This window comes from Martinezella lusitana (assembly GCF_014207095.1).
Lineage (GTDB): Bacteria > Pseudomonadota > Alphaproteobacteria > Rhizobiales > Rhizobiaceae > Rhizobium > Rhizobium lusitanum_B.
The window spans coordinates 285128-340459 of sequence record NZ_JACHBG010000005.1 but is presented as its reverse complement, the minus strand read 5'-3'; the positions used below and the strand labels follow the sequence as shown (position 1 = coordinate 340459).

Genomic DNA, 55332 nt, shown 5'->3' with positions numbered 1-55332 from the left:
GTGATGTAGCCACCGTTTTCGCGCTTGTCGATGACGAGGCAGCCCGGTGCTTCGCGCAGGATGTCGCGGGCCTGATCGGCAGTGATCTCGTTTTCGAATTCGATGTTGACTGATTCCGAATGGCCGATGAAGACGGGGACGCGCACGGCCGTGCAAGTTACCTTGATCTTCGGGTCGAGCATCTTCTTGGTTTCAGCCAGGACCTTCCACTCTTCCTTGGTGTAGCCGTCTTCCATGAAGCTATCGATGTGCGGGATGACGTTGAAGGCGATGCGCTTGGTGAACTTCTTCGCCTCGATCGGGTCGGCGACGAAGACGGCGCGGGTCTGGTTGAAAAGTTCGTCCATGCCATCCTTGCCGGCGCCGGAAACGGACTGGTAGGTCGAGACGACGACGCGCTTGATCTTGGCGAAATCATGCAGCGGCTTCAGCGCGACGACGAGCTGCGCAGTCGAGCAATTCGGGTTGGCGATGATGTTGCGCTTGGTGAACTGCGTGACGGCATCCGGATTCACTTCCGGCACGATCAGCGGTACGTCGGCGTCGTAGCGCCAGGCGGAAGAGTTGTCGATGACGACGCAGCCCTGGGCGCCGATCTTCGGCGAGAACTTCTTCGAGACTTCGCCGCCGGCCGACATCAGGCAGATGTCGGTGTTGGAGAAGTCGTAGTTTTCCAGGTTGGAAACTTTCAGCGTCCGGTCGCCGAAGGAAACTTCTGTTCCCTGCGAGCGTGCGGATGCGAGCGCTACGACCTCATCGGCCGGAAAGCCGCGTTCAGACAGGATATTGAGCATTTCGCGGCCGACATTTCCGGTCGCGCCCGCTACTGCAACTTTGAAACCCATTTCTCAAGCTCTCTTTCTCTTCTCTCCTCTTGGGCGAAGGGGGGAACCGTAGCCATTACGACCGGTTCCTGTCCCCAGCCGAGCCGGGGAGAGAGCGGCAGGCCAGAGACGTCAGACGGTTTTCGTCGTCGTTTTGGCCATGGTTTTGGAAGAAACCGGAAAATAGACATCCCGCCCGGCATAACCAGCCAGGTGACTGAAGCTGTCGATCTGTTCGAAGCGAACCATGGAAGTCTTCCTTTTCCGTCGCCGGTTCTAAGATGTTTTCCACAGGAGTCAAGGATTTCCTCGCTTTTGCCGGGGCGCGTGCGAGGAAACCGAAGGCACGGCGCGCCGCCTTCAACTTATCGTGTTCGAAGGCGGCGGCTTTCTCATATCAGCGGTTGGGCTTGCGTGTGATCTCGAACAGGAACCAGGTGCGGCGTTCGGTTTCATCCAGCCAGTTTTCAAGCAGGCTCGCCGTGGCGACATCGCCATATTCGTCGCAGACGTCATGAACGGCGCGCATTTCGGCCGAAAGCCTCAGATTGTCATCCGCCAGTTCGGCAAGCATGTCCTGCGGGTCGACATACTCAGCGTCATTATCCGGGATGCGCTGGAGCTTGGCGATCTGGCCGATCGACCGCAGTGTGTTTCCGCCGATCTTGCGGGCGCGCTCTGCCATGGGGTCGGTCATCGCGAAGATCTGATCGCCGTGCTCGTCGAGGAGCAAGTGATAATCGCGGAAATGCGGGCCGCTCATGTGCCAATGAAAATTCTTGGTCTTCAGGTAGAGGGCAAAGACATCTGCCAGAAGCGCTGTCAGCGCCGCGGAAATATCGCGTGTCGCGTCTTCGCTGAGATTGGTGCGAGTACCTAATTTCGATTTGGTATTGGCGGTATTCATAAAGGCGTCCTCCGTTTGTTGTTCACGACAGCGATCGCCGGCGGATCTTAAGGGAGTTCGATGACATCAGCTGCTGCGTGGGATCGCATTGAAGACAGGGTCTGTTTATCGATGTCGCAGAGGAAATGCTCTTGGCGGCATGGTCGACTGCGCTGTTACGCGGAAAACCCGAGCAGCTTTACTAAATAGGGAAATGAGCCGGTTTGGCAATTGTCCGCTAACATACCGGCGCAGCGTGCGATTATGCCGCGCCGGAGTCACTGCCCTTGTCGGGACGGCGCTGGGATTGATGGCTACTTCAGGCCGCCACCGACATAGATGGTTTCGCCGGTCACCCAGGCGGCGTCCTGCGAAGCGAGGAAGACGGCGACCGGGGCGATGTCGGTCGGCTGGCCGAGGCGGCCAAGAGGCGTCTGGGAGACGAGATGCTTTTCGAAGTCGCTGCCGAGAAAGCCGGCGGCGACGACGCCCTCAGTCTCGACGCCGCCCGGGGCCAGGTTGTTGACCCGGATATTGCGGGGGCCGAGTTCCTTGGCGAGGATCTTGGTGATGGAATCCACGGCGGCCTTGGTTGCGGTATAAACCGAAGCGGTCGGCAGGTTCATGCTGACGGCGTTGGAGCCGATATTGATGATATTGCCGCCTTGCGGGCCGAAATGCTTGACGGCTTCCCGTGTGGTCAAAAGCGTGCCCAGCACGTTGATATTGAACTCGCGATGGAATTCCTCCTCGGTGAACTCTTCTATCGGTGCGAATTGATAGACGCCGGCATTGTTGACGAGGATGTCAACGGCGCCGAAGGCCTGTTTCGTTTCCGCAAAGAGGCGTTTGACATCTTCGGATCTAGAAACGTCGCCGTGGACAGCGAGCGCCTTGCCGCCCTTGGCCGCGATATCTGCCACCACCTTATCAGCACCTTCGCGACTCGATGCATAGTTGACCACGACAGATGCGCCCGCTTCAGCCATCGCCTTGGCGATGCCGGCGCCGATACCCTTGGATGCTCCAGTCACGATCGCGACCTTGCCTGCCAATTTGCTCATGTCATTTTCCTTCGGAAATTGTTAGATAGTTTTATGATTGTCTAACTGTTTGGCGCATGCGACCCGGAGATTGTTTCGCATCGTCACTTCGATATTTAGATAATCATCTAATTGATACAAGAGCCGAGTCAAAAATGTTTATAGGCTAACGAAATCGTCAGATCTTGGAGAGTTCGGCCATATAGGCGTTCAGCGTATCGCGGCGCAGCACGAGGCTTGCGAATTTGCCCTCGCGCTGGATCTCGATGAGCCCAGCGTTTTCAAGTTCCTTGATATGGTGCGACATGGTTGCGGCGCTGACGGCATGGCATTCGTTCAGAAGGCTGCACGGCATGGGCTGGGCGCGGCTGCCGATCGCCTTGAGCATCTGCACGCGGCGCGGCTCGGCAAGCGCCCGGGAAATCAATCCAAGCTGCCTTTCGCTCAAATGTATCGGAGCTGCATCCATGGGTTCATCATAGCGGAAGTGAAAACGAGTTGCCTGGCTCTTATGGCCTGCACGACGTCAGATATATGAATGCGCGGTGACCTTGGCAACCTTTGCTATGGGGCGGCAGATGAAGATTGCGGTGCAGCGGACCGAGGGGATTGTCGTGTCCGGTCACGCATGTGGCGTCATTCCGTGATCTGATTGAGCATTCTCTGACGGCGCGGCAGGCGCAGGCCCTGGAACATTCCGCGCTTTAACAGAGGCCATCTCGGGGTCGGCAGGCCGGCAGCGTTGATGCGGAAGAGGATACCATAGCGGGAATAGACGATGGCCGTCATGAAGGAGAACCATCCACCCAGCGCAAGGCCGGCGATGACGTCGCTCGGATAGTGTGCACCAACCATGACGCGGGTGATCCCCAGCCACAGGGCACAGGCGATGAAGATGTAGCGGTAGCGCGGAAAGAGCAGGGCAAGCGCCACAAACAGGGCGCCGATGGTCGTGGCATGGCCCGACGGGAAGCTCTCGAAGCTGGCGCGACCATTGAAGGGCGAGAAGCCGAAAGGGCCCCAATCGGCGAAATGTGTCGGGCGGGCACGACCGATGGCGCGCTTCAGCATATTGGCGAGCAGGCCCGACAGTACGATCGTCGTTAGCAGGTAGCCGCCGATCTGGCAGATCCGCAGCGCCCGGCCGCGACAGCGCGGCGAGCGCAGCAAACGGCTGGCAGCCCAGCCTTCGAAGAACAGGAAGGCGCTGACGATGATGATCCAGCCGGAATCGCCGAAATCGGTCAGCATTCCCCCGAAAAATCGAATGGTGGGAGAAAGGCTCTTCAGGGCGGCACCGACCGGCCAATCGAACAGGAGCGCAGAGAGCAGCACAATATTGGCTGTCAGAAACAGGCAGGTCTTCCAATGGCATGGCGCAAGCGCCGCATCGCTGCGTCGCCAACGCCGATCGAGAGATGCCAAGATCCCTTGCATACCCACCGCCTGATTTTATGTCCAATCAGAGATGACGCTTAACAGCGACTTGTTACAACTCTTCTAAAGAATTGTGACATGGAGGCGGATGATCGCTCATGACGCAAATTTGAGCAACTCCAGCAAAAGTATGAAGCGGTCTTGCGTCGGGAATTGCATGAAAACAAAGAGATAGAGCGTTTTCATGGCTCCGTCTGGAACGGAAATGCTCTGGTCTAGCTCGCCACAACGAAAAGCCCCGCTCTTCGGGTGAAGGGCGGGGCGCATGTTTCACGTGAAATATAGTAGGCGATTTATGGCGGAGATTATGCCGACAGGGCCTTGAACTCGGCGAGGATGGCGTCGCCCATTTCGGCGGTGCCGACCTGGCGGCTGCCAGCCGACATGATGTCGCCGGTGCGGATGCCGCTGTCGAGCACGTTGGCGATCGCCTTTTCCAGCGCATCGGCTTCGGCAACCATGCCGAAGGAGTAGCGCAGGCACATGGCGAAGGAGGCGATCATGGCGATCGGGTTGGCAATGCCCTTGCCGGCGATATCAGGTGCCGAGCCATGCACGGGCTCATAGAGCGCCTTGCGCTTGCCGGTCTTGGCGTCGGGGGCGCCGAGCGAAGCCGACGGCAGCATGCCGAGCGAGCCGGTGAGCATGGCCGCAACGTCGGACAGCATGTCGCCGAACAGGTTGTCCGTGACGATGACGTCGAACTGCTTCGGCTGGCGCACGAGCTGCATCCCGCCGGCGTCAGCGAGCATGTGCTCAAGCTGCACGTCGGAATATTTTTCCTTATGCGTGGCGGTGACGACCTGGTTCCAGAGCACGCCCGACTTCATGACGTTGCGCTTTTCCATCGAGCAGACGCGGTTGTTGCGGGTGCGCGCCAGTTCGAAGGCGACGCCGGCGATGCGCTCGATCTCGTAGGTATCGTAGACCTGGGTGTCGATGCCGCGCTTCTGGCCGTTGCCGAGATCGATGATTTCCTTCGGCTCGCCGAAATAGACGCCGCCGGTGAGTTCGCGAACGATGAGGATATCGAGGCCTTCGACCAGCTCCGGTTTCAGCGAGGAGGCGGATGCCAGCGCCGGATAGCAGATGGCCGGACGCAGGTTGGCGAACAGCTTGAGATCCTTGCGCAGGCGCAGCAGGCCGGCTTCCGGGCGCACTTCATAAGGAACCGCATCCCACTTCGGACCACCGACGGCGCCGAAGAGCACGGCGTCAGCGGCCATCGCCTTTTCCATATCGGCATCGGAGATCGCCGCGCCATGCGCATCATAGGCGCAACCGCCGACAAGGCCTTCATCCGTAACGAAGCCGGTATTCTTCGCCTCGTTCATATAGGCGATAATCTTACGGACTTCGCCCATGGCCTCGGGGCCGATGCCGTCGCCCGGCAGAAGGAAGAGATTGCGCACTGTCATGGGAAAGCCTCCGCGAGAGAAAAGTTGCGGGGTTTTTAGACCTGCAAATGCGGCTTTTCAAGCGAGGAAGGGGCCGAAACGGTACGGTTCTCGGGCTTTTGAGAGCAGCCATCCGCCCTCGCCCTTCGAGACGGCCTTCTAGGCCTCCTCAGGGTGAGGGCTACCTTTTCTGCTCGGTCATGTCCGCTCCAATCCTTCGACAGGCTCTGGATGAGGGTGGGTAAGTTATAAGCTGGGCGAGAGGATGAGCCCTCATGGTGAGGAGGCCCAAAGGGCCGTCTCGAACCATGAGCGCGGGTGGTTTGCTTTGCCTTATGCTTTATTCGGCCAGACCCAGCGAAGTGAGGTAGGCGGCGGATGCCGGGATCTTCGACTTGTCCTTGATCTCGATGATCAGACGCGGGTTGCTGTCGAGCTTGGCAAGGGCGGCAAAGACGGCGCGCCAGTGGATGTTGCCTTCGCCGAGGCTCCAGTGACGGTCGGCATAGCCGTCCGCATCCTGCAGGTGGATATGCTGCAGGCGGTTGCCGGCGGCGTGGACGTAATAGTCGACCGGCGGCGCGCCCGTATAGCCATGGGCATAATGGGCATGGCCCGTGTCGATCGAAACGGCGACGGCCGGCGAATTGAAGCTGTCAGCAAGGCCGACGCGGATATGGGGATCCTTGTCCTCGATATTCTCGATGACCATGGTGAGCCCGATGTCTTCGGCACGCTTGACGGCTTCCTTCAGCGTCTGATGCGTATATTCGATGATCCTCTCGCGCTCGCCCTTGTTGTTGTCGAGGTTGTTGTAGGACCAAGACGTATAGGGGCTATGGATGACCATCTGCGTAGCGCCGATATTGGCGCAGACGTCGAGTGCCTGCAGCAGGCGCTTGGAAACGACGGCGCGGATGTCGGGATCCTGTGAGGCGATGATGAAGCCCCAGAACGGGCCGTGGATGCCGAGGCGCCCCTGATGGCCGTCGAGCAGCTTGCGGGCACGCTCGGCAAGCGGAGCCCAGTCGCCGTTGAGGATTTCGGCTTCGACGAAGCTCTGCAGCTCCAGATCGCGCGGCTTTTCGAGCAGCCAGTTGCGATGGGTTTCGACGTCGTCAAGCGTCATGGCGGCGCCAACAATAGGAAGGGAGGTCATGGGGAGGCTCCATTGCGTGGAGAGGAATTGGGGTGGGAGAGAGGCCAGAGGGCCTCGGCAGGCCTATATGGACCTGCTTCTTGTCGAACATATTACAGCGGGTGAAAAGGTACGTCTTTTCAAAAGACTAAAAACAAAAAAAGCCGGGCTATAAGGCCCGGCTTTGAAACGCAAACGATGATGATAAACCGATCAGGCGGCCCAGGGGCGCGATGCGGTGTTCGTCTTTTCGAAATCGTTGATCGCGGAGGATTTTTCCAGCGTCAGGCCGATATCGTCGAGGCCGTTCAGCAGGCAGTGGCGCTTGAACTCGTCGAGTTCGAACTTCAGCGAGCCGCCATCCGGGCCGGTGATTTCGAGGTTTTCCAGATCGATCGTCAGGATGGCGTTGGAGCCGCGCGAGGCGTCGTCCATCAGCTTGTCGAGATCTTCCTGGCTGACCTTGATCGGCAGGATGCCGTTCTTGAAGCAGTTGTTGTAGAAAATATCGGCGAAGCTGGTCGAGATGACGCAGCGGATGCCGAAATCGAGCAACGCCCACGGCGCATGCTCGCGCGAGGAACCGCAGCCGAAATTGTCGCCGGCGACGAGGATCTTGGCGTTCTGATAGGCCGGCTTGTTCAGCACGAAATCTTCATTCGGCGAACCATCTTCGTTGTAGCGGGCTTCAGCGAAGAGCCCTTTGCCGAGGCCGGTGCGCTTGATGGTCTTCAGATAATCCTTCGGGATGATCATGTCGGTATCGACATTGACGACCGGGAGGGGCGCTGCGACGCCGGTCAACTTCACGAACTTGTCCATGGGGTCCTGCCTTCATTCTCGTCTAAGCACGAATTATCCTGCCAATAGAGCAAATCCGGCCCGAAATGAAGGAGAATCTTGGACGTGCTCTAAAACGTGGCGCTTTGGCCGCGCCAGCCCGGCAGGACAGGCCTTAATCGGGCAAGCGGATTCGGCGGCAGGCATAGCAGGCCGCCCTACCCTGCCTTCGACCTCAGAGATCGATGATCGTGCCGCGACCGTCGTTCCAGATGCGCATTTCGCGCTGGCTGTTCGTCTTCGCCTTGGCATGCACCGGTGCCGGCTTCATGCGCAGCGAAATCGCGCGGGCGGCCATGAGCACGGTCAGGATGCCACCGACAGCGAGCGTCAGCGAAACAGTGAACAGCGCCATAGCTGCGAAGACGGTGATACCGGCAAGCGCAATGAACACGGAACGGATATTTTGCATGGTCGAGACCTCTCTACTCACAGCAATGTGGTCCTCATCTCTGTCATCTGCAAGAGGAGCATGGCTTTTTGTTGACTTGCCTGCTGATTAAAAGCGCGGCAAAACGGCACTATGAGCGAATTTTCCCCTTCCCGTCCCGCCCGCCTGCGTCGTTCGGTCTTGAGCGTTCCCGCCATCAACCGCCGTGCGCTGGACAAGCTTTCGAGCCTCGATTGCGATGCAGTCATCTTCGATCTCGAGGATTCCGTCTCGCCGGAGAAGAAGGCGGAGGCACGCGAGAACTTGCGGGCCTTTTTCGCTGCGACACCGCTTCTAGGTAGGGAGCGGATCATCCGCATCAATGCACTTTCCTCCAATTTCGGCGCTGACGACCTGGCGCTGGTCGTGGAGCTGGAGCCGGATGCGGTGCTGCTGCCGAAGGTGGACGAGCCGCAGGACGTGACCGGCGTCAGCGACCGGCTTGCGGAAGCCGATGCGCCGGAAGACTTACGTATCTGGGCGATGATCGAGACGCCGCGCGGCATCCTGAATGCAGCTGCGATCGCCGAGGCCGGGCGCACGGCGGGCAGCAGGCTCGATTGCTTCGTCGTCGGCCTCAACGACCTCAGGAAGGAAACGGGCGTGCCGCCGCAACCGGGGCGCAGTTATCTTGTGCCCTGGCTGATGCAGGTGGTGCTGGCCGTCAGCGCCTATGGGCTCGAGGCTATCGACAGCGTTTTCAACGACTTCAAGAATGCCGGGGAATTCGAGGCCGAATGCGGCCAGGGCCACAGCATGGGCTTTGCCGGCAAGATGCTGATCCATCCGAACCAGATCGAGGCCGCCAACCGGCATTTCGGCCCCGATGAAGCCGCCATTGCCGAGGCCGAGGCCATCATATCAGCCTTTGCCGAACCGGGTGCCGAAACTCTCAATGTCGTGAACCTCGGCGGGCGGATGGTGGAGCGGCTGCACCTTGTCCAGGCGGAGAGACTCGTCCATAAAGCTCGCCTGATCGAGCAGCGCCATGGCGCAGTTGTAGCGCCTCGCACCGACGCCTGATGGTCGGATTGTCTGGCCAAACAAGAAAGATGCCTTGATGAAACTCTACCGCTTCCTCACCGGCCCCGATGACGCATCCTTCTGCCACAAGGTGAGCGCGGCGCTAAACAAGGGCTGGGAACTATACGGCTCGCCGACCTATGGCTTCAATGCCTCGAGCGGCCGGATGGAATGCGGCCAGGCCGTCGTCAAGGACGTGGCCGGCAAGGATTACGATCCGGACATGAAGCTTTCGGAGCAGTAATCCATCGAAACTGCATTAGCGGCCAAATATCGACTGCTGATCTTGCCATCTCTCCATTCGTGTCTTCAAGGCTTCAAGTTGATTGATATCTCAGATGCGTTTCGCGATGCGCTCAAGTTAAAGGGCAGCTGGAACCAGATATTGTTCTCAACGCTATTGGCGTCATTGGGAGAGAAGGTGCCAGATGGCTGCACGGATTGGGAAGACGGTGTCGAAAATTGGGGAGTGGTATTCAACGGCGAGGAAGTAATTTCTTTCGTTTGCGAACCAATTCCTATTGCTTTCGTCAAAAGGAGATTCTCGAAAGATCTCAATGCCATTATGAATCGCTTCGGTGTCATTCATGTTGATGCCGAAGAGTTCGATGCGGAAATCTATAGAGTCGATAAAACTATACTTAAGGATGTATTTGTAGATGTGACGGATGTTGTCGATTATAAATGCATTAGCCTTAAGGATATTTGGTATGCAACAGTCACTATGCCAGTTCGCAAAGATTGATCAAGTGTGAGCTGGATTCCTCACCGATCCGTCGCTTCCTCGGCGCTCGCCTCGATGCGCTCCATGTCCTCGTCGCTCAGGCCGAAATGGTGGCCGATTTCGTGGATCAGGACATGGGTGATGATGTCGCCGAGGGTTTCCTCGTTTTCAGCCCAGTAATCGATGATCGGCCGGCGGTAGAGGCGGATCTTGTTCGGCATATCCCCGGTCTGGGCGGTGAAACGCTCAGAGATGCCGCGGCCCTCGAAAAGGCCGAGCAGGTCGAAGGGGGTTTCCAGCGCCATATCCTCGAAGACCTCGTCATCGGGAAAATCCTCGATGAGAATGATGAGGTTGCCGGTGAGCGAGCGAAATTCGTCCGGCAGGTGGCTATAAGCCTCCATAGCCAGAGATTCGAATGTGCTGATTGAGGGCGCGTGGCGGTCCCGCCAATCCTCGCCCTGGTCAATGCGAGCCATGAATGCTTCCTTCCTTGGCTGGTCATATAGAGACTTTGCGCAGCTTTTACGAGAGCGGATTCAAGCGAAGGAATATTTTCTTATGAAATGGTGTTGACTCTTTTACCAAGCTCTGGAATCCATAAGAACATAACAGGAACATTGCCAATATGGAGTGAACGTCATGGCCGAGGCTGCCGTGGCGCGGGAAACGCTTTTTGCCCTGCGTGAAACCATTGCGAGACTGGAAGGCAGGCCGATCCCGGCACTGGCTGCAGCGGCGCATGAAAGGCTGGCGGACAAGCCGGCTACACGGGGGGCAGGTCTTGTGAAGCCCCTGCCCGAGCAGCCTGTTCTTGCGACCGGGGTCGAGGATCTCGATGCCGCGATGCAGGGCGGTCTGCCGCTCGATGCGCTGACGGAGATCCGCTCGCTCGGCCTGCGCGATGCCGGGTCGGCCAGCGGCTTTGCCCTTGCGCTTGCCGCGCGGCTGCATGCGCAGGCGCTAAGCGCAGACGCGGCCATCTCTCCGATCCTGTGGATCGGCGACACGGTCGCCACGATGGAAGCTGGCCTGCCCTATGCCATCGGTCTCAGAGATTTCGGGTTGGAGCCGGCGGCCTTCCTGCAGGCTTCGCCACGCAAGCTGGAGGAAGCGCTCTGGCTGGCGGAAGCGGCCCTTGGCAGTGCGGCCTTTGCCGTCGTCATTCTGGAAGTGCGCGGCAATCCCTCGCGTTTCGGTCTGACCGAGAGCCGGCGGCTGGCGTTGAGGGCCAAGGCGGCGGGGCGGCCCTTGTTTCTGTTGCGACAGGGAGGCGAGGAGGAGGCGAGCAGCGCCCTCTTCCGCTTTTCCGTCGAACCCGCGCCGGCGCCGGCGCGGCCCCTGCCGGATGGATCGGTGCTTGGCGGCAGCATCGGTCACCCGGCCTTTCGTCTGACCTTGGAAAAGAGCCGCAACCCGGCGCCTCTTTCCATAACCCTGGAGTGGAATGCCCATGACCGCCGCTTTGCCCCTGTCTCCGACATTCAATGCCCTGCCTTTCCCGGCGAACACGCAGCGCATTCTGGCGCTGACCTTCCCGCATCTGCCGACCGATCGCATCGCGCGCAAGCGCTGGGGTCTGTCCTGGCGTTCGACAGGCAGGCTTGAAACGCCGCCGCTGGTCTGTGCCGGCAAGTTCAACAATGCCATGCGGCTGACTGCGCTCAATGAGCGGGCAGAGATGATCGGCCTGAAGCCGGGCCAGGGCGTGGCCGAAGCCAAGGCGATCTGCCCTACCCTCGATATCGTCGAGGAGGATCCGGCGGCGGACCGCAAGCTTCTGGAAGCGATCGCCGACTGGTGCGATCGCTATACGCCGCTAGTGGCGATCGATGGCAAGGACGGTCTGTTTCTCGACATTACCGGCTGTGCTCATCTCTTCGGCGGCGAAGAGGCGCTGCTCGAGGACGTCTTGATCCGGATTTCCCGGTTGGGGCTCGATGTGCGCGGCGCCATTTCCTCCGCGCCCGGCCTGTCCTGGGCAGTCGCCCGTTTCGAGGACAGCCGTGTTGTACCCCCGGAGGCGATGGAAGAGGCCCTGGCGCCGTTGCCGGTGGCCTCCTTAAGGCTCGGCGAGGAGATCGTTGCGGCCTTGCAGAAGATGGGCCTAAAGCAGGTGGGCGATCTTCTGGTTGCACCGCGTGCGCCGCTTGCCCGCCGTTTCGGCGCGCAGCTGCTGTTGCGGCTCGATCAGGCGGTCGGTCTCGTCGAAGAGCCGATCTCGCCGCGCCGGCCGGTCGCGCAATTGTCGGCCGAGCGCCGTCTGGCCGAGCCGGTGCAAGCGGAAGCCGATCTTCTGGAGCTCGCCCGGCAGCTCGCCGAAGCGCTGAAGCCGGGACTGGAGGCGCGCGGTGTCGGCGGCCGTTCCTTCGAGCTTCTGCTCTTCCGGGTCGATGGCGCGGTCTTCCGCATTGCCGCCGGCGCATCGCAGCCGCTGCGGGAGCCGGGCCGGGTCGCCAAGCTGTTCACGGAGCGCTTCACCGCCATTCATGACGATCTCGATGTCGGCTATGGTTTCGAGATCGTCCGTCTCAACGTGCTGCAGCATGCGGCCTTCGATGCAATGCAGGGCGATTTCGTCGGCGAAGGCCGGCAAGATAGCTCGCTTGCCGCCTTTGTCGATCGCGTGGCCGCCCGGCTGGGACCGGATTGCATCCAGGGGTTCGAGCTGCGCCAGAGCCATATTCCCGAGCGGGCTTCCCGGCCGGTGCCGGCCATGCATGTGCTTGCCGCTCATAGACGGACGGGCAGCGACCATGCCGGCCGCGGTTTTTTCCGCAGCGAGCGGCCGTTGCGGCTGTTTCGCACGCCGGAGCTGGTCGAAACCGTCGCTGCCGAAGTGCCTGACGGTCCTCCCCGGCAATTCCGTTGGCGGCGCGTCATGCACCGGGTGCAGCGGGCAGAGGGGCCGGAACGGCTCTCGGCGGAATGGTGGCTTGAGGAAAAGGAGGAGCCCGCCCGCGACTATTTCCAGATCGAGGATGAAGAAGGTCATCGCTTCTGGCTGTTCCGCAAGGGTCTTTATGGCCGGGGCGGAACGGGACCGGATTGGTACATGCATGGGGTCTTCGCATGAACGCGCGCCCGAGTTTTCACGAATCCGTGCCCTTCTGCGAGATCGGGGTGAGAACGAACTTCTCCTTTCTCGAGGGGGCTTCGCATCCGGAAGAGATGGTAATACAGGCCGCCCTCCTGAAGCTCTCCGGATTTGGGATTGCCGACCGCAATTCGGTTGCAGGCGTGGTCAAGGCGCATGCACATACCAAGGTACTCTGGGCGGAGTATGAGAGGACCATCAAGGAAAACCTCGAATGCCGGGCCAACGGAAAACCGGAAAAGCCGCTCCTGAAGCCGGTTCCTTTCCAACCCGGTGCCCGTCTGGTGTTCTCGGATGGCACGCCCGACATTCTTGCCTATCCGCAAAACCGCAAGGGCTGGGCGCATCTCTGCCGGCTGCTCAGTGCCGGCAATCTATGGGGCGAGAAAGGCACCTGCATTCTCCATGAAAGCGACCTCATGGAGTGGGGCGACGAGATGATGCTGGCGCTCGTTCCCGATGCTGATAGCGTCGAGACGCCGGAGGGGCAGGCAAAGCTGGAACAATGCCTGGCGCGATTGTGGGCCCGTTTCGGCCGCAAATTCCACATGGTCCTGTCGCCGGCCTATGACGGCCGGGATCGGCTGGTCTTCGCCACGCTCTCCATCATCGCATTGCGCAACGGCGTGCGGCTGATTGCCAGCAACCAGCCGCTCTATCACGCGACCGAGCGCAAACCGCTTGCCGATATCGTCGTATCGATCCGCGAGCATGTGCCGATTGCCGAGGCCGGCTTCAAACTGGCGGCCAATGCCGAGCGTTATATGAAGGGCGCGGCGGAAATGATGCGCCTTTTCAGGGATTATCCAAAAGCGATCGCCAATACGCAGAAGTTTTTTAACCGGCTTTCTTTCTCGCTGGATGAGCTGAAGCACAATTATCCCGATGAAAGCATTGAAGGCGAAACTGTTGCGGAGACGCTGGAGCGGTTGACGTGGGAGGGGGCGAGATCGCGCTTTCCTGATGAGATCCCGCCAAAGGTCTCGATGCAGATCGAGCATGAACTCAAGCTCATTCGGGAGCGGCAATATGAGCCTTATTTCCTGACGGTGTACCGGATCATGGAATTTGCCCGCAGTGCGAATATCCTATGCCAGGGACGGGGATCGGCCGCTAATTCGACGGTCTGCTATTGCCTCCGGATTACCGAGGTCAATCCCGAACTAACAAGCTTGCTCTTCGAGCGCTTCATCTCGACGGAGCGAGAAGAGCCACCTGATATCGACGTCGATTTCGAGCACGAGAAACGTGAAGAGGTCATCCAATTCATCTACAGACATTACAAAAAGGAGCATGCCGGGCTGACGGCGGCGGTCACCAGCTATCGGGCGCGTTCGGCCGGCCGCGAAGTGGCCAAGGCCTTCGGTCTGTCGGAGGATGTGCAGTCTGCCCTTGCAAGCGGTGTCTGGGGCTGGTCGACGGAGAAACTGTCCGAGCGCGAAGCGAAGATTGCCGGCCTCGATCTTAAGGACAAGACGACGCGGAATGTCCTTTCCTATGCCACGACGCTGATGGGGTTTCCGCGGCATTTGACCCAGCATGTCGGCGGCTTCGTCATTACCCGGGATCGGCTGGATGAGGTCGTGCCGATCATGCATACGGCGATGGACGATCGTTACATGATCGAGTGGAACAAGGACGATCTCGATAATCTCAACATATTGAAGATCGACGTGCTTGCGCTTGGCATGTTGACCTGTCTCGCCAAAGCCTTCGATCTGCTGTTGCTGCATTACGATGTGAAGAAGGAACTCGCCGATCTCGGGAGTAAGGAATATCCGGACGGCAAGCCAGTCTATGACATGATCTGCCGCGCTGACACGATCGGCGTTTTCCAGATCGAAAGCCGGGCGCAGATGAGCATGCTGCCGCGTCTGCGGCCTCGCAGATTCTATGATCTGGTCATCGAGGTGGCGATCGTCCGACCCGGCCCCATCCAGGGCAATATGGTGCATCCTTACCTCAAACGGCGGGATGATGACCTTCATAACCGGCCGATTGAATACCACCGCCCGGAATTGAAGGCGGTCTTGGAAAGAACCTTGGGAGTGCCTCTGTTTCAGGAACAAGCGATGCAGATCGCCATCACGGCTGCTGGATTTTCGCCTGCCAAGGCTGATCGGCTGCGTCGATCGATGGCGACGTTCAAGCGAACAGGAAAGGTGGATGAATTCAAGCAGGACATGGTCTCGGGCATGACCGCAAACGGTTACCCTCAAGATTTTGCCGAACGTTGCTTCAGCCAGATCGAAGGCTTCGGCGAATATGGCTTTCCCGAAAGCCATGCGGCGTCCTTCGCGCTACTCGTTTACGCCTCTTCCTGGCTCAAGACTTATTATCCCGATGTCTTCTGCGCGGCGATCCTCAATGCCCAGCCGATGGGTTTTTATGCGCCGGCGCAGCTTGTGCGCGATGCGCGCGAGCATGGCGTCGAGGTTCGGCCGGTGGATGTCAATCGTTCGAGCTGGGATTGCCTGCTGGAGAAGGCGCGTTTCGATCCGGGCGCGGTCGAGCGGCGCCACGCGTCGATGCGCGACGATATCAAGACGCAATGTGCCGTCCGTCTCGGCTTCCGGCAGGTCAAAGGTCTGTCGGATAAGGAGATAGAACTGCTTGTCACGCGCCGCGGCGATGGCTATCGGTCCGTGCGTGATCTCTGGCTGCGCTCCGGGCTTGCCAAGGCGCAGATCGAGCGTCTGGCGGATGCGGATGCGTTCGGCTCTATCGGGCTTACGCGACGCGACGCGTTATGGGCGGTGCGGGCGCTCGATGCCGGCAGTGCTGCCGAAAAACTTCCCCTCTTCGATCTCAGCGATCATACGGAGCTGCAGGTCGAGCCGGCGGTTACGCTGCCTGAAATGCTGCCCGGCGAGCAAGTGATCGAGGATTACCGCTATCTGTCGCTGTCGCTGAAGGCGCATCCGGTTTCCTTCCTGCGTGGCGATTTCGCGCGGCAGGGCATCGCGCAGAGCCGAGATCTGTCCAATATCGCCAGCGGCCGGATGGTGACGGTTGCCGGGCTGGTGCTGGTGCGCCAGCGGCCGGGCTCGGCCAATGGGGTGATCTTCATGACGCTGGAAGACGAAACGGGCGTCGCCAATGCGATCGTCTGGCCGAAGAAATTCGAGAAATACCGCACCATCGTCATGGGGGCGCGGCTGGTGAAGATCCGCGGGCGCCTGCAGAGCGAAAGCGGCGTCATCCATGTGGTGGCCGATCATATCGAGGACATGACGCCGGCGCTCGGCATTCTCCAGCGCGAGGCAAGGCGCTTCGGTGTCAGCGACCGCGCAGATGAAGCGCTGCGTCCGACCATGGATCACAGGCAGAAGCAGAAACCTGTCTTATCGCCGCCTGTGCCCGGTGCTGCGGCAGCGGCGGAAGGCCGCAGCAATGGTGTGGAAACCGCAAGAGTCATGCCGCGGGGCCGCAATTTTCATTAGGAATCCGCCTTTCGCCTCTCAGGGGCGGAAGGCAGGTTGCCCCTGGGTGGATCAAAACGAATCGTTTCTTTCTTGACAAAGGGCGTCTTCTTTAGCAGATAACAAGACAGCGGATGTCATGTTTGACGGGCTGAGCGAAGAATGCTGGTTTGCAGTTGTAATTACATCACCGACAAGGAAATCCGGGAGGTCATCACAGAACTCCTCGATCAGGACTGTTGGCAGCTCATCGTCCCGGCAAAAGTTTATCACGCCATGTCGAAGCGCGGTCGCTGCTGCGGCTGTTTCCCGAATGTGGTTGATATCATTATTAAGACAACCGAGGATTATCACGCCCGTCGCCACTCGACGGAAGCTGAAATATTTGATTTCATGTCCCGCCTGAAGAAATTCCACGAAGAAAACAGGAGAGCGGACATTGAAAGGCGACAAAAAAGTCATCGAGCGGCTTAACGAGGCGCTGTTCCTCGAGCTTGGCGCAGTTAACCAATATTGGGTTCACTACCGACTCCTCGAGGACTGGGGCTACACCAAGCTCGCCAAAAAAGAGCGTGCCGAATCCATCGAAGAGATGCAGCACGCCGACCGTCTCGTTGCACGCATCATCTTCCTCGAAGGCCATCCGAACCTGCAGACGCTGGCGCCGCTGCGCATCGGCCAGAACGTCAAGGAAGTGCTTGAAGCCGATCTCGCAGGCGAATACGACGCCCGCACCGCCTACAAGAAGTCACGCGATATCTGTCACGATGCCGGCGACTATGTCTCGATGAAGCTCTTCGAAGAGCTGCTGGCGGACGAGGAAGGCCATATCGACTTCCTGGAAACCCAGCTTGAGCTTCTCGGAAAGATCGGCGAGGCCAAGTACGGCCAGCTCAACGCCGACTCCGCGGATTCCGCAGAATAATAATTGCCATCACAGATCCGGCCGCCCTTCCCGGCGGCCGGTCTTTTTTTGTCAGTCTTCGGCCTTCAGGCCTGCCAGATGCTGGAACTCGGCAACGACCTTGTCATAGACCGAGCGCTTGAAGGGAACGATCAGCCCCGGCAGCGTTGCCATCGGCTTCCATTCCCAGGCATCGAATTCGGGTTCATGGCCGCCCGGCGGCGGGTTGATGGCGATTTCGCTTTCGTCGCCGTCGAAGCGAAAGGCAAACCAGCGCTGGGTCTGGCCGCGATATTTTCCTCTAAGGCCGATACCGATCAGCTGCGGCGGCAGATCGTAATTGATCCAATCCTTGGCTTCCGCCAGCAGCGTCACCGTCTTCATGCCGGTTTCTTCATAGAGTTCGCGGTAGGCCGCCTTTAGCGGGTCTTCGCCATCGTCTATGCCGCCCTGCGGCATCTGCCAGAGCTGCGGCGAACCATCATATTCGGAGTTGCCGTCGGGGATGCGTCGGCCGGCCCAGACCAGGCCGTCCCGGTTCAGGATCGTGATGCCAACGCAGGGGCGATAGGGTAGGTCTTCGGCTCTTACGGACGCTTGGACGGGCGCTTGCGGCTTGCTCATCTATATCTCCAATGAATCAGGGGCGTTTCGGGTCGCTGGCAAGCGCCGAAACCGCGACGATTTCGATGCCGCGCATGGCGGCCTCTTCACTCCACTTGCTGATGGCGTCGACGCTCTCGTCGAAAGCGGAAGCGACGCCGATCGCCGAGCCGTTGCGGCGGGCAATGCGCTCCAGCTCATCGAGCTTCCTCATGATCGCGTCCTGCTGCAATTCACCATCGAGCTGGACGTCGGCAAAGGCGTGTGGCACCTCCAGCGTCTTGGCGAGCGTTCCGGACTTGGATTGCGCCGACGAGCCGTCGTCGAGGAACAGCAGGCCGCGCTTGCCGATGTCGCGCAGCACCGGCTCCATCGCGCCGGGGTTGGCGAGGAAGCGACCACCGAGATAGTTCATGATGCCGGTGTAGTTGGTAATCTTGCCCATCGCCTTGTGCAGGTTATCGACATTCTTCGTAGCAGACAGCGATGTCAGCAACGTGTCCGGTCCCGGATTGTTGCCGGGATAATCGAAGGGCTCGAAGGGAACCTGGATGAGGATTTCATGGCCGCCGCGCCGTGCGTCCTGCATCCAGCGCTGCAGGCTGTTACCGCTGACGGCGAAGGCGAGCGTGATTTCTTCCGGCAGTTTCTCGATGGCGCGCTGCGTTCCCGTCTGGCTGAGACCGAGGCCGCTGACGACGATGGCGACGCGCGTACCGCGGGCGCCGGACCAGGGTCGGGCATATTGATCCATCGGTCTCAAGCCGCTTGGACCTACGATCGGCAGCTTGCCGAAGGGGGAATCCTCCAGCAGGCTATCATTTGGCGTCGCCGCCATGCGGGGATCCTGGCCGACCTGATTGGCGTTGATCAGGACCGGCCCATTGCCGTCACGATTGCTGGGGCTGAACATGGTGACGACCGAGCCGTCATCGGTGACGACACGTGTGGTATTGGCTCCCGATTGCGGGTCGACCTGTGTCAGGCTGCTCGTGCCGCTGGCGGCCGGCTTGGCGCCGGCCGGCGGAGCTGCATCTTCCTTTTTGGCCGTCTCGATCGGTTGGGTTTTCTTGAGATCGTCGCGCATCAGCGCCGAGTAAAGAGAGAAACCGGCAATCGTGATCAGACAGAAGCCGCCGAGAATGCGCCCGAAGGGCGGGGATCTCCGCTGACGGCCAGGGCCGCGGTTCTGTCCCAGCGGTGCATGCAAATCCGTTCCCAAAGTCCGTATCCACCCCAAAGCGGGAATTTGTTCCGGCTCCGAGCATTCCGTTTTCCAGCGGTTACCGCAATGGAAAATCCTGGCCCAGGCTCAAACTATCAAAACATCATCGAAACAGTTCTGGAACAAGGCCGCGCTTGTTCGATCAAGGAGAGCGGAACGATACGCGGGTTCCGCTCTCCCATAGTAAAAGCGCCGGGTCTGTTTCCAGCCCGGCGCCTATCCTTACTTGGAGGAAACCGCCTTTTCAGGGTTCGGCGGGAAGGCCGGATCGGTCTTGTTGCCGCGCAGCAGGTCGAGCGCGTAATTGAGCTGGATATCGTCCTTCGGATCCGGCGGCATGTAGGCCGAGGAGCCGGAGCCCTTGTCCGTTTCGCTCTGGCCCTTGATGTGGCCCGGCAGGCTGGATTCGCCTTCAGACGTCAGCTTGCCCTTCAGGTCGTCCGGCAGCGGCTGGTCGACCTTGATGTCGGGGGTGATGCCGGTGCCCTGGATCGAGCGGCCCGACGGCGTGTAGTAGAGTGCCGTCGTCAGACGAAGCGCACCGTTGCCGTCGCCGAGCGGGATGATCGTCTGGACCGAGCCCTTGCCGAAGGACTGCGTGCCGAGCACGGTGGCGCGACGCAGATCCTGAAGCGCGCCGGCAACGATTTCCGAAGCCGAGGCCGAACCGCCGTTGATCAGCACGATCATCGGCTTGCCGTCCGTCAGATCGCCCGGAGTCGCATTGAAGCGGCGGGTTTCGTCCGGGTTGCGGCCGCGGGTCGAAACGATCTCGCCACGCTCCAGCACGTCGTCGGCAACATTGATCGCCTGGTCGAGCAGACCGCCCGGGTTGAGGCGCAGGTCGAGGACATAGCCCTTGAGCTTGTCGGCCGGGATATCCTTCTTGATCTTGGCGATAGCGGCTTCGAGATCCGGTGTCGTCTTTTCCGTGAAGGAGATGATGCGGATATAGCCGACGTTGCCGCCTTCCTCGCGCGACTTGACGGCAGCAATGGCGATCACGTCACGAACGATGGTGAGTTCGATCGGCTTGTCGACATCCTTGCGCATCAGGGTCAGCTTGACCGGAGTCTTGACCGCGCCCTTCATCTTGTTGACGGCATCTTCCAGCTTCAGGCCGCGTACCGACTGGCCGTCGATGGCGGTGATGTAGTCGCCAGCAAGGACGCCGGCCTTGGCGGCGGGCGTATCGTCGATCGGGGTGATGACCTTGACGAGATCGTTGTCCATCGTGACTTCGATGCCGAGACCGCCGAATTCACCCTTGGTCTGGGTGCGCATGTCTTCGGCATCCTTGGCATTCATGTAGCTGGAATGCGGATCCAGCGACGTCAGCATGCCATTGATGGCGGCTTCGATCAGCTTGTCTTCCTGGGGCGGCGTCACGTACTGGGCGCGAACGCGTTCAAAGACGTCGCCGAAAATCGACAATTCCTTGTAGGTGGACGTTCCCGCGGCTTCGGCCGGCGCCACCGCCGTGTAGATAACGCCCATCGCCGTCGCACCCATCAATGCGCCGACGAGAACAAGAGAAGCCCTACGTATCATTGCGTGCCTTTCCAGTGTCTTTGGAGGTCCACCACGGTCGAGAATCGACCGGCTTCCCATCTTTTCGGAATTCAATGTAAAGCGTTGGCCGGTCCGTTTCCAGCGCCAATGCGGTCGCACTCGCGACTCTTTTCTGGCCCATCGCTGCGAGCGGCTCGCCAGCGAAGACAAATCTGCCGGGGCGCGTCTTGATCGCGTCCATGCCCGACAGCACCATGTGATAGCCGTCGCCCGTATCCAGGATGATCATCTGGCCGTAGCTGCGAAACGCGCCGGCATAGACGACCGTACCATCGGCGGGAGCGGTGATGAGCGCATTAGGGCCTGTCGCGATGGTCAATCCCATCGCCGTGTGGCCCGTGCCGTCGTCGTCGCCGAACTGGCGGAGAGTATCGCCCGCCACGGGCAGCTCCAACTTCTTCTTAAGGTCGGAGAAGGCATATGCGGGCGTAATGCGGTTTTTATCGGGCACGCCGCTTTCTGCCAGTGCCTTTGCTTGCTCCCGTTGCTGATCCGTCAACCGTGCCCGCCGCGCTTCTTCCGCGCGGGCGGCGGCGGCCGCATCGCGAACCGAGCCGATCTGGCTTTCGAGCGATGCGACGAGGCCCTCCAGGCTTGTTGCCTGGCCTGCCAGCTCCTCCGCCCGCTTGCGCTCGGCCTCGAGCTGGGCTGAATTTTCCTTGCTGTGCTTGTTGTTCTCTGCGATCAGCAAGTCCATGCGCCGCTCCTCCTCCAGACCGTTGGTCATGGTGGTGGTAAGGTCGGCCTTTTCGGCTGCAGCGTCGGCATGCAATTTGCTCAGGCTCGTGAGGTCGGCAATCAGCTGGTCCGTCTCCTTGCGCATCCCGGGCACGACGGCTCCGAGCAGGATGGCGCTGCGCACCGAGGCGAGTGCATCGTCCGGCGTCACCAGCAGCGCCGGCGGCGGATTGCGGCCCATGCGCTCCAGTGCGCCCAGAACTTCGGCCAGCAGCGCGCGGCGCTCATGCAGCGAGGCGCGAATCTTGTCCTCCTTGATTGCCAGGTCTGTCAGGGTCTTTTCGCTTTGCTGGATCTTGCGATCCAGATCCTTGCGGCGGGCGGCGCTGTCGATCAGCGCCTGACGAAGGCTTGCCGTGCTTTTGTCGAGCGAAGCGATGCTGTCTTCCAGCTCCTTTGTCTTGTCCGAAGACAGATTGATCGTCTTTGACAATTGCTCGAGCTGTGAGCGCGTTTCATCCCGCTTGCGGGCAAGCTCGGCTGCAGGGTCGGGAACCGGTTGCGCCGGCGTCGATGCTCCGGTCAAAGGGCGGTCGTCGGGTGCTTGTGTCCCGCCGCCGCTGGTTTCCTGCGCGAAGGCCATGTCCCGGAGAGACAGCGGCCCCGCGACATAGATACCCGCGCCCAGGCATGCCGCCAGGGTGGGCAGCAGAAAGCGGGGGAGCATGGGCAGGGCTTTTCTCATCCAGTCGGTTCGGGCCTGGTCCCTTCGGATCGCGCGAAAATAAGCTGATTTGCCGCGATCATCGGGGAAGCATCGTCACTTTTGAGGCGGGAATCAAAACACGCCTGTGTGAGCGTTTCGTTAACGCAAAAAGCCCGAAAGCCAAACTGTTTTCGACGTTGCGTTAGGCAGTCACACCCGGTGGTAGGGATGGCCGGAGAGGATGGTCACGGCGCGGTAGAGCTGTTCGGCAATAAGAATGCGCACCAGCTGATGCGGCCAGGTGAGCTTGCCGAGGCATATGGTCATGTCGGCCTTGTCGTAAAGGGAGGGGTCGAGACCGTCGGCGCCGCCGATCGCGATCGTCAGGTCGCGCTTGCCCTGATCGCGGAACGTGCCGAGCATGACGGCGAAGGCTTCGCTGTCCAAAGCCTTGCCGCGTTCGTCTAGAAGGATAAGGACGCCGCCTTCCGGATGCGCCTTTTGCAGCAGGCCCGCCTCTTCGCGCTTGCGGGTCTCGCTATTGGAAGCACGGCTTTCGGCAACCTCGGTCATGCGCGCCAATTCGAGGCCGATGGCCGGCCCGGCCTTGGCGAAACGGTCGAGATAGCGAGCCGCAAGATCCTTTTCAGGGCCGGCCTTCAACCGTCCCACCGCAAAAAGACCTATCCGCATTCCCGCTCCCAAGCATATCCGTCATTATGGCGGCACAAAACAAAACTCTTGCCGGGCGATCATGTCCGGCGATCCAAAGCTGCCAACCGGGGCCGGGAAAGGACCGTAAGGTTGTTAGTGCAGCGTGCCTTCATCGAGATCGGGTGCTGCCCACATCTTTTCGATGTTGTAGAACTCGCGAATCTCGGGACGGAAGACATGAATGATGATGTCGCCGGTGTCGATCAACACCCAGTCACCGCCATCCAGACCTTCGACGCGGGCATTGCCGAAGCCCTCGTCCTTGAGATCGGTCATAAGATGGTCGGCAATCGCCAGGACATGGCGGCTCGAGCGACCGGAGACGACGACCATGTAGTCTCCGAGTGCGGATTTGCCAGCAATGTCGATGGTGACGATATTTTCGGCCTTGGAGTCCTCGAGGCTTACGAGGACGGCTTGCAGGGCGCGGGCAGCGGCATCGGCGCCACGTTCCGGGCTCTTCGGGATAACGACAGGCGTTCTTCCCTTGGCGTGTACTGTTGTCAGTGCTCTTCCTTCCTTGAGTAACAGAACATGCACATACGCGATCTGAGTCGATCACGCTACAAAGATAGGCATCATTGTATAAAGGTTTCAAGACGCAAGCCGTGGTCTTGAGGGGGCTGAGACAAGGATTTGTGTTCGATTTGGGCAGTTTTGCACCAGATCTAGGTAAATATCTGCGTCGAAGGCCGAAATCAGCCTTACTGGCTCACCCCGTCGACCAGAATGAGGTTGCGGCTAAGTGCCCGATCGCGCGCTTCCAGAGCGTGCGTGTACTCCGGCGAACGATACCAGGCTCTGGCACGTTCCAGATCCGGAAACTCCACGATCACAATCGCCCGCGGCAGCCAATCGCCTTCCAATTGCTCGATCGAGCCGCCGCGAACGACATAACGTCCGTCATATCGGGCGATGGAAGCGGCAGCGCGTGTCCGGTAGGCCTCGAAGGCTTCGGCATCTCTGATCGTGACATCGGAAATGATATAGGCCGGCATTGCCTCTCCAATCCTGCAAGGTGAAGGTTCGCGCATTCCTTGCCCGTGCGCGAAACGCTTTTGCATTGAAGATCAGATAGGCTGCAGCTTTCGCTTGTCCATTTCCCGTCGGCATGTACAGCCGGACGAAGCCCGCGTATAGAATATACAGACCAATTCACCGTAGATGCCATGACAGATGCCCCACAACCATCTTTGAAGCCCATCCTCCGCATCAGCTTTCCGGGGCAGGACCGGCTTGGGCGCGGAAAAATGGAACTTCTGGAGCATATTCAGGAGACCGGCTCCATTTCGGCGGCTGGACGCGCCATGGATATGTCCTATCGCCGGGCGTGGTTGCTCATCAGCGAATTGAACCATATGTTTCGGGAGCCCGTCGTGGAGTCGCAGCGCGGCGGTCAGAAGGGCGGTGGCGCTGCTTTGACGCCGTTCGGAGAGGAATTACTTCGGCGTTTTCGCAGTATGGAAACGACGTTGCGTGCTGCTATCGCCGACGATCTGGACTGGCTCGAGGCCAATCGCAGCGCAGCGAAGGCGCTGCCTGACAAGGCTTGAGCCGTCCTAGTGCTCCAGTGCCACCGTCTTGATGACGGCGTGGATCGGCAGGCCGGTCTTCAATCCCAGCCGCTCGGCCGAAAACTGCGTGATGCGGGCCGTTACGATATCGCCGCCGCAATCGACCTTGACCTCCGCAGTTCCATCGGCGGCGATGCCGATGTCACGCACCGTGCCATCGAGAATGTTGAGCGCGCTGAGGCCCTCCGGCCATGTCGTTGCCAGCATGACGTCGCGGGCGGGAATATGGACGCGCACCGTCTTGCCGATAGCCGCCGCTTGACCCGGGACGAAGAGTTTTGCCGCCTTCAGCGCAACGACTGTCAGGTGATGCCGCTCATCCATCGATTCCACGCGGCCTTCCAGCAGCACGCCTGCTTCGCGACGGTCGGCGGCCAGCGGTCCCGATAGTTGGCTGAAGACATCGACAGCGGCGCCGATCGTCTCGACCTTGCCGTCGCGCATGACGACGACGCGGTTGGCGAGGCGCGCCACTTCGGCGATCGAGTGGCTGACATAGATGATCGGGATCCTCGTCTCGTCGCGCAACCGCTCGAGATAGGGAAGGATTTCCGCCTTACGGGCTTCGTCGAGCGCGGCAAGCGGCTCATCCATCAGCAGGAGGCGGGGGGAAGAGAGCAGGGCGCGGCCGATCGCGACGCGCTGCTTCTCACCGCCGGAGAGTTTTGCCGGGCGTCGATCGAGCAGCGCGGCAATGCCGAGCAGATCCACTACGCCGTCAAAGCTCTCGTTTCGTTCGCTTTTGGGGGCAAACCAGCGGCCGTAATTGAGGTTCTGGCGCACCGAGAGGTGCGGGAACAGCCGTGCCTCTTGAAAGACGTAGCCGAAGCGGCGGCGGTGACGGGGGATGAAGATCTGCTTCTCAGAATCCGCAAGCACCGTATCGTATAGGCTGATCCGGCCGTGATCTGGCCGGGTGAGGCCGGCAATGATACGGACGATTGATGTCTTGCCGGAGCCAGAGCGTCCGAAAAGGGCCGTCACGCCGCCATCCGAGGTAAAAGCGGCTTCGAGCGAGAAGGCGCCGAGGCGGTGGCGGATATCGACGGTGAGCGTCATTCGAAATCCACCCTCCGGCCGGCGAGATAGGCCAGGAATTCCGAGGCGAGCAGGGCCGCCATGGAAATGATGACGGCGACGATGGTGAGCCGCATGGCGCCGGCATCGCCGCCTGGAACCTGGGTGAAGGTGTAGATGGCCGACGACAAAGTCTGCGTCTCGCCGGGAATATTGGAGACGAAGGTGATGGTGGCGCCGAACTCGCCCATGGCCTTGGCGAAGGAGAGGATCATGCCGGCGATGATGCCAGGCAGGATCAGCGGCAATGTCACAGTCACGAAGGTCCAGAGGGGACTGGCGCCCAGCGTACCCGCGGCTTCTTCCAGCTTGCGGTCGACGGCCTCGATCGACAGGCGGATGCTTCTCACCATCAGTGGAAAGCCCATCACACCGCAGGCAAGTGCTGCTCCTGTCCAGCGAAACGAGAAGACGAGGCCGAGATATTGTTCGAACAGCGCGCCGATCGGCCCCTTACGGCCGAAGAGAATGAGAAGAATGAAGCCGGTGACGACGGGCGGCAGGATCAGCGGCAGGTGAATGAAGCCGTTGAAGATCGATTTGCCCCAGAAGCGGCCACGCGCGAGCAAATATGCCGCGCCAATGCCGAAGGGCAGGCTCACCAGCATGGCGACGACAGAAACGCGCAGGCTCAGCTCAATGGCCGTCCATTCGTCGCTGCTCAACCCAAATACGTCCAAATCCTGCCTCTTGAAACAAATCAGGCCCGCCATGAACCGGCGAGCCTGGGTTCTTTCCCTATCCCGGATACCTGGAGCAATTCCGCGAAAAGTGCATAGCAGTTTTTCGTCCTGAATTGCGTAAATGCGAAAAAAGCTCCAGCGATGAAATTTATCGCTTCAGGACTGTGAAGCCCTCATGCTCGAAGAAGGGAACAGCCTTAGCCGATTTCAGATAATCGAAATAGGCTTGCACGTTCGGGTTCTTGCTGCTGGCGGTGATGGCGACCGGATAGACGATCGGCGGGTGGCTGTCTGCCGGGAAGGTGCCGACGACGGCGACGCCCGGATCGGCCGAGACATCGGTCTGGTAGACGATGCCAAAGGGTGCTTCGCCACGCGAGACCAGCGCGAGTGCTGCACGCACGCTTTCGGCGCCGGCGACCTTCTTTTCAACCGAAGCCCATACGCCGAGCTTTTCCAGCGCCGTCTTGCCGTACTTGCCAGCCGGCACCGATTCCGGCTGGCCGATCGCCAGACGACCATCGCCGAGCAGGGCAGCCAGGTCGAAGCCATGCTTGATGTCGACGGGCTTTGCCTTGTCCTTGGCGGCAACGAGGACGAGCTTGTTGCCGAGAAGATTGACGCGGCTGTCGTCCTTGATCAGCTTTTTGCCGGCGACATAATCCATCCAGTTGGTGTCGGCGGAAATGAAGATGTCGGCCGGTGCGCCATTTTCAAGCTGCTTGGCGAGCGGACCGCTTGCCGCATAGGAGACGGTGACTTCCTTGCCGGTCTCCTTGGTGAAGGCGGCATCGGCATTGTCGAGCGCGTTCTTCATGCTGGCGGCAGCGAAGACGACGATCTTGTCGGCGGCAAAGGTCGGTGTAACCGAAAGCCCCAGCCATGCGGCTGACAATGCGGCGGTTGCAAGCTTGATCCATCGGCGTCGGCTGGTAGCCATCTTATTTCTCCCCAAAGATATCGACATGTTTCGAGAGATATAACGATGCGCGAAACTTGGCTAGGGATGTGTTCGGAAAAATATATCGCCCCATCGCTATCTAACCCCACGAAATTTATGGGTTTTCTATTTTGCGACGCATATAAATCTGTTCTGGTATTGCGAAAATGCATGGCTTTATTCGCCCAGAAGTCTGGCGAACGCTCACGAAATGAGATGTAACGTTATAAATCGTGGATTTTAGGGCTTTCTCGTCAGGCGCATGATGTCATTGTCGAGGCACAGACCGCACGCGACTGGTAAAAGAAGCGAATTTTGGGCAAGTATGTTTTCAAGATATGCGTATTCTGCATTGCTGCATTGCGCAATCAATCATTTATCAATCGGTAAAATCTGCTAAAACATAAGTATCGAAGCGGCGATCTCCTCCTCCCAATGCCGTTCGATATGGATCAGCAACTCTCCTCCTCCCAGTTGCTGATCAGGTTTAAAGCCCGACGCATCCTCCTCCCGCGTCGGGCTTTTTATTTTTCCGATCTTCTCGAAAAATCAGTCAGACAGCGCTTTGCCTCGAGGCGCGGAAAAACTCTGCCTTCTTGTTTTTTGCGCATTCCGGACGGAAAATCGCTGCGCACTTTTCCTGGAAATGCTTTATTGCGCTGCGCGCAAGGCTGTCGAGCTGAGCGCCGAGCGTGGCCCGTGAATGAAGGTCCAGGCTGGTGCGCGCTTCTTCCAGAGCACGCGGGCGTCGTCTTCGTCGACGCGGGCATAGTGGAAGGTTTTGGCCATCTTGGCCGAGAGATAGGAGAGCGTCGATCCCGGCCGGTCGATGACGGCGATCGGGAAGGTGCGGGCGATTTCCTGCCACTTCTGCCAGCGATGGAATGTGTTCAGGCTGTCGGCGCCCATGATCCAGATGAAATGCACATGCTTGTTGCGCGCCTTCACATGCGCGAGCGTATTGGCCGTATAACTCATGCCCAGCCTCTGCTCGAAGGCCGTCACCTTGATGCGAGGATCGTGAAGCATCTGCTCGCTAAGCGCGATGCGCTCGGCAAGCGGCGCCAGATGATTGCGGCTCTTCAGCGGGTTGCCGGGCGTCACCATCCACCAGAGCTGGTCGAGGCCGAGCCGGCGCAGGGCGATCTCCGCCACGAGCGCATGGCCGCGATGCGGCGGATTGAACGAACCGCCGAAAAGACCGACCACCATGCCGCGCTCGGCATGGGGCATGCGCAGATAGCGTTGATCGACCTCTTCCGTCAGCACGTTAGGGCCGTATCTGTCCGGTGCCGCGCACGCGATATTTGAAAGAGGTGAGTTGCTCGACGCCAACAGGCCCGCGGGCGTGCATCTTGCCGGTAGCGATGCCGATTTCTGCGCCCATGCCGAATTCGCCGCCATCGGCAAATTGCGTCGAGGCATTGTGTAGCAGAATTGCCGAATCGATCTCGGTGAAGAAGCGCTCGACGACCGCAGGGTCTTCGGCGATCACGGCTTCGGTATGGTTCGACGAATATTTGCCGATATGAGCAATCGCGCCGGAAATGCCGTCGACCAGCGCGACCGAGATGATCGGCGCCAGATATTCCGTCGACCAGTCTTCTTCCGTTGCCGCCTTTGCGCCGGGCTCAAGCTTGAGGACTTCGGCGGAGCCGCGGATTTCGCAGCCAGCGGCGGCAAGTCCGTCAAGCAGCGGCTTCAGATGGGTGGAGGCGACCTTGGAATCGACCAGCAGGGTTTCGGCCGCACCGCAGATGCCCGTGCGGCGCATCTTGGCGTTGACGACGATTGATTTCGCCATGTCGAGATCGGCCGAGGCGTCGATATAGAGGTGGCAAAGGCCTTCCAGATGGGCAAAGACCGGTACGCGGGCCTCGGTCTGCACGCGACCGACGAGGCTCTTGCCGCCGCGCGGCACGATGACGTCGATATTGCCTTCAAGGCCACGCAGCATGGCGCCGACGGCGGCACGATCGCTGACGGGCACGAGCTGGATTGAATGTTCCGGCAGGCCGGCTGCCTTCAGTCCTTCGACAAGGCACTCATGGATCGCCTGCGAGGAGCGGCGAGAATCGCTGCCGCAGCGCAGGATCACGGCATTGCCGGCCTTCAGGCAGAGCGCACCGGCATCGGCTGTCACGTTCGGCCGGCTTTCGAAGATGACGCCGATGACGCCGAGCGGCGTGCGGACGCGCTCGATCTTCAACCCGTTCGGTCGATCCCAGGCGGCGATGACTTCACCCACTGGATCATTAAGCGCGGCAATGGCGCGAATGCCTTCGGCCATTTCGGCAATGCGCTTATCGTTCAGCGTCAGACGATCGACGAAGGAGGCGAGCATATCCGTGCCCTCGACATCCTTGAGGTCCTTGGCGTTTTCAGAGAGGATATGATCCTTATGAGCAAGAATGGCGTCCGCCATGGCGTTCAACGCCTTGTTCTTACTGTCAGTCGAAGCAAAGGCTAGAGGTCGCGACGCAGCCCGAGCCTTGCGGCCGATGTCATTCATCAGCGCATCGATGTCGGGGCTTTGTGCGACAGTTTCAAGCATGAGCTTCATCCTTCTTCGATTTCTCGGCCTTCGCCTTGACGGACGCGGTCATGACGAGGTCGTCGCGGTGCACCATGGCGGCGCGGCCGGCATAGCCGAGGATCGCCTCGATCTCTGCCGATTTGCGGCCGGTGATCTGGCGGGCCTCTTCCGCATCATAGCCAGCAAGGCCACGGGCAATTTCACGACCTGAAGGGCCGATGACGGCAACCGTGTCGCCGCGGCCGAAATGGCCGATAACCTTCCGCACGCCTGCCGGCAGAAGGCTTTTGCCGGCCCCTAGAGCCGTGACCGCACCGTCGTCGACATGCAACTCGCCAGCCGGCTGCAGCTGTCCGGCAATCCAGGTCTTGCGGGCGGTGACGGGCGTGCCTGATGGCGCGAACCAGGAGGAGCGGGCGCCGCTTTCGATGGCGTGCAGCGGACGGTCTGTCTTGCCGGAAGCGATGATCATGGCGCAGCCAGCGCCGGTCGCGATCTTGCCGGCATCGATCTTGGTGCGCATGCCGCCGCGCGACAGTTCGGAAGCGGCGCCGCCGGCCATGGCTTCGATTTCGGGCGTGATATCGGGGATCGTATCGAGGAACTTCGCCTGCGGATCGAGGTGCGGCGGCGCGGTATAGAGTCCGTCAATGTCCGACAGCAGCACCAGAAGGTCGGCGCCGGTCATGGTGGCGACGCGCGCGGCGAGGCGATCATTGTCGCCATAGCGGATTTCGCTCGTCGCGACCGTATCGTTCTCGTTGATGATCGGCACGGCGCCGATCTTCAGAAGCTGGTTGATGGTGGCGCGGGCATTCAGGTAGCGGCGGCGCTCTTCGGTGTCGCCAAGTGTCAGCAGGATCTGACCGGCGACAATATCGTCATGCGACAGGCTTTCCGACCAGGCGCGGGCCAGCGAGATCTGGCCCACAGCCGCTGCCGCCTGGCTTTCCTCCAGCTTCAGTGCGCCGGAGGGCAGGTCGAGCACGGAGCGGCCGAGGGCGATGGCGCCCGAGGAGACGACCAGGACATCGATACCCTTGGCCTTCAACGCCGCTATGTCGGCGCACATGCCGTCGAGCCAGGATTTCTTCAAGCCGGTCTTGCGATCGACCAGGAGAGCAGAGCCGATCTTGATGACGATGCGGCGATAGCGGTCGAGCGGCTTGCGGGCAGTCATCCCTGCTGATCCTCGTCTTCATCCTCACCAGCGTCGTCGGAGAGCTGCATGTCGCGGTGCCGCACCTTAGGGGCCTTTGCCGGCTTGTCCGCTTCGCCTGAATTGGCTTCGACGATGACGTCGCGCAGCGCGCGCAGCACTTCGGTCATACCGCGACCGGTGACGGCGGAAATCTGGAAGGGCGTTCTGCCGCAGGCGCGAGCCAGCTCGCGAGCCTTCTTCTTCAGCGTTTCCTCGTCAACCACGTCGATCTGCGATAGCGCGACGATTTCCGGTTTGTCGGGGATGTCGTTGCCGTAGGCCTCAAGCTCGTGCTTAACGGTCTTGTAGGCCTTGCCGACCTTCTCTTCCTGGGCGGAGACCAGATGCAGCAGCACACGGGTGCGCTCGACATGGCCGAGGAAGCGGTCGCCGATGCCGACGCCTTCATGCGCGCCCTCGATCAGACCCGGAATGTCGGCCAGCACAAATTCCTGGCCGTCGATGGTGGCGACCCCGAGATTGGGGTGCAGCGTCGTGAAGGGATAGTTGGCGATCTTCGGCCGTGCGCGGCTGACAGCAGCAAGGAAGGTCGACTTCCCGGCATTCGGCAGGCCGACAAGACCGGCATCGGCGATCAGCTTCAACCGCAGCCAGAGGGTCTTTTCCTCGCCGGGCAGGCCGGGATTGGCCCAGTCAGGCGCTTGGTTGACCGAAGATTTGAAATAGGCATTGCCGAAGCCGCCATTGCCGCCGGGCGCCAGGCGAAAGCGCTGACCTTCCTGCGTGATATCGCAGATCAGGGTTTCGCCGTCTTCCTCAAAGATCTGCGTGCCGACGGGAACCTTCAGCGTCACGTCGGCGCCCTTGGCACCGGCGCGGTTTTTGCCCATGCCGTGCATGCCGATCGTGGCCTTGAAATGCTGCTGGTAGCGAAAGTCGATCAGCGTGTTGAGGCCGTTGACGGCCTCGACCCAGACATCGCCGCCGCGGCCGCCGTCGCCGCCGTCCGGCCCGCCGAATTCGATGAACTTCTCGCGCCGGAAGGAGACGCTGCCTGCGCCGCCGTCGCCTGAGCGAATATAGACTTTTGCTTCATCGAGAAATTTCATCTTACGTCGTCACCCGGTGTCGGCGCACGTCCCTTCGGATCGAATGGGATTTAGAAAAGCCTATGCGCTCTTTATCGAATTGTCGCCGTCCTCTGCGCATCCATGGGGAGGCATCGGCCGGCTGTTTACCCGTCATGTCGCCTTCGATATAGGCGCTACGGGCCGAGGTCAAAGAATATCGTGCGGTTCACGTGTCATAAGGTGAAGAACAGCGCGATTGATGCGGCGCTACCGCCGGTCTGACCGGCGATAGCGGGTTTTCAAGGCTTTATGCCGCCTGCGAGAGCCGTAGCGCACCCGGCTTCAACACGGTTTCGATGTGCGGAACCATGGTGTTGCGGGCAAAGCTGTAAGTCTCCGAGCAACCGGTGATCTCGAAGCCGAGCTTCTGCTGCAGCTTGAGCGACGCCGGATTGTCGGCGAAGACGCCGGAATGGATGGCGACTTCGGGCATGCGGCGGGCAAAGCGTTCGAGCGCGGCCTTCACAGCCTCGCTCATGATGCCGTGCCGCCAGTAGAAGCGGTTCAGCCAGTAGCCGAGATGCCAGCGGCCGTGCCTAAGTTCGATGCCGACGCAGCCGATATGGGCATCATCCTGCTCGGTGATGGCCAGTTCCCAATCGATGCCGAGGCTGGAGGTATGCTCCACCAGCCAGTCAAGCGCATCTTGCCGGTCATAGGGTGCGGGCACCCTCGCCAGCATGCGGGTGACCGCGAAATCGGAAAGCGATTCCGCGATCATGTCGGCGTCGCTCAGCCGGTGTGGGCGCAGCGTCAGCCGTCCGGTCTGGATGACCGGCGTCGGGCCGGGCATCAGCATCCTGTCATTGCGGCGGTTGAGGGCGAGCGCGTTCATCTCATGCCTCCCCAGCTACGCAAGGATATCCAGGTCTTACGATCGAGCCTGTACCATTCGACCGGAACGGTGCTGCCGAGTGCGAGCGACGCGGCAAGACCGGACCCCTGGAACTGGAAGCCGCACTTCTGCACGACCCGTCGTGAGGCAACGTTCATGACCCTGCAACGAGCATCGATCTGTGCGACGTTCTCACGGGTACGGAAGACCATGTCGACGAGCGCGTGGGCGGCTTCCGTCGTATAGCCCTGGTTCCAGTAGGGTTCGCCCAGCCAGTAACCGATCTCGACGGTATCCGGATCGGCCGTCGGCTCGACGCCGCAGCATCCTAGAAAGGCGCCGTTGTCGGCTTTCGTAATCGCATAGACGCACTTGCCAATCTCGCCAAGCTTCGTGCGTCGCACGAAATCGGCGGCATCATTGGTCGTATACGGGTGCGGCATACGCGATACCATAGTAGCGACATTGGCGTTGTTGGCGAGATGGGCAAGGGCGTCAATGTCTTCTTCGTGGGGCGCGCGCAGAACGAGCCTTTCCGACAGTAAGACAGGGCAATCGGTCCTTAACCGTTCCGGCCTCAGCCGCTCTTCGGGAGACCTCGATTGGCCTTCCCTTAACAATTCGCCTTGCATGGTTCAGTCCTCCTTGGTTGAGGGTAAAGAAAAAGGGGAGATGGCGTCCCATCTCCCCTGTTTTCTGGACTGAACCTGATGCGCTCAGCCGGGTCGATGAGACGCCGGCTGTTTTAGAGCGCTACCGGCTTATTCCGCTGCTTCCGCTTTCGGCATTACAGACACGTACACGCGGCCATTGGCCTTCGTACGGTAGTTCACGTTGCCCGCCGTAAGCGCAAAAATCGTGTGATCCTTGCCGAGGCCAACGTTGGAACCCGGATGCCACTGCGTGCCGCGCTGACGCACGATAATGTTGCCTGCGATGACGGCTTCGCCGCCGAACTTCTTCACGCCAAGGCGCTTGGATTCGGAATCGCGACCGTTGCGCGAGGAACCGCCAGCTTTTTTGTGTGCCATTGGAGTTCTCCTTTAAACCCTGATCCCGTTACTTACTTGGCAGCCACGATGTCCGTGATGCGGACAACGGTGTGGTGCTGGCGATGGCCGCGCGAACGCTTCGAGTTCTGACGACGGCGCTTCTTGAAGGCGATGACCTTCTTGCCGCGGTTGTGCTCGACCACTTCGGCCTTGACGGAAGCGCCCTTGACGAAGGGAGCACCAATCGCAGCGTCGGCGCCTTCGCCGATAACGAGGACTTCGGTGAATTCTACGGTGCCGCCGGCGGTGACTTCGAGCTTTTCGATGGTCAGCACGTCGTTTGCTGCCACTCGGTACTGCTTACCGCCGGTCTTGATGACTGCGAACATTTTTTATCCTTTCATGTTCGTTCCGGCTCTCTCGCCTTGAGGGACGAGCGGCCGTCTTTTTATCAGTCGAAATTTAGCAGGGATCCCGAAGGCTCGTGCCTTCAAAAAATATCTGCCGGTGAAGCCCTGCGCGAAGCAGGACGGGCTAGGCACGGACTTGTCCACACCTATTGCGCCGCACGGGATATATAAGCGTCCCTGATCTGTCAAGGCGAAAGGATGAAAAGCTTTCACATTCGCCCTTGCCATCCTCTCCGACTGTCGCTATGAGACAGCCCGCGCTGAGACACGCGCCGACCAGCATAACCGGAGAGGTGGCAGAGTGGTCGAATGCACCGCACTCGAAATGCGGCATACCTGCAAGGGTATCGTGGGTTCAAATCCCACCCTCTCCGCCATTCTTTCGGCCTTCATTGTCTGAATTACCAAGCCGTTTGCTGCTGAAAGCGGCCGAAGCGCCTCAATTCTCCGGAAAGCGATAGACCACGTCCGCAAATGATCCCTTCGGGAAGACGTAGAAGAATTTCAGGTTGGCGGATGATTCGTTGCGGATGCCGTGTTCGGCGTTGCCGGGGATGAAGACTGTCGTGCCGGCTTTGACTGTGGTTTCCTGACCGTCGATCCGGACGATGCCGGTTCCCTCGAAGATGAAGTAGATTTCCGATGGGTCGTGCCGATGCGGCTTCAGCTCGCCGCCGGGGACAAGTTCGGCGATGCCGGCGCTCATGCTGTCGGTGGGGGTGATGTCGCTGCTTAGGAGCGTGTGCCAGGAGATGGCGCCGTGGACGGGGTCGTTCCAGCCGTCGCGCGGGCGTTCCTCGGCGGTGGTGATAACTGCTTGCGATCGTTTTGTCATTTTGCCTCAAAACGGTAGGTCAGCAACTGTGCGGAACGGTGTCACAATCGCAGAGAATGTCAATCGGACCGATATCGGGTGATCGAGTGGTCGAATGGGCTGCATTTGAAATGCGGCGCATTCGCAAGATATCGTCGCTTCAAAACGCGCTTTCCGGCAGTCCGGTAGAGAGGCTGGCACGCGCAAATCGTCGATTTTCTGCGGCGATCGAAGGGGTCAGCGCGCGAGGCCGAACTGAATTTCGACCCTTTGGTAAGAAGCGCCGGGGCCGTTCCAGCCATGATAGACTTCCCGGCTCTCGCCCGAAAAGATGTGGCGGGACATTTCGATTTCGGCGACCAAGGGGGCATAGCCCTGGGTAAAGAGGGTCCGCAGCGACCCCTGATGCATCTTGCTTGCCACAATGATCGGCTCCAGATGGTGAAGCTCCATGGCGCCATCATAGCGTTCTGGTTTTTCTACCGGGCGGCATATTTCCCAATCGAAGAGTGTTTTACCGTCTCTCGGAAGGTTGTGGGAGATAAAGAGCCATGGGCCGGCGACCTTTAGCCCGGATTCGACGATTTGCTTTTCGAATTGCGGCGCATATTCAAGAGCGGCCTGTTTGATATCGGGAATGCGCAGGCGTTTCCTGGCGCGCAGTACCAACAGATCAGGCGTTTCCTTGATTTCCATCGCATATTCCTTCGCTGTGCCGGATGAAGACGAACTGGGATGGGGTAGGTCGCCAAAAGGATGTCTGCAAATCGAAAGCGAGAACGAGATGCCAAAGATGGGAGGAAATGGCGTTTTTTGGAGAAATTTATACTTTTCCGCGCGATCTGCAGGACTTTGAGGTCGATATCCCTCCGAATTCCTGTTCTGTCGCGGGATGGGAGATTTCGCGGTGGAATTTGGCGGCGGTCATATCGCTGTGCCATTTGCCGATCGACACGCGCCGGCATATTCCAGTTGCTGTATCGGAGGGCATTCGAACCGATGATCCATCAACTTCTGTCGATCACCGCGCGGCCGCTCGTGAGGTCCGTTACCATTTGCAGGATGTCGTCGGCGTTCGCTGTGGGAATGTTCAGGGTCAGCACGGCGCCGGTGGAGATGAATTGCTCTGCCGTTATGGAGGTGCCTGGCGAGGCAGCAAGCCGGGCCTTCAGCAGGGCGAGGTCCGAGAACTGTGCCTCTATGCCGACGGAGGTCATGGGCACGATTTTGATCTTCTCCGCAGCCTGAAGGCAGAGAGCGGCGGTGCCGCCATAGGCTCTGATCAGTCCGCCGCTGCCGAGCAGGACGCCGCCGAACCAGCGAGTGACCACGACGACGACGCAGTCCAGCTCCTGCCCGTCGATCGCTTGCAGAATGGGCTTGCCCGCAGTGCCGCTCGGCTCGCCGTCATCGTTGAACCGATAGTTCTGGCCCATCCGCCATGCCCAGCAATTGTGGTTGGCATCCGCAGCCGAATGTTCGGCGATGAAATCCTTCGCGGCCTGCTCGTCTGCAACAGGGCCGGCTATCGCGAGAAAGCGGCTGCGTTTGATCTCCTGGGAATGGCTGCTGGCGGTCGTGAGCGTAAACATAAACCGCTCTTAGCGCAGAAATATCAATTTTCCGACAGGGTTCATTCGAGCGATGGTTCGATCGGCCTTGTCGGGAAAAGGTGCGCCGACTGTTAGCCGGCAATGAGAATCGAAATCGTGCTACTCGGCAACGAGGCCGCTGCGGCGCAGAAGTGCGAGGAAGGCAAGCGGAATGAGCGTGGTGACGATGATTGTCACGAAGGCCATGGCCATGCCGAGGCCGATCGAGCCCTGCTCGAACTGCCGCCAGATGAAGGTGGCGATGGTCTGCATGCCGACGGGTGCCAGCACGATCGAGGCGACGAGTTCGCGGGATGCCAGGGCGAAGACGAGGAGCATGGCGGATGCGAGGCTCGGCAGCACCAGCGGCAGCAGGATGCGGCGGAAGGTCGTCAGCGTGCCGGCGCCGGCAACGCGGGCGGCGGCCTCGAGATTGTCACCGATCTGCTGGAAAGCGGCCGAGGAGTAGCGCGCCGTCTGCGGCAGGAGAATGCAGCAATAGGCTAGCAGCAGGATGATTGCAGTATTGTAAGGCGTAAAGGGCAGGCCGGGCATGTTCCAGACAAGGATCAGGCCGACGGCGACGACGATACCGGGCAGGGCATTGGGCAGCACGGTCATGATGTCGATCAGCATGCGGCCGCGCATCTTCGTCTTGACGACGGCATAGGCCGATGTGACGCCGATGAGGCCTGTCACGACGGCGGTGCCGATTCCTAGCGCCAGGCTGTTGCCGAGCGCGGCGAGCGCGCCGGCGCTGTTGCCGAAAACGGCTGCGAAATTGTCGAGGCCGAGATTACTGACGACGAGGCCGCGCGAGATCGTCTTCGACAGCGCGGTGGCAAGGATCGAGAGCATGGGCACGCCGGTTGCAAGGAACGAGACGATGCCGAAGGCCAGCAGAACCGGTGCCGTCATTGCGCCGAGCGGCCGCTTGTCCTTGTTCTGCGGCTTGCCGCTCACCGTCTGGTAGGAGCGTCGCGACAGGATCCGGTGCTGGATGAGGAATGCGATCAGCGAGATGACGACGAGGGTCAGCGACAGGATGGCGGCACCCGGCAGATCGATCGGCCAGTCACCGATACGGGTGTCGATGCCGGTGACCAGAACCTGGAAGCCGGCGCGGCGGCCAAGCGCTGCCGGCGTGCCGTATTCCTCGATCGCCGCGGCAAAGACAAGCAATAGGCTGGCGGCGAGGCCGGGGGCGGACAGCGGCAACGTGATGCGCCAGAAGGCGCGTGCCGGCGAGGCACCGAAGACGCGACCGACATCGGCATAGCGGGCGCCGACGGCCTCCACCGTGCGCGAGACGGCGAAATAGACGACCGGAAAGGTGTTGAAGGTCATGACCACGGTCATGCCCGTCAGCGAGAACAGGGTGGAGGCAAGATTGAAACCCGCGAGCTGCTCCAGATAGCCGCGCGGCTGCAGTGTCATGATCCAGCCGAGCGTGGCGATATAGGGCGGGATCATGAAGGGGGTGAGCAGAAGCACATCCCACAGCGGCGCGAAGGGAATGCGGTAAAGCGCACGCAACACGCCGAGGGGAACGGCGACGAGGGCCGAGGCCAGGACGACGGCGCATCCGAGAATGACCGTATTCGCGGTCATCCCCAGGAGCGCTTCGTCGGCCAGCGTCTTGCCGATGGCCGAGAAGGGTGCTGCAAACGAGCCTTGCCCCAAGGAGGGGAAGACTGCCTGCAGCACGACGGCGGCGAAAGGAAAGGCGACGATGATGATCAGCCCAAGGCCTGCGAGCCACGCTGCCGGCATCGGAGCGCCTGTTCCCTTCGTCTTCATCGCATAAAGCCTTACTTGCTGCCGAACAGATCGCCGACCTGTTTCAGGATTTCCTTGCGCTTGCCGTAGGCGGCGTTGAGGTCGTAATCGAGCAGCTTGAGATCGCTGACGAGGGGACGCGAGGCCGGGATGTCGGAGCGGGCGGGCATCAGGAAGGTGCCGGCGACGAGCTTCTGGCCCTCATCCGACAGCATGTAGTCGACGAATTTCTTGGCCTCATCCTGATGCTTCGACCAGTTCAGGATCATGACCGGACGCGGTGCGATGACGGTGCCTGATTGTGGGAAGACAACGTCGATGCTTTCGCCCTTGGCCTTGGCGGCGAAGGTGATGTAGTCGACCGCGCCGAAGACGGCTGCCTTGGCGCCCTGCAGCACCGGGTTCAGCGCTTCTGCATTGGCGCCGGCAACGATGGCGCCGTTACCTTTGAGTTCCCTAAAGAGCTTATAGTCGTCCTTGCCGCCGAGGGCCGCCGTCAGTTCGAAGGAGGAGCCGGACTGGGCAGGATCGGGAATATTGACGAGATCCTTGAACTCGGGCTTGGCGAGATCGGCCCATTCCTTTGGCTGGGACGTGCCGCTCTTGGTGTTCCAGGCGATGCCGAGCGCCGAGACGCCCTGGGCAACCGCCGTATCGGTCTTCAGGAATGCCGGGACTTTTTCGGCGTTCGGGCTGGTGTAGGAGACGAGCCAGCCGCGCTTGGCGAAATCGGTCGCCGTATCCCAGGAAGCCGAGATCAGCACGTCGACGACGGGGTTGGCGGCTTCGGCCTCGATGCGTGCCATGACCTTGCCGGTCGTTGCCTGGAAGACGTTGACCTTGATGCCGCTCTGGGCGGTGAAGCCGGCGGAAAGCTTGTCGATGAGGTTCTGCGGGCCGGCGGTGTAGACGGTGATATCGGCACGGGCGACGCCAGCCAGAAGGGCGGTCGACAGCGCAAAAATGGCAATGGTTTTCAGCGATTTAAACATGGTTTCCTCTCTATGGCTTCGTGATGTTCCTGCTAGAGCCCTTTCGCTTTTCTCCGAAATCCAGAAAGGCTCTATCTCCTTGTTTTTACGCAACTCCGGGCGCAAAACCGCTGCGCACTTTTGCTGGAGTTGCTCTAAAACCACAGGATGCCGTTGGCATCGACCGAAAGACCGATCTGTTCACCCGGCCGGATCTTGATCGGGCTCAAAACCTGTAGTTCAACGCCCGTCGTGCCGTGCAGTGCGGCGGTGACCAGGTGGCCATCGCCCCTGAAATGGGAGCGCAAGGCCGTTGCCGGCAGGCTCGGCCAGGTGCTTTCGCCGATCGAGATGGCGCGTGTCGGAATGAGGATCCTGGCCTTTTCCTGTCCAGGACGCGCCGCGTTCGTCAGGACATGTGGGCTTCCCGCAAGCCGCCAGCCATTGTCGCGCCATTCCAGATTCGCCGTGCTGCCGAGCCGCAGGAATTCGGCGACTTCAGGCGATGCCGGGCTTTCGATCAGGATATCCGGCGAAGCGAGCTGGGCTATCTCGCCGGACCGCATGATGGCGACCTCGTCTGCGAGCGTCAGGGCTTCGCTATGGTCATGCGTGACATAAATTGCCGTCAGTCCAAGTGTGGCGATCAGCTCGGCAAGTTCGCCGACCATGTTTTCGCGCAGCTCGCGATCGAGGTTGGAGAGCGGCTCGTCGAACAGGACGAGCTGCGGCTCGGCGACGATCGCGCGGGCAATCGCGACGCGCTGTTGCTGGCCGCCGGAAAGATCGCTCGGGCGTCGTTGCGCGAGCGGCGCCAGGCCGACGCGTTCCAGCGCCCGCATGGTGCGCTGCTCGCGTTCAGCCTTCGAGACGCCGCGCATTTCGAGCGGAAAGGAGACATTGCCGCCAACCGTCAGATGCGGCCAAAGCGCATAGTCCTGAAAGACCATGCCGAGATTGCGCTTTTCCGGCGGTACGAAGGTATTCGATGTCGCATCGGCAACCACTTGGCCGGAAATAGCTATCTGGCCTTTCGTCGGTGCAAGTAGGCCAGCAACCAGGCGGAGCAGAGTCGTCTTGCCGCAGCCGGAAGGGCCGAGCAGCGCCAGCGTCCGTCCTTTGGCGAGCGAAAGATCGATACCACGCAGAACGGCCGTCTTATCGTAATGAAGTTCCAATCCCGATGCCGAAACGGCGGTCTGGATCCGGTTCGTGTCACTTGTCATTTAAAAATCAGCGTTTCTAAAACTACAAGCCTGAGTAGAGGCGGCGCATGACAGCTGCATGACAGTGGCGTGACGAATTTACTGCGGGACGTTCCCGCAGTCCGGCATCCAACCGAGCTGTATAGTTCGGCCGTTATCGAACTATTCCATGCGTCCGCAGGATTACATTGCGATTCCAAAAGGAGAATTTGCAATGTTGACGAACGCAGCCGAATCCACGCCAAGCGAACATGAACACGAACACATCGTCATCAAGCCGAGTGTGCTCTATGTCGGGACCCCCGTTGCGCTGATCACGAGCCTCAACGCCGACGGCACGACAAACATCTCGCCCATGTCTTCGGCTTGGGCACTATTTGACCGCATGGTTCTCGGCCTGACAGCCACGAGCAAGGGGCGGGAAAACGCTATGCGCGAACGGCAGCTGGTGTTGAACTTCCCCTCTCCGGATCTTTGGCCGAAGATCGAGGCTCTCGCTCCGACGACAGGATGCAATCCCGTTCCCGCGCATAAGGAAAAGATCGGCTATCGTTTCGAGGCCGACAAGTTTGATGTATCGGGCTTTACGCCGCAGGCGTCCGAGCTCGTCCGGCCGTTGCGCATAGCCGAATGCCCGATTCAACTCGAAGCGGAGGTCGTGGCTTCGCACGCTCCTGGCGGCGAGCGGCCCGCGGAGCGGCAAGAGGGCTTCTGGATCATCGAGACGAAGGCAATCCGCGTTCACGCGCATCGGGACATTGTCATCCCGGGCACGAACCATATCGACACCAGCCGATGGAGCCCGCTGCTTTATGTATTCCGGCACTATTTCGGCACTGGCCAGGATCTCGGTCGCACATTCAAAGCCGAAGCGTGATGCGCCTGCGACCACCTGCTCGGATCGTTCCTCCCGGCCTTATGGCGCCGGCGGGTTATTTCGTAGTTTCGGCGCCGCGGATCAGCAAATCGAGACCCCGCTCGAAAAATGCCTCGTGCCCATTCGCACGATAATGCGCGATCGCCTTGGCAAGATTCGGATGGCTTTCAGCGGCGGTGTCGAGATCTGATCGGTCCGATGCGTCTGCCGTATCGGCCTGTTCTTCCAGAACGCAGCCCACCACATAGCGACCGATCGCGATCTGCAGCTCCAGCGCCTGACCCGGCGTAAAGCCTGCCTCGCACAGGCAGCCGAGCTGGATTTCGATCGTGTCGAGATCCGAGGGATCGGCCTCCGTCCCAGCGTGGACGCGGGCGCCGTCGCGCCATGTGAGCAAGGCGGAACGGAAACTGCGGGCATTAGCGCGCAGAAAATCCTGCCAGGTTTCGCCGGGAAGGGGAGTGCGGCGCGTGTGGCTTCGCTTCAGCATCTCGATATTCATCGCCGCCAGCAGGTTCTGCTTGCCCTTGAAATGCCAGTAGAGCGCCGGCTGTTGCACGCCGAGGCGCTGCGCGATCAGCCGTGTGGACAGCCCGTCGATGCCCACTTCGTTCAATATGGTCAGTGCCGTGTCGACGATCTGGGCCCGGTCGATTTTCATCGCGTCTCCAATTGACAGCTTTGAGAACGTAATTTATCAGCGATAAAGTTCCTTATCAATGATAAGTTTTGTGCTATGAACAAGATGCTTTTGACCATTCTCTCCGTTGTCGTTCTCGATGCCGCAGGCACGGGCCTTGTGATGCCGATCTTGCCGGAACTCCTGCGTAGCGTGGCGCATACGCCCGATCTCGGCTGGCGTTACGGCGCGTTCCTCTCGCTCTATGCCGCGCTGCAGTTCCTCGCCGCCCCCGTCCTCGGAACATTGAGCGACCGTTATGGGCGTAGGCCTGTGCTGCTAATCTCGCTGGCGGGCGGAATGATTGATTATGCCTTCATGGCGTGGGCGCCTGACTTCTGGTGGCTGTTCCTCGGGCGTGCCGTTGCCGGTCTGACGGCCGCAAACGCATCCGTCGCTGCGGCATGCCTCACTGATATTACACCCGAGGAGAAGCGCACGCGTGCCTTCGGGTTGCTCAGCGCCTGCTTTGGCATCGGTTTCATTCTCGGGCCCGTGATCGGCGGCGTGCTTGGCACGGTTTCCGTTCGTGCGCCCTTCGTAGCGGCGGGGCTGCTCGTCATGGTGAATTTCATTCTGGCGCTCGCGATTCTGCCGGAAACGCGCAGCGTGAGGCCGGAACGTCTCGATCCGGCCGCTTTCCATCCGCTCGCGCCGCTGCGCTGGATCGGTGCGTTTCCGGTACTGCTGCCGCTGCTTTTGATGTCAATCATCCTTAGCATGGTCGGCGAAATCGGCGGAACCGTCTGGGTGCTCTATGGGCAGGACAAGTTCGCCTGGGATACTGCGACCGTTGGCCTGTCGCTTGCCGGTTTCGGCCTCTTCCACGCGCTCGCCCAGGCCTTTGTCGCCGGTCCTTTGAGTGAGCGCTGGGGCGAGCGGCGAGCGCTCATCGTTGCGATCATCTGCGATAGCGCCGCCTATATCGCTATCGCCTTCGCCACGCGCGGCTTCATCGCCTTTCTTCTCTTTCCGCTGTTCTGCCTCGGCGGCATCGGTCAGCCGGCGTTGCTGTCCATGATGACGCAGCACGTGGGTGCGGATGAGCAGGGACGTCTGCAAGGCGTATTGGGCAGCTTGACGAGCCTTGCATCCGTCATCGCGCCGCTCGCCATCAGCGAGATCTACTTCGCATCCAGGTCCATCTTCCCTGGCCTTGTCTGGGTTCTCGGTGCTCTGCTTTATCTTGCCTGCATGCCGATGTTGTTCGCGACGCGGAGGAAAACGGCCGACGCGTGAGTTTGGAAGCCTTGCGGATCGGGGTACGGCATTTCACGTGAAACGCCAGACCTCCGTCACAAGGAGGAGGCCCGACACAGAAGAGCGGGCCGAGTGGCCCGCTCTTTGGCAGCGTCACAGTGGAAGCAGGGTTGCACCGCGCCCTCCCAAGTCAATTCTCGGAATCGTCCGAATCGGGATCCTTGGCCTTGACGAACAGGCTCTTCAGGCCGCTCGTTTTTGCCTTGGCCGCCGCCTTGTTGGTTTTCAGCGCGCGCGTGGCGGCCTTGGCCTGTTCCAGCATCATCTCGATCTGAATCTGCTGGATTTCGGTAAGGCGCTCCCATTGGCGATTGAGGAGATGGTCGACCTTTTCATGCAGGTGGCGAATTTCCAGCTCGGCCTTCAGGTTCACCTTGTAGTCGTTAAGCGCGTGCAGGCGATCCTTCTCTTCCTGGCGCCGCTGGCTCATCATGATGACGGGCGCCTGCAGTGCAGCGATCGTCGATAGAACCAGATTCAAGAGGATGAACGGATAGGCATCGAATGCCTCTTTCTCGCCAATGATGACGTTAACGGCCATCCAGACCCCGAGAAACAGACAGAACGAGATGATGAAGGTCCAGCTGCCGCCAAAGGTGGCGACGGCATCGGCCATACGGTCGCCGATGGAGCGGTTGTCTTCGTAGTCTTCTTCGATGTTCTCGGCGAGCGTATCATGCGTCTTCAGGCTCTCGACCACCTCGTCTTCGAGGTTGGAAAGCTCGCCTCGCTCGACCGTCAGAAGTTGGGCGATATACTGGGCGCGATAGTCGTCCATGACCTTGCGGCTGACATAGTCGTCGGCGCGAAGCTCGGGATGCTTCAGCCGCATGAAATCCGCCAGGGATGGGCGGAGGTCATCGACGTGCACCGCATCCTTCTTCTTCAGCGTCTGGCCGGTAATGGCATCGACGAGTTTGACAGACTTGGCCTTCGCCCGGGCAAGGCTTTTGGTATAATCGTCCATCTCCACTATGGTCGCGGCTTCGCCCTCGCCGGCATCGAAATCGACTATTCCTTCGGTAGGATCAAGCGTCTTGGTGTCTGTCATAAAGGGGGGGCCTCTTCCATGTCTTCCCGCTCATTTAGCCAACAATGCCAACAGGAATGTGACTGTTACAAGACTGTCAAATCGAAGTCGCCATCAAGCGTTCCCGCGCGCTTTCGTTGTCGCGTTTCCGTTTGAAGCTGCCGGATATCTTATAATGCCACTGTCCTAATTAACGGCAAATGGGATGTGTCGTTCCCGCATAGTTTTGGACCGCCTCGTCTTTTCGCACACTATGGCAACTGCGCGGTGATTTCCCAACCGCTCCAAAAGCACCGCGTGTCGGCGCGGAAATTTTCTGCGTTTGAATCAAGTTTATGATTTTCCAGCCTCTTGACCGAAGGCGGCCGACTTCTATTTGCTGCGCTGCACAGCACATTCGCTGGCGCGAATAAATGCCGAAGTCTCAATGATTTAATAACAACGGGGTGTTGGGCCTGTTGCCGAAAACTGCACATGTGCGGAGAGGATAACTATGCACAATTTCCCAACAGCAGACCTGGAGTCCGTTGCTCGACGAGGCGGGCGCTTCAAGCGCATGGCCGTCAGGATACCCACCTATCTGACCGATCTTCGGGAAAATCCGGCCTGGTTGCCGATGTTCCTCCTTGCCCGAACCTTGCCGTTTCGGCGCATGCACTGGTTTGCCACCCGACAGCGCGTCAAGCTTGCCGCTTCCGGTGCATCGATGTTTGCAGGTGTCGATCGCAAAGATGTCGTTGACGCCCTGCGATCGGACGGGATCTTTCCCGGCCTGACGCTGCCCGATCATATCCACCGTCAAATCGCGGAATTCGCGCTTACCACAAGCTGCTTCGGCAATTTCAGCCGGAAACTCGAATTCGCCGCCGGAGACCATAGGGAAGCGGAAGCGCGTTTCGAACGCCCGATCCTCAGCGGCCACTTCTTCGAGCGCTCGTTGGATTGCGAGGCCGTCATGGCGGTGCAGCGCGACCCGCTGCTGATCGATGTCGCCAGGCAATATCTCGGCGGACAGGCCAAGGTGATCACCACCCGTATCTGGTGGAGTTTTCCGACGCAGGCTTCGGAAGCAGACCGAAGCCTGGCTTCGCTGGACAAATATCATTTCGACCTCGACGACTGGCGGATGCTGAAATTCTTCTTCAACCTGGTCGATGTGGACGAGGGCACCGGCCCCCACGTCTTTGTCAAGGGAAGCCATAAGCGCCGCCGGGTGCGGCATCAGCTGACCTTGCTCGTCGGGCACCCGGCAAGCGAGGTGCTCGATTATTATGGCGAGGCGAATGCGCTGACGCTGACCGGCAAGGCCGGATCCGGTTTCGTCGAGGATCCCTTCGGCTTCCACATGGGTACGGTTCCCACGCAAAGACCGCGCCTGATGATGGAAGTCGGCTTCGGCGTTTCGAAACCGTCCCGCCGCCGCTTCCATGGGGAGCCCGTCTTGCGGTAGGTGCGTCCGCGCTCCCCAACCATCCGTTTGCTTCGATATCACACCGCCCGGCCGAACCGCCGGGCGATGAAATGGTCGAGCGCGATCCGGCCCGGGCCGCCCGCGATGATCACCAGGAAACACGTGGCCCATGTCCCATGCGTGGGCCATGCATCCGGATAGACGAATATCTCGATCACCAGCGTCATGCCGAGCAGCGCCAGTGCGGAAAGCCGGCTCGCGAAGCCGATGACGAGCAGAATGGGAAAGAAGTGCTCGCTGAAAGCGGCGATGTGTGCGGCGATCCACGGATCGACGAAGGGCAGCTTATATTCCGTCTGGAACAGATAGACGGCATTGTCGGTCACATGCCAGCCCTCCACCTTCGTTTGGCCCGACTGCCAGAAGACGGCGGCGATCGACAGCCGCGCTATAAGCGCGATCAGATCATGCGGGATGCGGTCGAGAAGCCTCAAGGCGCTGTAGAGCCTCTGAGGCACGGTTTCGCGTTCGGCCGTGGTGGCCGTCATCATTCGGTCTTGCATGTCGGTTCTCCCTGGCGCTCAGCAAATGCCTGTGAAGGCGCCGGCGGCGAGCGCGCCGGCAAGATTGGCGGACAAGTCGAAATCTGCGGCCTCGGTAAGCGCGCTCTCGAATGCGCTGGCCAGATCGATGCCGGCTAACAGCCCTTCAAGAAAGACCGCAGCACCCGGCGGCAGCCTATGTACCTCCACAGTCATTTGCGGACGGATGACAAGCGCATCTTCGGCTATCCAATCGTCGATCTCCCCGAGCTCCATCTCGCCGGCGTTCATCGCCCAGATGCTCACTACCGGATGGGCGGAGCGAATGATCCAGGCGGAGGGGTGCGGGACAAACCGCAACCTTTCCAAGCGTTCCGGCTCGATCGTCGCCAGCAAGGTGGCATCGAGCGGCATAGCGTCGGCAGCGTGATAGGCTCTGCCTCGCGCCGCTTCCAGCCTGAGGACGTCGGGCAGATAAGGAACCTCGCGGGCAGGTTCGAAACGCTCGACGAAACCGGCGAAGTCATCGCCATAAGCCAGCAGCAACGGCGATTGCGGCGGATGCAGGCGGACGAATTCATGCGCCATCCCAGCGAAAAATTCCTCGCCGACAATTCTTTCGGCTGCAGGGAAGCGCGAGGCGAGGGCACCGACCAGCCCGACGGCAACGTTGTTGCGATAGACGCCGAAACGTCGCTCCGGCCTTGGACCGTTCCATGCCGCCAGCCCTTCGGGGACAGCTAGATCAAGGTCCACGAGTGCGGCGGCGAATGCGGCCTGGGTGACAAGTGACATGACTCCTCCTCACGCCGCCCGGCGTTCAGCAGCGCGACGCAGGATGGCGCCGGCAGCTTCGGCTTCGGCCCGAAGAGCCGGCCATTCGGGCACGTCATTGTCCCATTCGACCAGGCTGGCGATCGGGCCTGTGCGAGCGATCAGTTCCTCATAGAGTTCCCAAACGGGATCCTTGACCGCCGTATCGTGGCTGTCGATCAGGAGCCGCGCGCCGGCATCGTCAGTGGTTTCCGAATGGCCGCTCAGATGGATTTCGCGCACCCATTGGACCGGAAAGCGCTTGAGATAGTCGTGCGGATCCAGCTTGTGATTGGTGGCGGCAACGAAGACATTGTTGACATCCAGCAGCAGGCCGCAGCCGGTGCGACCGACGACTTCGGCCAGAAACTCCGTTTCCTCGATCGTGCTCTCTTCGAAGAGCAGATAGGTAGCCGGATTCTCGAGCAGCATCTGGCGGCCGAGCAGCGTCTGTACCTGATCGATATGGCTGCAGACCTGAGCCAACGTCGCCTCTGTATAGGGCAGGGGCAGCAGATCATTGAGAAAAGTGGTGTCGTGGGTCGACCAGGCGAGGTGCTCTGAAAAGCTCTCGGGCTCGTAGCGGTCGCAGACGATCTTCAGGCGGGCAAGGTGGTCGGCATCGAGCGGCTGCATCGAGCCGATGGAAAGGCCGACGCCATGGATGGATAAGGCATAATCCTGCCGCAGCCTGCCGAGCTGGGCATGCGGCGGGCCGCCGGCGCCCATGTAGTTTTCGGCATGGACTTCGAAGAAGCCGATCGGCTGGCTGGTGGCATCGATCGCAGCGAAATGTTCCGGCTTGAAGCCGACCCCGGCACGGCGGGGAAGTTCTGACGGTTTCATGGCAGGCCTCCGTTCGGATGGGCTCGATCGTGGAAGGAGGGCGGCGCGGGGACCGTGCGCCACCCTGCGTCAACGCGTTTGGTCAGACAGGTGCCGGACCTTGCATCATCGTGCCATGGCCGTTCGGCGTCTTGATCGCTTCGCAGGTTCCTGCCGGAACGAGCTTCCACGAATTGCGCTGATAATCGATCTTCGATGTGCCGGCGCAGGTCGTGCCGGGGCCGGCGGCGCAATCATTCTGTCCCTTGAGTGCGATGCCGTAGCATTTTTCCTTGGCGTCGGCGGCCGAGGCGGTGGTGACGCCGGCGGCCAATGTGACGGCTGTTGCGACCGATGCGGCCAAGGCGACTGCGGAAATCCTGCTCATGACAAATTCCTTACATCAACTGATTGATCGGTGATCGGGCTTGAAATCAGGCCGGGGTCAGTGAGCCGTGGCCCTTCGGGGTCTTCATGGAGGTGCAGGTGCCGGTCGGAACCAGCTTGAAGGACATCTTATCATAGCTCATGGTCGATTTGCCGGCGCAATCATGCTTGCCGGCTGCGCAATCGTTTTGGCCCTTCAGCGCAACGCCGTAGCACTTTTCCTTGGAGTCGGCTGCCGATGCCGGGACAGCGATGGATGCAAGGGCCGATGCGATCGAGCCTGCAATAGCTAGGGTGATGATGCTGTTCTTCATGAATCTGTCTCCTAGATGGATACGAGCCGTCATTGGCTTGCATCGAGGTCTACGGAGATGGCGCGGGTGATGTTACAGCCCGCGTCGAAAAAATTTTCCGATCTCAAAATATTCTGTGCCGGCTATGTGTCCCGGCCGATCTGACAGCTGATCGGCCATTTCGGTGCGGAAACCGAAAAGACTTGAAAAAGAAGGACCGTTGCCGGTAACGAAATGCTGCGGTCCTGCGTAGAGGAGATATCGGGTGGGCCATCCGGCGCGCGAAGAGGAATGGGCAGTCTGGATGCGCGCCGCCATTGGCGGCGATGGGCAGGCATACCATCGCTTCCTGTCTGCGGTGACGCCGCATCTGCGCGCCATGGCGCGCCGGCGTTGCGACCAGTTCGGTGCGCCGCCGAGCGAAGCCGAGGACGTGGTTCAGGAGGTGCTGCTTGCCATCCACCTGAAGCGCGGAACCTGGGACCCGGCCCGGCCGATCGGACCTTGGCTGTCGACGATCGTCCGCAATAAGCTGATCGACAGCCTGAGACGGCGCGGACGGCATGCGAATGTGCCGATCGACGATGTGATCGATGTTCTCGAAGCAGAAGAGCATGTCGATTCCTTGGATCGGTTAGATGTCGACCGCATGTTGGAGCAGTTGAAGGACCCGCAAAAGACGATCGTGCGTTCGATTTCCGTCGAGGGAACGAGCGTACGGGAGACCGCGGATCGGCTGAAGATGACGGAAGGGGCGGTGCGCGTCGCGCTGCATCGCGCGCTGAAAGTGCTTGCGGCCCTGTATCGGAGTGAGACCAGTGAAAACCGATGACCTTATCCATCTTCTGGCGCAGGATGCGCCGGTCCGCACGCGGATCGGCAAGGCCCTGACCATGGCGGTCATCGCGGGCATCCTGATCGCCGGCGGCCTCTTCTTCGCTATGATCGGTTTTCGCGCCGATATCGACACCGCGATGGAAACGGTTCGCTTCCTGTTCAAATTCGTCGTGACGATCGCACTTGCCGTGACGGCCTGCGCCCTCGTCTTCCGCATCGGGCGGCCCGGGGCATCGCTGCGTTTGTGGGGTTGGCTGCTTCTGACGGCACCGATCCTCTTGCTTGCCGCTGTTGTCGCCGAACTGGCCGTCATGCCGGCGGACAGCTGGAGCGCGCGGATGATCGGGCACAATGCCCGCTTTTGCCTGACGCTGATACCGCTGCTGTCGATCGGCCCGCTCGCCTGCTTCTTGTTTGCGTTGCGCCAGGGAGCGCCGGAGCGGCCGGGTGTCGCCGGAGCCGTCGCCGGCCTTGCCGCCAGCGGCATCGCCGCGACGTTCTATGCCTCCAATTGCACCGACGACAGCCCGCTCTTCGTGCTGCTCTGGTATCCGATCGCGATCGCCATCGTAACGGGTATAGGATATGTCCTCGGCAGGCGCCTTCTGCGCTGGTAAGCTGCCTTTTGGCTCACGACGGCCAAGAATAAGCGCCGCTTGCCGGCCCGGCCCATGGTCCGTGATATTCGGAAACCCCGCTGCCGGCGCGGCGAAGAAGGGGCATTCGCCACCGGCTTTCAAAAAATCGCATTGGCATGCGTTAAAGTATTTGCATCCGCGGCAAATTCGATTATAGAGGCGCAACCTTCGCCGCGAACGCAAAATTGCTTCGTAGCCGTTGGGGAATAGTTCAATGGTAGAACGACGGACTCTGACTCCGTTAATCTTGGTTCGAGTCCAGGTTCCCCAGCCAAATAAATTTCACCTGATAAGTCTACTCTCTGCCTGCAGCCTGCTATCGGATTTCATAGCATATTCCAAAACGCTGGCTGCAACGGTTGGGCAATTTTGGTGTCGGCACCGCCTGAACCGGTTCGGCCCTGATTTGGCCAGTCATAACCAGTCCGGGTCGTGGCATGGGTGATGCTGCAGACGTCTACGCGCGACCCGAAATCAGAAAATACCCCCTTCTTTCAACGCGGCCGCCGGTTCGGCTTTTGCGAATGGGTTGATCGCGCCCCGCCGCCGCGCTAGGGAATGCCACATGTTAGATTGGTGAGTGAAGACGATAGCCAGCAGATTTCGACTGCCGCAACGGCAATCAGCTTTCTGTTCAGCTTGTCCAGCGCCCCGATCGAAGTCAAAATTCGGTCAGTAAGCTTGCATCGCCTTCCAGGCGAAACAGGTTAATGGAGACACGATAACGGCATGCCATTCCATTCAATTATTGTTCCGACATACAACCAGGACAAGTACATTGGCGCAGCCCTGGAAAGCATAATAAGTCAGACCGATCCTGACTGGGAGGCTATCGTCGTGAACGATGGCTCGACCGATTCGACGCGCGAGATCATTGAAGCATATGCAAAAAGAGACAGCCGCATCAAATGCATTCACCAGGAAAACGGTGGTGTTGCACGCGCGCTGAACACGGCGCTTCAGCATGTCACGGGCGATTGGATACACTGGTTGAGCTCTGACGACCTGTTCGAGCCAAACAAGCTTTCAATCAACCGTCGCTGGATTGCGGCACACCCACAATCCAGTTTCTTCTTCTCGTATTTCACTCTGCTGCGGGAAGCGACCGGAGCTCTGGAACGGCGTGATCTATGGGGTCCGGTGCCGGTCGAAGATCATCAGATCCTCACGCTTTTCTATCGGAATTACGTAAGCGGTATTTCAATCTGCGTCAGGCGAACGGCATGGGAAGATGTCGGCTTTTTCGACCCTGCGCTCCGTTACGCCCAAGACTATGATCAGTGGCTGCGCCTTCTGCAGAAGAACAAGGCTACATTTGTTTCCGAATGGACGGTCATCAGCCGAAATCATGCCGAGCAGGGCTCGGAGACATTTCCGGCAGCCTGCTATTTCGACACCGCCAAGGCTGCAATCCGATTTCTAAACGAGCATCCTTTTCAGGCGCTGGTTCCCCATGCGGATCTGACGCGTGAGGAGACGGCGCTCAAAGCCGTTTCCGAGGCGCTCGACGTTGCTTGCGAAGCCACTGCATTTGTCTACGCCATGGGCGTGCATCCAGCCCTCATACTGCGCATTCTGGAATGGGTATATTCAGCCCCGTGCAAGTGGCCGGCTGTTCGTGAATTGGTCGAGGATCGGGTTCGCGGCATGGCCTTCGAGCCGGACGACAGCAACTGGAGTTGGATGTGGAAGCAGCTTACGCTCTCGCTGACGAGAGCGGAGAGGCACTTCGCCTACCAACCAGTGAACCCGGTAGACGTCGCGCTGCGAGAATGGGAAGCGCGGATTGGTCGCGAGGGCTCAGATGCCCGCTCTTTGTCGGATTATCTATCCCGGTTTGACAACGTCGAGGTTGAAGGCAGTGGCTTGGGTGTTTCTCACCGAGCACGCGTTGCCCTGTTGACCAACCGGAGCCTCGATGACGGAGCACCGCTCCTTATTGCTGCAAGGCAGCTTCTGTCGCTTGGCTTACGACCTGTCATTCTGGCGGTAGGCAACGAACCCAGCACGCCTAACTGGAGTGTTCGCGGCGGCGTAGCCGCGGTTTCGGTCGAGCGCTTTGATATGAATACCTTGCCTTGGCTTGGAGATGTCGATCTCGCCGTCTATTTCGATGGTATAGGCCGCAATTCCTGGCTTGGTTCACTTGCTGCGATCGACATGGGTGGCGATTCCGATGTTGAGGAGATCGTGAAGGCCGTTTCTGCGGTTCTGAATTATGACAAGGAACCAGTTCGGCCCGTGGTTTTCCTGGAGCGAGTGCTCACGGGCGGAGGCGCCGAGAGGGTGGTGCTTGACCTCACCCGGCACCTCGACCGCCGGCGCTACAAGCCCGAAATCTGGACGATGTTTGAGGAGCACAACGCGGTGCCGGACCTTGGGCACGCATCGTTTCGTCTCATCACTCAGGAAGAGGTCGTCGAAACTTCTGGTGTCGTTGTGAAAAACATGCGCGGCGCAGTAGGCATAGGACAAAAGATCTATCACCGAATGCTGAACGAGCGACTGCGCGAGAAGCTGGCAGTCGGCAGGACGTTGCGTGGCATCTGGCGATCGAGGCATCGGCGCCAGATCATCCCGCCAAAGGCCGAGATGCCTGCAGACTTCTCCGTGGGCGGTGAAAAGCTTAGTCTCATACCGTCCGTCATTCACCATCAAATTCAGGCGCAGGCCCTGGGCAAGGCAACCGCCAATCTTCCTGCCGGCGCTGTGGTGATAGCTGTGATGGAGGAGGCTTCCGTCGCTGCGTGGATGGCCCAAGCCGAAACCTCGTTTCCTTACATTGCCTCGCTCCACACCATGGAAAGCTTGTGCATCGACGATATCTATAGGGAGCCACAAAGGATCCGATCGGAGAGGTGGTTTCTGGCGAATGCATGCCAAGGGGCGAGGAAGGTGACCGTACCTTCTGCGGGCTGCAAGGATGATCTGGTTGACGTTTTCAAGGTGGGCGGTGGTCTCATAGATGTCGTTCCAAACCCGGTTGATTGCTCCCGCATCCGCAGGCTGTCGTTCCAGCGCTTGACCGCCGTTCAGGATTGGGTCCGGAAATCGTCCGGATTCCGGCTTGTTCATGTTGGGAGGCTTGATCCGCAAAAAAACCATGAACTGCTGTTCCTGGCGTGCAAAGAGTTGATGAACGCCGAACGCGATTTTTCACTTGCTTTGGTCGGTGATGGCTGGGCTCGCCCTGCTTTGGAAAAGCGGATTGCGGAACTGGGGCTTACAAATCACATCACGCTGGTCGGCGAGCAGGAAAACCCGGCGCCTTGGATCGCAGCTGCCGACGCTCTGACATTGACATCCCACTTCGAGGCTTTTGGCCTGGTTTTGGTCGAAGCAATGATTTGTGGAACACCCGTTGTCTCGGTGGATTGCCCTGTTGGTCCATCCGATGTATTGGGTGGCGGAAACTTCGGTATGCTTGTTGACGAGGCTTCTCCAAGGGCTTTTGCACAGGCGATATCAACATTGATGGACAGCCCGGGGCTTGCCCAACAACTTAGAGAAAAGGGTTACGAACGCGCACTTGCTTTCGATGTCAAACAGATCGTGCCAGCTTGGGAACGCCTGATCGATGCGCAAGGCCTATAGATTCGTGCGGTTCGTTTCAAATCACATGAAGACAAGAATTCGATCCGGCCTGAGGGCCGTCAGAAATCGCCTGCGCGCTGTCAATGGGCTGATGAAGCCTGCGGTTGGATTGTCCGGCTATTCTACCGACGCTCTGGCGGAAGAGCTGGCAGGACGAATGTCCGGTCAACCGGGAAATCCGTGCCATGATATTTTCTATCGGCATGGCTTCCATATGCTGCGCAAGCACTTCTACCTTCCCGTGCCGGATGACACCGACAGGCTGGATGAGTTCTGGGGCAAGCCTTCGGAGATGGTCGGCATTGATCCGAACGAGCCTTTGGCGTTCGAAGTCATGGAAAGCATCTGCCCGAAATACCTGCCGGAATTCCGGGAGCGCTTTCCGATAGACGGGCCGGTCAACCCGCCTGGCTTTTATCTGATCAATGGCGGCTACATGGCTGTCGACGCCCATGTCCTCTATTGTCTTATCCGGCATTTCAAGCCCAAGCGTATCGTCGAGATCGGCAATGGCAATTCGACATTGCTGTCGATCGCGGCGGCTGACAGAAACAAGGCGGAAACGGGCCAGAGGCCCAAGGTTACATCAATCGATCCCTACCCGTGGCCAATGTTTCAGGGCGGCTATGCGGGTCTCGATGAACTGATCCCAGAGCGTGTGCAGGACGTGCCGGTTTCCTTCTTCGAGGAACTGGAAGAGAACGACATGCTGTTCATCGATTCCAGCCATGTGATCCGCAGCGGCAACGACGTTCACTACGAGTTCCTGGAAATCCTGCCGCGGTTGAAGCCCGGCGTGCTCGTGCATGTGCATGATATCAGCATGCCCAAGCCTTATCCCAAGGTCTATTTCGAGAACCAGCTTTACTGGAACGAACAGTATCTCCTGCAGGCTTTCCTGACTTACAACAATCGCTTCGAGATTGTCTGGCCGGGGAATTACATGATGATCAATCACCCTGACAGGATGTTGGCGGTGTTCCCCGAGTTCAATCGCATGCGGCAGGACTATCCGATGTCGGAGCCGAGCGCTTTCTGGATGCGGGTCAAGCCGGGTGCAACGTCGTGAGCGAAGGCGTGAGCACCTGTCCGATCTGCAGCCGCGGATCACTCCAGCCGTCCGATGTCTCAATTCACTTGCCTGAGGTGCTAAACCAGTGGCAGGCGGCTATCCCGGAACAGCTGAAGCCTGAAGTATGGGACGATTATCGATCGGTGGGCGATAGGCCAGTTACACTATACACATGTGACGCGTGTGGTTTTGGTCAGTTTCATCCCATCGTGGCTGGTACTTCGAATTTCTATCAGGCGATTGCCGCTGTCGACTATTACAACAATGACAAATGGGAATTCGACGCTGCCGCCAGCGAGATCGAGAAGGCGGGCGCGCGCTCGATTCTTGACGTTGGCTGCGGCTCAGGTCTGTTTCTCGACTATCTGAAGGCGCGGCTTCCGGAAGCTTCGCTGTTCGGATACGAGCTGAATGAGCAGTTGCTGCTCGATCTCGCCAAACGTGGCTATGGCACATTGCCGGTCGATCCTGCGGCTTTCGCTACAGCGGATGGCGCTCCGCTGCAGTTCGACGCGATTTGCATGATGCAGGTGCTGGAGCATGTCGATAACCCAGTGACTTTCATCGAGACCTTTTTGCCGCTGTTGCGGCCGGGTGGGACGTTCGTCATCACCACTCCCAATTCCGAAGGACCAATACGGGCGTTCCCGCGGGCGCTGACCGAGGTGCCGCCTCATCATACGACACGTTGGACCGAGCGGAGCTTCCGCG

General features: G+C 59.9%; 57 protein-coding genes, 2 tRNA genes and 1 pseudogene (2 of these 60 only partly in view). 19 read left to right on the top strand and 41 right to left on the bottom strand.

What is annotated here, in order from left to right; genetic code table 11:
- From GGD46_RS14280 to GGD46_RS14240, 9 genes are all read right to left on the bottom strand, one after another.
- Window positions 1–845: the 5' portion of an aspartate-semialdehyde dehydrogenase gene (locus GGD46_RS14280; protein ID WP_184704867.1), read on the bottom strand. The gene continues 190 nt to the left of window position 1, outside the view; the window shows 845 of its 1035 coding nt (coding positions 1–845); it begins with the start codon at window positions 843–845; its stop codon lies off the left edge, out of view.
- Window positions 846–1221: 376 nt separating this feature from the next.
- Window positions 1222–1731, bottom strand: coding sequence for a Dps family protein (locus GGD46_RS14275; protein ID WP_184704865.1), 510 nt, complete (start codon window positions 1729–1731; stop codon window positions 1222–1224).
- A 293-nt stretch (window positions 1732–2024) separates the two neighbouring features.
- Window positions 2025–2774 carry an SDR family NAD(P)-dependent oxidoreductase gene (locus GGD46_RS14270; protein WP_184704863.1) on the bottom strand — a complete coding sequence of 250 codons (750 nt, stop codon included), beginning with the start codon at window positions 2772–2774 and terminating at the stop codon, window positions 2025–2027.
- 157 nt (window positions 2775–2931) lie between these two features.
- Complete coding sequence (locus GGD46_RS14265; RefSeq protein ID WP_184704861.1) at window positions 2932–3222, bottom strand: ArsR/SmtB family transcription factor; 291 nt, start codon at window positions 3220–3222, stop codon at window positions 2932–2934.
- 167 nt (window positions 3223–3389) lie between these two features.
- On the bottom strand, window positions 3390–4190 hold the full coding sequence (gene lpxE, locus GGD46_RS14260; protein ID WP_246806300.1) for a lipid A 1-phosphatase LpxE: 801 nt from the start codon (window positions 4188–4190) through the stop codon (window positions 3390–3392).
- A gap of 305 nt (window positions 4191–4495) precedes the next feature.
- Window positions 4496–5608, bottom strand: coding sequence for a 3-isopropylmalate dehydrogenase (gene leuB, locus GGD46_RS14255; RefSeq protein WP_184704859.1), 1113 nt, complete (start codon window positions 5606–5608; stop codon window positions 4496–4498).
- 319 nt (window positions 5609–5927) lie between these two features.
- Window positions 5928–6746, bottom strand: a complete 819-nt coding sequence (locus tag GGD46_RS14250) for a sugar phosphate isomerase/epimerase family protein (RefSeq protein WP_184704857.1) — start codon at window positions 6744–6746, stop codon at window positions 5928–5930.
- A 192-nt stretch (window positions 6747–6938) separates the two neighbouring features.
- Window positions 6939–7547: a 3-isopropylmalate dehydratase small subunit gene (gene leuD / locus GGD46_RS14245; protein WP_184704855.1), complete on the bottom strand. Its 609-nt coding sequence runs from the start codon at window positions 7545–7547 to the stop codon at window positions 6939–6941.
- Window positions 7548–7740: 193 nt separating this feature from the next.
- Window positions 7741–7977: a hypothetical protein gene (locus GGD46_RS14240; protein ID WP_184704853.1), complete on the bottom strand. Its 237-nt coding sequence runs from the start codon at window positions 7975–7977 to the stop codon at window positions 7741–7743.
- A gap of 111 nt (window positions 7978–8088) precedes the next feature.
- Between GGD46_RS14240 and GGD46_RS14235 the strand changes: the two genes are divergently transcribed.
- The 3 genes from GGD46_RS14235 to GGD46_RS14225 all read left to right on the top strand — a co-directional run bounded on the left by GGD46_RS14235 (window position 8089) and on the right by GGD46_RS14225 (window position 9763).
- The gene (locus GGD46_RS14235; RefSeq protein WP_184704851.1) at window positions 8089–9018 is read left to right on the top strand and encodes a CoA ester lyase; all 930 of its coding nucleotides are present in this window, start codon (window positions 8089–8091) and stop codon (window positions 9016–9018) included.
- Window positions 9019–9055: 37 nt separating this feature from the next.
- Window positions 9056–9262, top strand: a complete 207-nt coding sequence (locus tag GGD46_RS14230) for a DUF1737 domain-containing protein (RefSeq protein WP_184704849.1) — start codon at window positions 9056–9058, stop codon at window positions 9260–9262.
- A gap of 78 nt (window positions 9263–9340) precedes the next feature.
- Window positions 9341–9763, top strand: coding sequence for a hypothetical protein (locus tag GGD46_RS14225; protein WP_184704847.1), 423 nt, complete (start codon window positions 9341–9343; stop codon window positions 9761–9763).
- Between the two features lie 20 nt (window positions 9764–9783).
- Here the strand turns inward: GGD46_RS14225 and GGD46_RS14220 are convergent, their stop codons facing one another.
- Window positions 9784–10221, bottom strand: a complete 438-nt coding sequence (locus GGD46_RS14220; RefSeq protein WP_184704845.1) for a metallopeptidase family protein — start codon at window positions 10219–10221, stop codon at window positions 9784–9786.
- 163 nt (window positions 10222–10384) lie between these two features.
- On the opposite strand from GGD46_RS14220, the gene GGD46_RS33785 reads away from it, so the two are divergent.
- The 5 genes from GGD46_RS33785 to bfr all read left to right on the top strand — a co-directional run bounded on the left by GGD46_RS33785 (window position 10385) and on the right by bfr (window position 17186).
- The gene (locus GGD46_RS33785; protein ID WP_246806299.1) at window positions 10385–11350 is read left to right on the top strand and encodes an ImuA family protein; all 966 of its coding nucleotides are present in this window, start codon (window positions 10385–10387) and stop codon (window positions 11348–11350) included.
- 40 nt (window positions 11351–11390) lie between these two features.
- Window positions 11391–12818 carry a Y-family DNA polymerase gene (locus GGD46_RS14215; RefSeq protein WP_246806312.1) on the top strand — a complete coding sequence of 476 codons (1428 nt, stop codon included), beginning with the start codon at window positions 11391–11393 and terminating at the stop codon, window positions 12816–12818.
- Window positions 12815–16282 carry an error-prone DNA polymerase gene (locus GGD46_RS14210; RefSeq protein WP_184704840.1) on the top strand — a complete coding sequence of 1156 codons (3468 nt, stop codon included), beginning with the start codon at window positions 12815–12817 and terminating at the stop codon, window positions 16280–16282. Before GGD46_RS14215 ends, GGD46_RS14210 begins: the two co-directional genes overlap by 4 nt.
- Window positions 16283–16423: 141 nt before the next feature.
- Entirely contained in the window at window positions 16424–16735 is a 312-nt protein-coding gene (locus GGD46_RS14205; RefSeq protein WP_184704838.1) for a bacterioferritin-associated ferredoxin, read from the top strand.
- Window positions 16701–17186, top strand: a complete 486-nt coding sequence (gene bfr, locus GGD46_RS14200) for a bacterioferritin (protein WP_069611399.1) — start codon at window positions 16701–16703, stop codon at window positions 17184–17186. Before GGD46_RS14205 ends, bfr begins: the two co-directional genes overlap by 35 nt.
- Window positions 17187–17237: 51 nt before the next feature.
- Here the strand turns inward: bfr and GGD46_RS14195 are convergent, their stop codons facing one another.
- From GGD46_RS14195 to GGD46_RS14165, 7 genes and pseudogenes are all read right to left on the bottom strand, one after another.
- A complete protein-coding gene (locus tag GGD46_RS14195; protein WP_184704836.1) occupies window positions 17238–17789 on the bottom strand; it encodes an RNA pyrophosphohydrolase in 552 nt (183 codons plus the stop codon).
- A 16-nt stretch (window positions 17790–17805) separates the two neighbouring features.
- Window positions 17806–18990, bottom strand: a complete 1185-nt coding sequence (locus tag GGD46_RS14190; protein WP_184704834.1) for a divergent polysaccharide deacetylase family protein — start codon at window positions 18988–18990, stop codon at window positions 17806–17808.
- 225 nt (window positions 18991–19215) lie between these two features.
- The gene (locus GGD46_RS14185) at window positions 19216–20544 is read right to left on the bottom strand and encodes a S41 family peptidase (RefSeq protein ID WP_184704832.1); all 1329 of its coding nucleotides are present in this window, start codon (window positions 20542–20544) and stop codon (window positions 19216–19218) included.
- Window positions 20534–21970: a murein hydrolase activator EnvC gene (locus tag GGD46_RS14180; RefSeq protein WP_246806298.1), complete on the bottom strand. Its 1437-nt coding sequence runs from the start codon at window positions 21968–21970 to the stop codon at window positions 20534–20536. Before GGD46_RS14180 ends, GGD46_RS14185 begins: the two co-directional genes overlap by 11 nt.
- 189 nt (window positions 21971–22159) lie before the next feature.
- Window positions 22160–22642 carry a 23S rRNA (pseudouridine(1915)-N(3))-methyltransferase RlmH gene (gene rlmH / locus GGD46_RS14175; RefSeq protein WP_184704828.1) on the bottom strand — a complete coding sequence of 161 codons (483 nt, stop codon included), beginning with the start codon at window positions 22640–22642 and terminating at the stop codon, window positions 22160–22162.
- Between the two features lie 114 nt (window positions 22643–22756).
- Window positions 22757–23199, bottom strand: a pseudogene (rsfS, locus tag GGD46_RS14170) (ribosome silencing factor).
- A 168-nt stretch (window positions 23200–23367) separates the two neighbouring features.
- Window positions 23368–23661 (bottom strand): DUF1330 domain-containing protein, encoded by a 294-nt coding sequence (locus GGD46_RS14165; RefSeq protein ID WP_184704824.1) that lies wholly within the window; start codon window positions 23659–23661, stop codon window positions 23368–23370.
- Between the two features lie 171 nt (window positions 23662–23832).
- Between GGD46_RS14165 and GGD46_RS14160 the strand changes: the two genes are divergently transcribed.
- Window positions 23833–24216, top strand: coding sequence for a winged helix-turn-helix domain-containing protein (locus GGD46_RS14160; protein ID WP_184704822.1), 384 nt, complete (start codon window positions 23833–23835; stop codon window positions 24214–24216).
- A 6-nt stretch (window positions 24217–24222) separates the two neighbouring features.
- Here GGD46_RS14160 and modC read toward each other — a convergent pair whose 3' ends face one another.
- The 11 genes from modC to rplU all read right to left on the bottom strand — a co-directional run bounded on the left by modC (window position 24223) and on the right by rplU (window position 33981).
- Window positions 24223–25296 (bottom strand): molybdenum ABC transporter ATP-binding protein, encoded by a 1074-nt coding sequence (gene modC / locus GGD46_RS14155; RefSeq protein ID WP_184704820.1) that lies wholly within the window; start codon window positions 25294–25296, stop codon window positions 24223–24225.
- Window positions 25293–25994: a molybdate ABC transporter permease subunit gene (gene modB / locus GGD46_RS14150; protein WP_184704818.1), complete on the bottom strand. Its 702-nt coding sequence runs from the start codon at window positions 25992–25994 to the stop codon at window positions 25293–25295. Before modB ends, modC begins: the two co-directional genes overlap by 4 nt.
- Window positions 25995–26145: 151 nt before the next feature.
- A complete protein-coding gene (modA, locus tag GGD46_RS14145; RefSeq protein ID WP_184704816.1) occupies window positions 26146–26937 on the bottom strand; it encodes a molybdate ABC transporter substrate-binding protein in 792 nt (263 codons plus the stop codon).
- Between the two features lie 651 nt (window positions 26938–27588).
- Complete coding sequence (locus tag GGD46_RS14140; RefSeq protein ID WP_246806311.1) at window positions 27589–28170, bottom strand: nicotinate-nucleotide adenylyltransferase; 582 nt, start codon at window positions 28168–28170, stop codon at window positions 27589–27591.
- A 37-nt stretch (window positions 28171–28207) separates the two neighbouring features.
- A complete protein-coding gene (locus GGD46_RS14135) occupies window positions 28208–29491 on the bottom strand; it encodes a glutamate-5-semialdehyde dehydrogenase (protein WP_184704812.1) in 1284 nt (427 codons plus the stop codon).
- Window positions 29484–30653: a glutamate 5-kinase gene (gene proB / locus GGD46_RS14130; protein WP_184704810.1), complete on the bottom strand. Its 1170-nt coding sequence runs from the start codon at window positions 30651–30653 to the stop codon at window positions 29484–29486. The genes GGD46_RS14135 and proB overlap by 8 nt, the downstream gene beginning before the upstream one ends.
- Window positions 30650–31744: a GTPase ObgE gene (gene obgE / locus GGD46_RS14125; RefSeq protein ID WP_184704808.1), complete on the bottom strand. Its 1095-nt coding sequence runs from the start codon at window positions 31742–31744 to the stop codon at window positions 30650–30652. The genes proB and obgE overlap by 4 nt, the downstream gene beginning before the upstream one ends.
- Window positions 31745–32012: 268 nt before the next feature.
- The gene (locus GGD46_RS14120; protein WP_184704806.1) at window positions 32013–32600 is read right to left on the bottom strand and encodes a GNAT family N-acetyltransferase; all 588 of its coding nucleotides are present in this window, start codon (window positions 32598–32600) and stop codon (window positions 32013–32015) included.
- A complete protein-coding gene (locus GGD46_RS14115) occupies window positions 32597–33232 on the bottom strand; it encodes a GNAT family N-acetyltransferase (protein ID WP_184704804.1) in 636 nt (211 codons plus the stop codon). The genes GGD46_RS14120 and GGD46_RS14115 overlap by 4 nt, the downstream gene beginning before the upstream one ends.
- Window positions 33233–33361: 129 nt before the next feature.
- Complete coding sequence (gene rpmA, locus GGD46_RS14110) at window positions 33362–33631, bottom strand: 50S ribosomal protein L27 (protein ID WP_004127267.1); 270 nt, start codon at window positions 33629–33631, stop codon at window positions 33362–33364.
- A 32-nt stretch (window positions 33632–33663) separates the two neighbouring features.
- Window positions 33664–33981, bottom strand: a complete 318-nt coding sequence (gene rplU / locus GGD46_RS14105) for a 50S ribosomal protein L21 (RefSeq protein WP_004127263.1) — start codon at window positions 33979–33981, stop codon at window positions 33664–33666.
- Between the two features lie 308 nt (window positions 33982–34289).
- Between rplU and GGD46_RS14100 the strand changes: the two genes are divergently transcribed.
- Window positions 34290–34379 (top strand) — tRNA-Ser (locus GGD46_RS14100).
- Between the two features lie 62 nt (window positions 34380–34441).
- Here the strand turns inward: GGD46_RS14100 and GGD46_RS14095 are convergent.
- The 6 genes from GGD46_RS14095 to GGD46_RS14070 form a co-directional block, all read right to left on the bottom strand.
- A complete protein-coding gene (locus tag GGD46_RS14095; protein WP_184704802.1) occupies window positions 34442–34837 on the bottom strand; it encodes a cupin domain-containing protein in 396 nt (131 codons plus the stop codon).
- Between the two features lie 216 nt (window positions 34838–35053).
- On the bottom strand, window positions 35054–35512 hold the full coding sequence (locus tag GGD46_RS14090; protein WP_184704800.1) for a hypothetical protein: 459 nt from the start codon (window positions 35510–35512) through the stop codon (window positions 35054–35056).
- Window positions 35513–35823: 311 nt separating this feature from the next.
- Complete coding sequence (locus GGD46_RS14085; RefSeq protein ID WP_184704798.1) at window positions 35824–36408, bottom strand: YigZ family protein; 585 nt, start codon at window positions 36406–36408, stop codon at window positions 35824–35826.
- Window positions 36409–36528: 120 nt separating this feature from the next.
- A complete protein-coding gene (locus GGD46_RS14080) occupies window positions 36529–38208 on the bottom strand; it encodes an ABC transporter permease (protein ID WP_184704796.1) in 1680 nt (559 codons plus the stop codon).
- Window positions 38209–38219: 11 nt separating this feature from the next.
- Window positions 38220–39179 (bottom strand): ABC transporter substrate-binding protein, encoded by a 960-nt coding sequence (locus tag GGD46_RS14075; protein WP_184704794.1) that lies wholly within the window; start codon window positions 39177–39179, stop codon window positions 38220–38222.
- A gap of 134 nt (window positions 39180–39313) precedes the next feature.
- The gene (locus GGD46_RS14070) at window positions 39314–40384 is read right to left on the bottom strand and encodes an ABC transporter ATP-binding protein (protein WP_184704792.1); all 1071 of its coding nucleotides are present in this window, start codon (window positions 40382–40384) and stop codon (window positions 39314–39316) included.
- Between the two features lie 193 nt (window positions 40385–40577).
- On the opposite strand from GGD46_RS14070, the gene GGD46_RS14065 reads away from it, so the two are divergent.
- A complete protein-coding gene (locus GGD46_RS14065) occupies window positions 40578–41240 on the top strand; it encodes a flavin reductase family protein (RefSeq protein WP_184704790.1) in 663 nt (220 codons plus the stop codon).
- Between the two features lie 55 nt (window positions 41241–41295).
- On the opposite strand, the gene tetR is transcribed toward GGD46_RS14065, so the two are convergent.
- Entirely contained in the window at window positions 41296–41901 is a 606-nt protein-coding gene (gene tetR / locus GGD46_RS14060) for a tetracycline resistance transcriptional repressor TetR (RefSeq protein ID WP_184704788.1), read from the bottom strand.
- Between the two features lie 75 nt (window positions 41902–41976).
- Between tetR and GGD46_RS14055 the strand changes: the two genes are divergently transcribed.
- On the top strand, window positions 41977–43158 hold the full coding sequence (locus tag GGD46_RS14055) for a TCR/Tet family MFS transporter (protein WP_184704786.1): 1182 nt from the start codon (window positions 41977–41979) through the stop codon (window positions 43156–43158).
- A 151-nt stretch (window positions 43159–43309) separates the two neighbouring features.
- On the opposite strand, the gene GGD46_RS14050 is transcribed toward GGD46_RS14055, so the two are convergent.
- Entirely contained in the window at window positions 43310–44230 is a 921-nt protein-coding gene (locus GGD46_RS14050) for a DUF1003 domain-containing protein (protein WP_184704784.1), read from the bottom strand.
- 472 nt (window positions 44231–44702) lie between these two features.
- Here GGD46_RS14050 and GGD46_RS14045 point away from each other — a divergent pair, with 472 nt between their 5' ends.
- The gene (locus tag GGD46_RS14045) at window positions 44703–45659 is read left to right on the top strand and encodes a phytanoyl-CoA dioxygenase family protein (RefSeq protein ID WP_184704782.1); all 957 of its coding nucleotides are present in this window, start codon (window positions 44703–44705) and stop codon (window positions 45657–45659) included.
- Window positions 45660–45697: 38 nt separating this feature from the next.
- Here GGD46_RS14045 and GGD46_RS14040 read toward each other — a convergent pair whose 3' ends face one another.
- The 5 genes from GGD46_RS14040 to GGD46_RS14020 all read right to left on the bottom strand — a co-directional run bounded on the left by GGD46_RS14040 (window position 45698) and on the right by GGD46_RS14020 (window position 48501).
- The gene (locus tag GGD46_RS14040) at window positions 45698–46183 is read right to left on the bottom strand and encodes a DoxX family protein (RefSeq protein WP_184704780.1); all 486 of its coding nucleotides are present in this window, start codon (window positions 46181–46183) and stop codon (window positions 45698–45700) included.
- An 18-nt stretch (window positions 46184–46201) separates the two neighbouring features.
- Entirely contained in the window at window positions 46202–46957 is a 756-nt protein-coding gene (locus GGD46_RS14035) for a DUF2063 domain-containing protein (protein WP_184704778.1), read from the bottom strand.
- 9 nt (window positions 46958–46966) lie between these two features.
- Complete coding sequence (locus GGD46_RS14030; protein WP_184704776.1) at window positions 46967–47821, bottom strand: DUF692 family multinuclear iron-containing protein; 855 nt, start codon at window positions 47819–47821, stop codon at window positions 46967–46969.
- Between the two features lie 82 nt (window positions 47822–47903).
- A complete protein-coding gene (locus tag GGD46_RS14025; protein WP_184704774.1) occupies window positions 47904–48188 on the bottom strand; it encodes a DUF2282 domain-containing protein in 285 nt (94 codons plus the stop codon).
- Window positions 48189–48234: 46 nt separating this feature from the next.
- Window positions 48235–48501, bottom strand: coding sequence for a DUF2282 domain-containing protein (locus GGD46_RS14020; protein ID WP_112341693.1), 267 nt, complete (start codon window positions 48499–48501; stop codon window positions 48235–48237).
- Between the two features lie 244 nt (window positions 48502–48745).
- Here GGD46_RS14020 and GGD46_RS14015 point away from each other — a divergent pair, with 244 nt between their 5' ends.
- The 6 genes from GGD46_RS14015 to GGD46_RS13990 all read left to right on the top strand — a co-directional run.
- Window positions 48746–49312: a sigma-70 family RNA polymerase sigma factor gene (locus tag GGD46_RS14015; protein ID WP_184704771.1), complete on the top strand. Its 567-nt coding sequence runs from the start codon at window positions 48746–48748 to the stop codon at window positions 49310–49312.
- Window positions 49299–49934 (top strand): NrsF family protein, encoded by a 636-nt coding sequence (locus GGD46_RS14010; RefSeq protein WP_184704768.1) that lies wholly within the window; start codon window positions 49299–49301, stop codon window positions 49932–49934. Before GGD46_RS14015 ends, GGD46_RS14010 begins: the two co-directional genes overlap by 14 nt.
- 221 nt (window positions 49935–50155) lie before the next feature.
- Window positions 50156–50229, top strand: a tRNA-Gln gene (locus tag GGD46_RS14005).
- A gap of 455 nt (window positions 50230–50684) precedes the next feature.
- The gene (locus GGD46_RS14000; protein WP_184704767.1) at window positions 50685–53549 is read left to right on the top strand and encodes a glycosyltransferase; all 2865 of its coding nucleotides are present in this window, start codon (window positions 50685–50687) and stop codon (window positions 53547–53549) included.
- Between the two features lie 91 nt (window positions 53550–53640).
- Window positions 53641–54618: a class I SAM-dependent methyltransferase gene (locus GGD46_RS13995; RefSeq protein ID WP_184704765.1), complete on the top strand. Its 978-nt coding sequence runs from the start codon at window positions 53641–53643 to the stop codon at window positions 54616–54618.
- A protein-coding gene (locus GGD46_RS13990) for a class I SAM-dependent methyltransferase (RefSeq protein WP_184704763.1) crosses the window boundary here: on the top strand, window positions 54615–55332 show its 5' portion. 272 nt of this gene lie beyond the right edge of the window; the window shows 718 of its 990 coding nt (coding positions 1–718); the start codon lies at window positions 54615–54617; its stop codon lies off the right edge, out of view. The genes GGD46_RS13995 and GGD46_RS13990 overlap by 4 nt, the downstream gene beginning before the upstream one ends.

Coding starts and splice junctions, on each gene's coding strand:
- GGD46_RS14055 (WP_184704786.1), top strand. CDS start 41,977: ATGAACAAGATGCTTTTGACCATTCTCTCCGTTGTCGTTCTCGATGCC.
- GGD46_RS14160 (WP_184704822.1), top strand. CDS start 23,833: ATGACAGATGCCCCACAACCATCTTTGAAGCCCATCCTCCGCATCAGC.
- GGD46_RS14140 (WP_246806311.1), bottom strand. CDS start 28,170: ATGCCCCATGCCGAGCGCGGCATGGTGGTCGGTCTTTTCGGCGGTTCG.
- GGD46_RS14000 (WP_184704767.1), top strand. CDS start 50,685: ATGCCATTCCATTCAATTATTGTTCCGACATACAACCAGGACAAGTAC.
- GGD46_RS14235 (WP_184704851.1), top strand. CDS start 8,089: ATGAGCGAATTTTCCCCTTCCCGTCCCGCCCGCCTGCGTCGTTCGGTC.
- GGD46_RS14120 (WP_184704806.1), bottom strand. CDS start 32,600: ATGAACGCGCTCGCCCTCAACCGCCGCAATGACAGGATGCTGATGCCC.
- leuD (WP_184704855.1), bottom strand. CDS start 7,547: ATGGACAAGTTCGTGAAGTTGACCGGCGTCGCAGCGCCCCTCCCGGTC.
- GGD46_RS14275 (WP_184704865.1), bottom strand. CDS start 1,731: ATGAATACCGCCAATACCAAATCGAAATTAGGTACTCGCACCAATCTC.
- GGD46_RS14020 (WP_112341693.1), bottom strand. CDS start 48,501: ATGAAGAACAGCATCATCACCCTAGCTATTGCAGGCTCGATCGCATCG.
- tetR (WP_184704788.1), bottom strand. CDS start 41,901: ATGAAAATCGACCGGGCCCAGATCGTCGACACGGCACTGACCATATTG.
- GGD46_RS14165 (WP_184704824.1), bottom strand. CDS start 23,661: ATGCCGGCCTATATCATTTCCGATGTCACGATCAGAGATGCCGAAGCC.
- GGD46_RS13995 (WP_184704765.1), top strand. CDS start 53,641: ATGAAGCCTGCGGTTGGATTGTCCGGCTATTCTACCGACGCTCTGGCG.
- leuB (WP_184704859.1), bottom strand. CDS start 5,608: ATGACAGTGCGCAATCTCTTCCTTCTGCCGGGCGACGGCATCGGCCCC.
- GGD46_RS14185 (WP_184704832.1), bottom strand. CDS start 20,544: ATGATACGTAGGGCTTCTCTTGTTCTCGTCGGCGCATTGATGGGTGCG.
- GGD46_RS14065 (WP_184704790.1), top strand. CDS start 40,578: ATGTTGACGAACGCAGCCGAATCCACGCCAAGCGAACATGAACACGAA.
- GGD46_RS14075 (WP_184704794.1), bottom strand. CDS start 39,179: ATGTTTAAATCGCTGAAAACCATTGCCATTTTTGCGCTGTCGACCGCC.
- GGD46_RS14040 (WP_184704780.1), bottom strand. CDS start 46,183: ATGCAAGACCGAATGATGACGGCCACCACGGCCGAACGCGAAACCGTG.
- GGD46_RS14210 (WP_184704840.1), top strand. CDS start 12,815: ATGAACGCGCGCCCGAGTTTTCACGAATCCGTGCCCTTCTGCGAGATC.
- GGD46_RS14045 (WP_184704782.1), top strand. CDS start 44,703: ATGCACAATTTCCCAACAGCAGACCTGGAGTCCGTTGCTCGACGAGGC.
- GGD46_RS14240 (WP_184704853.1), bottom strand. CDS start 7,977: ATGCAAAATATCCGTTCCGTGTTCATTGCGCTTGCCGGTATCACCGTC.
- modA (WP_184704816.1), bottom strand. CDS start 26,937: ATGGCTACCAGCCGACGCCGATGGATCAAGCTTGCAACCGCCGCATTG.
- GGD46_RS14115 (WP_184704804.1), bottom strand. CDS start 33,232: ATGCAAGGCGAATTGTTAAGGGAAGGCCAATCGAGGTCTCCCGAAGAG.
- GGD46_RS14085 (WP_184704798.1), bottom strand. CDS start 36,408: ATGTTTACGCTCACGACCGCCAGCAGCCATTCCCAGGAGATCAAACGC.
- GGD46_RS14180 (WP_246806298.1), bottom strand. CDS start 21,970: ATGCTCCCCCGCTTTCTGCTGCCCACCCTGGCGGCATGCCTGGGCGCG.
- GGD46_RS14025 (WP_184704774.1), bottom strand. CDS start 48,188: ATGAGCAGGATTTCCGCAGTCGCCTTGGCCGCATCGGTCGCAACAGCC.
- GGD46_RS14135 (WP_184704812.1), bottom strand. CDS start 29,491: ATGCTTGAAACTGTCGCACAAAGCCCCGACATCGATGCGCTGATGAAT.
- GGD46_RS14030 (WP_184704776.1), bottom strand. CDS start 47,821: ATGAAACCGTCAGAACTTCCCCGCCGTGCCGGGGTCGGCTTCAAGCCG.
- GGD46_RS14220 (WP_184704845.1), bottom strand. CDS start 10,221: ATGGCTCGCATTGACCAGGGCGAGGATTGGCGGGACCGCCACGCGCCC.
- GGD46_RS14205 (WP_184704838.1), top strand. CDS start 16,424: ATGCTGGTTTGCAGTTGTAATTACATCACCGACAAGGAAATCCGGGAG.
- GGD46_RS14080 (WP_184704796.1), bottom strand. CDS start 38,208: ATGAAGACGAAGGGAACAGGCGCTCCGATGCCGGCAGCGTGGCTCGCA.
- GGD46_RS14070 (WP_184704792.1), bottom strand. CDS start 40,384: ATGACAAGTGACACGAACCGGATCCAGACCGCCGTTTCGGCATCGGGA.
- GGD46_RS14215 (WP_246806312.1), top strand. CDS start 11,391: ATGCGGCTGACTGCGCTCAATGAGCGGGCAGAGATGATCGGCCTGAAG.
- proB (WP_184704810.1), bottom strand. CDS start 30,653: ATGACTGCCCGCAAGCCGCTCGACCGCTATCGCCGCATCGTCATCAAG.
- GGD46_RS14035 (WP_184704778.1), bottom strand. CDS start 46,957: ATGTCACTTGTCACCCAGGCCGCATTCGCCGCCGCACTCGTGGACCTT.
- rpmA (WP_004127267.1), bottom strand. CDS start 33,631: ATGGCACACAAAAAAGCTGGCGGTTCCTCGCGCAACGGTCGCGATTCC.
- GGD46_RS14095 (WP_184704802.1), bottom strand. CDS start 34,837: ATGACAAAACGATCGCAAGCAGTTATCACCACCGCCGAGGAACGCCCG.
- GGD46_RS14195 (WP_184704836.1), bottom strand. CDS start 17,789: ATGAGCAAGCCGCAAGCGCCCGTCCAAGCGTCCGTAAGAGCCGAAGAC.
- GGD46_RS14270 (WP_184704863.1), bottom strand. CDS start 2,774: ATGAGCAAATTGGCAGGCAAGGTCGCGATCGTGACTGGAGCATCCAAG.
- rplU (WP_004127263.1), bottom strand. CDS start 33,981: ATGTTCGCAGTCATCAAGACCGGCGGTAAGCAGTACCGAGTGGCAGCA.
- GGD46_RS14265 (WP_184704861.1), bottom strand. CDS start 3,222: ATGGATGCAGCTCCGATACATTTGAGCGAAAGGCAGCTTGGATTGATT.
- rlmH (WP_184704828.1), bottom strand. CDS start 22,642: ATGCGGATAGGTCTTTTTGCGGTGGGACGGTTGAAGGCCGGCCCTGAA.
- obgE (WP_184704808.1), bottom strand. CDS start 31,744: ATGAAATTTCTCGATGAAGCAAAAGTCTATATTCGCTCAGGCGACGGC.
- GGD46_RS14250 (WP_184704857.1), bottom strand. CDS start 6,746: ATGACCTCCCTTCCTATTGTTGGCGCCGCCATGACGCTTGACGACGTC.
- GGD46_RS14090 (WP_184704800.1), bottom strand. CDS start 35,512: ATGGAAATCAAGGAAACGCCTGATCTGTTGGTACTGCGCGCCAGGAAA.
- GGD46_RS14230 (WP_184704849.1), top strand. CDS start 9,056: ATGAAACTCTACCGCTTCCTCACCGGCCCCGATGACGCATCCTTCTGC.
- lpxE (WP_246806300.1), bottom strand. CDS start 4,190: ATGCAAGGGATCTTGGCATCTCTCGATCGGCGTTGGCGACGCAGCGAT.
- GGD46_RS33785 (WP_246806299.1), top strand. CDS start 10,385: ATGGCCGAGGCTGCCGTGGCGCGGGAAACGCTTTTTGCCCTGCGTGAA.
- modC (WP_184704820.1), bottom strand. CDS start 25,296: ATGACGCTCACCGTCGATATCCGCCACCGCCTCGGCGCCTTCTCGCTC.
- GGD46_RS14050 (WP_184704784.1), bottom strand. CDS start 44,230: ATGACAGACACCAAGACGCTTGATCCTACCGAAGGAATAGTCGATTTC.